The organism is Vibrio cionasavignyae (assembly GCF_050337155.1).
In the GTDB taxonomy this organism is placed as follows: domain Bacteria; phylum Pseudomonadota; class Gammaproteobacteria; order Enterobacterales; family Vibrionaceae; genus Vibrio; species Vibrio nomapromontoriensis.
In genome coordinates this window covers 1-49,507 of the sequence record NZ_JAKJSR010000037.1, presented here as the reverse complement: position 1 = coordinate 49,507, position 49,507 = coordinate 1, and the positions used below count along the sequence as shown (strand labels likewise).

The 49,507-nt window shown below is 44.2% G+C and carries 39 protein-coding genes and 4 pseudogenes; 20 read left to right on the top strand and 23 right to left on the bottom strand.

The features are described from left to right. The 4 genes from L4D74_RS24015 to L4D74_RS24000 form a co-directional block, all read left to right on the top strand. Positions 1-981 (top strand): pesticin C-terminus-like muramidase (locus L4D74_RS24015; protein WP_428754926.1); only part of this gene is annotated, 981 nt, incomplete at its 5' end. Further along, the gene (locus L4D74_RS24010) at positions 978-1,361 is read left to right on the top strand and encodes a lysozyme inhibitor LprI family protein (RefSeq protein WP_428754925.1); all 384 of its coding nucleotides are present in this window, start codon (positions 978-980) and stop codon (positions 1,359-1,361) included. The genes L4D74_RS24015 and L4D74_RS24010, both read left to right, overlap by 4 nt. Positions 1,362-1,998: 637 nt before the next feature. Next, positions 1,999-2,454, top strand: a complete 456-nt coding sequence (locus tag L4D74_RS24005) for a GNAT family N-acetyltransferase (RefSeq protein WP_428754924.1) — start codon at positions 1,999-2,001, stop codon at positions 2,452-2,454. Positions 2,455-2,520: 66 nt separating this feature from the next. Beyond that, positions 2,521-2,967: a GyrI-like domain-containing protein gene (locus L4D74_RS24000; protein WP_428754923.1), complete on the top strand. Its 447-nt coding sequence runs from the start codon at positions 2,521-2,523 to the stop codon at positions 2,965-2,967. A gap of 173 nt (positions 2,968-3,140) precedes the next feature. Here L4D74_RS24000 and L4D74_RS23995 read toward each other — a convergent pair. Further along, a pseudogene (locus tag L4D74_RS23995) lies at positions 3,141-3,533 on the bottom strand (PaaI family thioesterase); the annotation flags it as partial. Between the two features lie 63 nt (positions 3,534-3,596). Here L4D74_RS23995 and L4D74_RS23990 point away from each other — a divergent pair. Then, positions 3,597-3,878: a DUF134 domain-containing protein gene (locus L4D74_RS23990; RefSeq protein WP_265675372.1), complete on the top strand. Its 282-nt coding sequence runs from the start codon at positions 3,597-3,599 to the stop codon at positions 3,876-3,878. On the opposite strand, the gene nqrM is transcribed toward L4D74_RS23990, so the two are convergent. The 5 genes from nqrM to L4D74_RS23965 form a co-directional block, all read right to left on the bottom strand. Next, positions 3,862-4,092 (bottom strand): (Na+)-NQR maturation NqrM, encoded by a 231-nt coding sequence (gene nqrM / locus L4D74_RS23985; RefSeq protein WP_428754922.1) that lies wholly within the window; start codon positions 4,090-4,092, stop codon positions 3,862-3,864. The two genes, L4D74_RS23990 and nqrM, sit on opposite strands and share 17 nt — an antisense overlap. 2 nt (positions 4,093-4,094) lie before the next feature. Then, positions 4,095-4,652: a NifB/NifX family molybdenum-iron cluster-binding protein gene (locus tag L4D74_RS23980; RefSeq protein WP_428754921.1), complete on the bottom strand. Its 558-nt coding sequence runs from the start codon at positions 4,650-4,652 to the stop codon at positions 4,095-4,097. A gap of 239 nt (positions 4,653-4,891) precedes the next feature. Then, a complete protein-coding gene (locus tag L4D74_RS23975) occupies positions 4,892-6,280 on the bottom strand; it encodes a PTS fructose transporter subunit IIBC (protein ID WP_428754920.1) in 1,389 nt (462 codons plus the stop codon). 382 nt (positions 6,281-6,662) lie between these two features. Then, positions 6,663-7,880, bottom strand: coding sequence for a mannose-6-phosphate isomerase, class I (manA, locus tag L4D74_RS23970; protein ID WP_428754919.1), 1,218 nt, complete (start codon positions 7,878-7,880; stop codon positions 6,663-6,665). 75 nt (positions 7,881-7,955) lie between these two features. Next, entirely contained in the window at positions 7,956-9,860 is a 1,905-nt protein-coding gene (locus L4D74_RS23965; protein ID WP_428754918.1) for a PTS fructose transporter subunit IIABC, read from the bottom strand. 379 nt (positions 9,861-10,239) lie between these two features. Between L4D74_RS23965 and L4D74_RS23960 the strand changes: the two genes are divergently transcribed. Beyond that, positions 10,240-11,079 (top strand): helix-turn-helix transcriptional regulator, encoded by an 840-nt coding sequence (locus L4D74_RS23960; protein ID WP_428754917.1) that lies wholly within the window; start codon positions 10,240-10,242, stop codon positions 11,077-11,079. A gap of 4 nt (positions 11,080-11,083) precedes the next feature. Here the strand turns inward: L4D74_RS23960 and L4D74_RS23955 are convergent, their stop codons facing one another. After that, positions 11,084-11,860: a PTS sugar transporter subunit IIA gene (locus tag L4D74_RS23955; RefSeq protein ID WP_428754916.1), complete on the bottom strand. Its 777-nt coding sequence runs from the start codon at positions 11,858-11,860 to the stop codon at positions 11,084-11,086. A gap of 9 nt (positions 11,861-11,869) precedes the next feature. After that, positions 11,870-12,172, bottom strand: a complete 303-nt coding sequence (locus tag L4D74_RS23950; protein ID WP_265675364.1) for a PTS fructose transporter subunit IIB — start codon at positions 12,170-12,172, stop codon at positions 11,870-11,872. 217 nt (positions 12,173-12,389) lie between these two features. Between L4D74_RS23950 and L4D74_RS23945 the strand changes: the two genes are divergently transcribed. Further along, entirely contained in the window at positions 12,390-14,261 is a 1,872-nt protein-coding gene (locus L4D74_RS23945; protein WP_428754915.1) for a fructose-specific PTS transporter subunit EIIC, read from the top strand. Between the two features lie 245 nt (positions 14,262-14,506). Here the strand turns inward: L4D74_RS23945 and L4D74_RS23940 are convergent, their stop codons facing one another. Continuing rightward, entirely contained in the window at positions 14,507-15,796 is a 1,290-nt protein-coding gene (locus L4D74_RS23940) for a serine hydrolase domain-containing protein (RefSeq protein ID WP_428754914.1), read from the bottom strand. Between the two features lie 70 nt (positions 15,797-15,866). Between L4D74_RS23940 and L4D74_RS23935 the strand changes: the two genes are divergently transcribed. Further along, on the top strand, positions 15,867-16,280 hold the full coding sequence (locus tag L4D74_RS23935; RefSeq protein ID WP_265675361.1) for a helix-turn-helix domain-containing protein: 414 nt from the start codon (positions 15,867-15,869) through the stop codon (positions 16,278-16,280). A gap of 250 nt (positions 16,281-16,530) precedes the next feature. Next, positions 16,531-17,205, top strand: coding sequence for a pyrimidine 5'-nucleotidase (yjjG, locus tag L4D74_RS23930; RefSeq protein ID WP_428754913.1), 675 nt, complete (start codon positions 16,531-16,533; stop codon positions 17,203-17,205). Between the two features lie 30 nt (positions 17,206-17,235). On the opposite strand, the gene L4D74_RS23925 is transcribed toward yjjG, so the two are convergent. The 3 genes from L4D74_RS23925 to L4D74_RS23915 all read right to left on the bottom strand — a co-directional run bounded on the left by L4D74_RS23925 (position 17,236) and on the right by L4D74_RS23915 (position 20,892). Next, on the bottom strand, positions 17,236-18,912 hold the full coding sequence (locus tag L4D74_RS23925; RefSeq protein WP_428754912.1) for a glycoside hydrolase family 9 protein: 1,677 nt from the start codon (positions 18,910-18,912) through the stop codon (positions 17,236-17,238). A gap of 217 nt (positions 18,913-19,129) precedes the next feature. Beyond that, a complete protein-coding gene (locus L4D74_RS23920) occupies positions 19,130-19,669 on the bottom strand; it encodes a DUF3124 domain-containing protein (RefSeq protein WP_428754911.1) in 540 nt (179 codons plus the stop codon). Between the two features lie 191 nt (positions 19,670-19,860). Continuing rightward, positions 19,861-20,892: a hypothetical protein gene (locus L4D74_RS23915; protein ID WP_428754910.1), complete on the bottom strand. Its 1,032-nt coding sequence runs from the start codon at positions 20,890-20,892 to the stop codon at positions 19,861-19,863. A gap of 477 nt (positions 20,893-21,369) precedes the next feature. Here L4D74_RS23915 and L4D74_RS23910 point away from each other — a divergent pair, with 477 nt between their 5' ends. Further along, the gene (locus L4D74_RS23910) at positions 21,370-21,801 is read left to right on the top strand and encodes a hypothetical protein (RefSeq protein ID WP_428754909.1); all 432 of its coding nucleotides are present in this window, start codon (positions 21,370-21,372) and stop codon (positions 21,799-21,801) included. A 50-nt stretch (positions 21,802-21,851) separates the two neighbouring features. Here L4D74_RS23910 and L4D74_RS23905 read toward each other — a convergent pair whose 3' ends face one another. Then, positions 21,852-22,811: a LysR family transcriptional regulator gene (locus tag L4D74_RS23905; RefSeq protein ID WP_428754908.1), complete on the bottom strand. Its 960-nt coding sequence runs from the start codon at positions 22,809-22,811 to the stop codon at positions 21,852-21,854. A 489-nt stretch (positions 22,812-23,300) separates the two neighbouring features. On the opposite strand from L4D74_RS23905, the gene L4D74_RS23900 reads away from it, so the two are divergent. Both L4D74_RS23900 and L4D74_RS23895 read left to right on the top strand, forming a co-directional pair. After that, positions 23,301-24,791: a DUF1800 family protein gene (locus L4D74_RS23900; RefSeq protein ID WP_428754907.1), complete on the top strand. Its 1,491-nt coding sequence runs from the start codon at positions 23,301-23,303 to the stop codon at positions 24,789-24,791. 6 nt (positions 24,792-24,797) lie between these two features. After that, entirely contained in the window at positions 24,798-26,564 is a 1,767-nt protein-coding gene (locus tag L4D74_RS23895) for a DUF1501 domain-containing protein (RefSeq protein ID WP_428754906.1), read from the top strand. Positions 26,565-26,712: 148 nt separating this feature from the next. Here the strand turns inward: L4D74_RS23895 and L4D74_RS23890 are convergent, their stop codons facing one another. Beyond that, positions 26,713-27,297 carry a hypothetical protein gene (locus L4D74_RS23890; RefSeq protein WP_428754905.1) on the bottom strand — a complete coding sequence of 195 codons (585 nt, stop codon included), beginning with the start codon at positions 27,295-27,297 and terminating at the stop codon, positions 26,713-26,715. A gap of 164 nt (positions 27,298-27,461) precedes the next feature. Continuing rightward, on the bottom strand, positions 27,462-29,060 hold the full coding sequence (locus L4D74_RS23885) for an isocitrate lyase (RefSeq protein WP_428754904.1): 1,599 nt from the start codon (positions 29,058-29,060) through the stop codon (positions 27,462-27,464). A 128-nt stretch (positions 29,061-29,188) separates the two neighbouring features. Between L4D74_RS23885 and L4D74_RS23880 the strand changes: the two genes are divergently transcribed. The 3 genes from L4D74_RS23880 to L4D74_RS23870 all read left to right on the top strand — a co-directional run bounded on the left by L4D74_RS23880 (position 29,189) and on the right by L4D74_RS23870 (position 33,467). After that, positions 29,189-30,142, top strand: coding sequence for a LysR family transcriptional regulator (locus L4D74_RS23880; RefSeq protein ID WP_428754903.1), 954 nt, complete (start codon positions 29,189-29,191; stop codon positions 30,140-30,142). Between the two features lie 119 nt (positions 30,143-30,261). Continuing rightward, positions 30,262-32,445 (top strand): malate synthase G, encoded by a 2,184-nt coding sequence (locus L4D74_RS23875; RefSeq protein ID WP_428754902.1) that lies wholly within the window; start codon positions 30,262-30,264, stop codon positions 32,443-32,445. Between the two features lie 257 nt (positions 32,446-32,702). Continuing rightward, a complete protein-coding gene (locus L4D74_RS23870) occupies positions 32,703-33,467 on the top strand; it encodes a hydratase (RefSeq protein ID WP_428754901.1) in 765 nt (254 codons plus the stop codon). Positions 33,468-33,596: 129 nt separating this feature from the next. On the opposite strand, the gene L4D74_RS23865 is transcribed toward L4D74_RS23870, so the two are convergent. Continuing rightward, complete coding sequence (locus L4D74_RS23865) at positions 33,597-34,484, bottom strand: PA4780 family RIO1-like protein kinase (RefSeq protein ID WP_428754900.1); 888 nt, start codon at positions 34,482-34,484, stop codon at positions 33,597-33,599. A gap of 511 nt (positions 34,485-34,995) precedes the next feature. Here L4D74_RS23865 and L4D74_RS23860 point away from each other — a divergent pair. Beyond that, a complete protein-coding gene (locus L4D74_RS23860; RefSeq protein ID WP_428754899.1) occupies positions 34,996-37,476 on the top strand; it encodes a putative bifunctional diguanylate cyclase/phosphodiesterase in 2,481 nt (826 codons plus the stop codon). A gap of 163 nt (positions 37,477-37,639) precedes the next feature. Here the strand turns inward: L4D74_RS23860 and L4D74_RS23855 are convergent, their stop codons facing one another. From L4D74_RS23855 to L4D74_RS23840, 4 genes are all read right to left on the bottom strand, one after another. After that, the gene (locus L4D74_RS23855) at positions 37,640-39,124 is read right to left on the bottom strand and encodes a peptide MFS transporter (RefSeq protein WP_428754898.1); all 1,485 of its coding nucleotides are present in this window, start codon (positions 39,122-39,124) and stop codon (positions 37,640-37,642) included. 304 nt (positions 39,125-39,428) lie between these two features. Then, on the bottom strand, positions 39,429-40,190 hold the full coding sequence (locus L4D74_RS23850) for an SDR family NAD(P)-dependent oxidoreductase (protein ID WP_428754897.1): 762 nt from the start codon (positions 40,188-40,190) through the stop codon (positions 39,429-39,431). Positions 40,191-40,737: 547 nt separating this feature from the next. Further along, on the bottom strand, positions 40,738-43,020 hold the full coding sequence (locus L4D74_RS23845; protein WP_428754896.1) for an acyl-CoA dehydrogenase: 2,283 nt from the start codon (positions 43,018-43,020) through the stop codon (positions 40,738-40,740). A gap of 85 nt (positions 43,021-43,105) precedes the next feature. Continuing rightward, positions 43,106-43,771: a TetR/AcrR family transcriptional regulator gene (locus L4D74_RS23840; RefSeq protein WP_428754895.1), complete on the bottom strand. Its 666-nt coding sequence runs from the start codon at positions 43,769-43,771 to the stop codon at positions 43,106-43,108. A gap of 779 nt (positions 43,772-44,550) precedes the next feature. On the opposite strand from L4D74_RS23840, the gene L4D74_RS23835 reads away from it, so the two are divergent. The 3 genes from L4D74_RS23835 (at position 44,551) to L4D74_RS23825 (ending at position 47,174) form a co-directional block, all read left to right on the top strand. Further along, positions 44,551-44,901 carry a phasin family protein gene (locus tag L4D74_RS23835; RefSeq protein WP_265675339.1) on the top strand — a complete coding sequence of 117 codons (351 nt, stop codon included), beginning with the start codon at positions 44,551-44,553 and terminating at the stop codon, positions 44,899-44,901. A 124-nt stretch (positions 44,902-45,025) separates the two neighbouring features. Beyond that, positions 45,026-46,786 (top strand): class I poly(R)-hydroxyalkanoic acid synthase, encoded by a 1,761-nt coding sequence (phaC, locus tag L4D74_RS23830; RefSeq protein ID WP_428754927.1) that lies wholly within the window; start codon positions 45,026-45,028, stop codon positions 46,784-46,786. Continuing rightward, positions 46,776-47,174: a MaoC family dehydratase gene (locus L4D74_RS23825; protein WP_250617939.1), complete on the top strand. Its 399-nt coding sequence runs from the start codon at positions 46,776-46,778 to the stop codon at positions 47,172-47,174. The genes phaC and L4D74_RS23825 overlap by 11 nt, the downstream gene beginning before the upstream one ends. Before the next feature lie 380 nt (positions 47,175-47,554). Here L4D74_RS23825 and L4D74_RS23820 read toward each other — a convergent pair whose 3' ends face one another. After that, on the bottom strand, positions 47,555-47,986 hold the full coding sequence (locus L4D74_RS23820; protein ID WP_428754894.1) for a GNAT family N-acetyltransferase: 432 nt from the start codon (positions 47,984-47,986) through the stop codon (positions 47,555-47,557). Between the two features lie 202 nt (positions 47,987-48,188). On the opposite strand from L4D74_RS23820, the pseudogene L4D74_RS23815 reads away from it, so the two are divergent. Then, positions 48,189-48,296 (top strand): annotated as a pseudogene (locus L4D74_RS23815) (cytosolic protein); the annotation flags it as partial. A 97-nt stretch (positions 48,297-48,393) separates the two neighbouring features. Here the strand turns inward: L4D74_RS23815 and L4D74_RS23810 are convergent. Both L4D74_RS23810 and L4D74_RS23805 read right to left on the bottom strand, forming a co-directional pair. Then, positions 48,394-48,855 (bottom strand): annotated as a pseudogene (locus tag L4D74_RS23810) (DUF3360 family protein); the annotation flags it as partial. 221 nt (positions 48,856-49,076) lie between these two features. Continuing rightward, positions 49,077-49,507 (bottom strand): annotated as a pseudogene (locus L4D74_RS23805) (transposase); the annotation flags it as partial.

The window sequence follows — 49,507 nt, the reverse complement described above, 5'->3', positions numbered from 1 at the left end:
GGTGATGGAGAGGCCCTTAGTAATGGAAGTAAAGGTCTTGAAGTCAAAGTCGTTCAAGAGGCATTGATTGAATTGGGTTTCGATTTAGGTCCTGCGGGGGCTGACGGAGATTTTGGCAAAGCGACAGAAAGCGCTATTAAACAGTTTCAGAAGGGTTATGAACCGACGCATAACACGCATGAAACTTATAAAATTGGTGAAGTCGATGGGATTGTAGATAAGAACACAGCTCTTGCTTTGGATGAGTCCGTCAGTGAAAATTGGCAATATGTTGATGATGAGATGGATGAGAAGTGGCTAACTGTACCTATAGGGCAGCTTACATTTGATAGTGAAGGCAATGATATTTTTGGCAGTATCTATTTTTCTAGGTTACCGCATGTCCCAAATACAAAAGGGGTTGTTATTGGGGAATCTGGAATTACCTTTGGTAGAGGCTTAGACCTAGGGAGTCGCAATCAAGTTGACGTCGAACAAATATTTTCTAATGTAAGAATTAACTGCAAACCACTATCACACTCATTACTCGAATGGCTAAAGGAAGGTGCTGGCCTTAAAGGACAAAATGCATATAACCATTATAAAAATATAGATGATCAGGTTCCTAAAATAGAGCAAGAGTTAACACGTAAGCAGCAACACTTCTTATTTTTGGAAATATACCCTTCTTATGTGAAAGAAACCGAGAGGCTACTGACTAAGGCTGATGTCAGAAGTTTTTTCGATAAGGAATCGGTGATTGTTTGGAGTGAGTTGCCACGCAACATTCGGGAGGTTTTAGTTGACATCACATATCGAGGAGATAATCGTTCTAGTTCAAGAAAAATGAATGTTCCTTCTCTAGTTACTGATATTAATGATAAATTAAGTGGTTCGAAATCTAAGTTTTATCTGTTAATGAAGGATAAAAAGGTTTGGGTTGATAATTTTAAAGTTGATAATAACCGTTATAAAGCTAGATATAAGGCGTTACTAAAATGAATGTGAAGTTGTGTGTTTTTCTTATTTTTTTCTGGTCACTTAACGCATTCTCTGGTGGTGATCTAGTTGACCCTTGTTTAGCCAAGAATGGGGGGGCAACTGCAGGATACCTTTGTGTGGATAAAAAGATAAAGTCAGTCGACGTTGAATTAAATGAAAGCTACAAAAGAGCTATTAATAGGATTTTGGTTGAAGATCCTGATTTAGAGGAGAGCTTCAGAGAAGCTCAGCGAGCGTGGTTGAAGTTTAAAGATTCAGAGTGTAAGTTTATCGGTTCATCTCTAACAAGTTCACCTTGGCGTGGGGTGCAGATAGAAGAGTGCAAACTGCAGATGATGAAAGAAAGAATTGTGTATTTTAATCAGGTGTTTGTTGGGTGATTGAACATAAAGAAATTTAGTGCGTACCTAAACCAATCTTTTAGCTAGTGCGATTTTACTCATCACACTAGCTCTTCATGACAACTTTGCAATACCTACGATTTTTCAGAGTTTTCTAAATTAGCAAAGACACTGGCAAGGTTTTGTCCAAAAGCTTTTTATAAACGGTACTGCTGAATAGATTAAAGGGACACACACTTTAAGAATACACTCCTTAATGTCAGAGCAAGCTTACTCTGACACAGAGCCGCCCATTTCAGCGCTACTGACAGAAAGAACCCAAGACCAAATACAGTCATTCTACTAGCCGTGTGCCTACACGGCAGGATTCTACTCTACAGCGTTTACAGAATAACTGTGTGATCACAAGATCACGGTTTAACTCACTTTCCCCAAAAATCATTCAGAGTAAGTACTTATTCATATCTTGTTAATGTGAATTTTCACTACAGCAAGTTATGTGAATAGCGCTAATTTAGGAATTATGGATCTCTTAGCAAGCTAACTTCCTTGCATTGTTGATAAGGTATCGATATGTAATTGAGTCAGTAAGTGAAAGACGGCATTATGTGAGAGTTAAAGGCGGGTGTTAGTCGTCTAATTAGCGTTAGCAGTCAGAGGTAATAAGGATCTATAAATGGAATTAAAGTATCGTTCAGCTGATTTTGAAGATTTGGAAAGTCTTGTTGCTTTGCTTTCAAATGACCCGCTTGGTAGTAAAAGAGAAGATGCATCTGTTCCGTTGAATAGTGCGTATCTTGAAGCGTTCGAAGCAATTGCGCGAGACCCAAACAACGAATTACTGGTTGTTGAACTGGAAAACTCTCTAGTCGGGATGCTTCAAATTACATTTATTCCTTACCTGACGCATATTGGTAGTTGGCGTTGTCTTATCGAAGGTGTTCGAATCTATAGTGACTATCGTGGACAAGGTTTCGGTGAGCAAATGTTTGAATATGCTATTGAACTGGCAAAAAACAAAGGCTGTACAATCGTTCAGTTAACAAGTGACAAGCAGCGTCCTGATGCAATCCGGTTCTATGAGAAACTTGGATTCAAAGCGACACATGAAGGGTTTAAACTCGCGTTGTAGGTTATCTGCTAACATAGCATTTAACAGTGATTCGCAACGCTTGGCGTTATGTAAATGGAGCAAAAAATGGCAGTCGTTGACGTAAAAGGGTTTGAAATCCGAGGCTTAACCCTAAGAACCCGCAATGAAATTGAAATGAACCCCGAGACGGCGAATATCCCCAGACACGTTGAATACGTCGACTCGAATTTAGTTATTGATTATCAATCGGGAGCGAGGGCATATAGTGTCTACTGCAATTATGAGTCAGATGTTAATGGTTACTTTGACGTTTTAATGGGTTCGAACGAAATATCCTCTTCAAATGTTGAGTTGTCATCAGTATCTGTACTTTCAGGCTCTTACCTTAAGTTTGAATCCGAAGGTGAGTTTCCTGCCGCCGTTATTGCTGCATGGCAGTCCATTTGGTCGTACTTTGCTTCTTCGAATTGCGAGCACGAAAGGGCATATACCACAGATTTTGAGCACTTCGAAAGCGCTAGTAAAGTTAGCGTCTACATTGCACTGAGATAATTTGCATAACGATCATTTAAGGTTTCAAGATACTTTTTCTAATCGTATAGAAGTCATTTCGAGTAACCCTTCTAAGAGGTTTTTGTCTAAAAGCTTCTTATAAACGGTACGGCTGATATGTGATCACCAAGCGATTCTGTCGTATCGTTACCACCCAGCATCCCTTGACGTGACATAAATTTCGCCTCAGCCTTTGAATAGCACTGACCATTTACATAAATGCTGCTTTGTAGAAAATGCACCCCTCGCTTGCTTTTTAGGCAATGAGCCTGAACCTGAATGGCTGTATTGAGCGGGATAGGTTTGATAAAGCGGACATCCAATTGCGCTGTCATTGCGTAAACATGGCGAGAAAACAGGCAGTGGGTCATCGCTGTATCATGCAAGGTGGTAATGACACCGCCTTGCATGACACCTTGGTAGCCTTGTACTTTTTCTGTTGGTACAATTTTGCTCTGGACTCCGCCATCGGGCATTAAGGTAAAGTGAATGACCGTGTTGTGGTTGAAAAAAGGCAGACAACAAACCGTACAATGTTGATGATTTTTGGGAGTGTGGATAGACATAAAATACCGTTGGGTGAGATACCTGCACTGAACCTAGACAAAAATAGACAAGGTAGAAACCAAGTGGCGAGACCAAAAATAGAGCGAAATATCTGCGGTAATGCGCCATACGATTGTTTTAAACCCAATGGAGTGCCACTTTCCAAGCTCAATAAAATTGAGCTACTAGCGGAAGAGCTCGAAGCGCTACGCTTGGCTGACTTAGAGTCGCTAAGCCAATTAGAAGCGGCGACTCGTATGGGAGTATCTAGGCAAACATTTGGCAATATTGTTAAACGTGCACGAGCTAAAGTTGCGCAAAGTTTGGTTCATGGTCATGCGTTGATGTTCAATCGCGATCAATAATACTGGTCGCGGAGCTGGATGCGTGCGGTTCCTGAATGTGATAGAGCACGCGTCGGTGCTCGTCGCAGGTTTCAACGCAGTGGCATTCTCTTTCTATTTCAAGGTTAGCGAGCCCGCCGCAACTTCCTTGTATTGCTTGGCGTTTCAACATGACGCCTACCGCCATTAAGGCTGTGATGATCAAAAACACCACAAAACTGATCAAATACGTCATAGCTATTGTTCTGTTTGTGCGGTTATTTTAAAAACCTTAGTCAGGTGACTCATCGTCCTTGATGAAAGCCTGTTAACGGATGCTCGCTTGCCTGACGTTATACGGTTAGTAGACGAACAGTTAGTGGATGAACACGTGGTACTTTGCCCTGAGCAATGCGCTTTATTTTTCTTAGCCGAAGGACGAGCAAACTCAATTTGAGTAACTGGCGTCAATTGGTTTACGTCAAACCTATCTATATCGAACTTGTCCGTATCGAATCCTCGTGGTGCACTCAATACTCGCATATTGAGCTTAAACAGTGCACTAAGCATATTTGTGCCAATTAAACGAACGACGACAGCATCCACCTTATGCTCCTGCAGAACTTTGCTCCAATACTTCTTATGGCTACAGTACTTTTTATGACCATAAGACTTTTTAGGATCGCAATTCGTCGAAGCCTCAGGTAGGGCGAGGATTCGTTTGGTATTGGTTTGGCTGTCCCAAAGCATGATCTCAGGTGCTTTGGAAAAATGATTAGAAAGGGACGACTTTCGGCAGGGAATAGCAAGTAACATAGTGAACTCCATTATCTGGCTGGTAGGGACACTATAGAGGTAGTTATTGGCATATGCCAACAACTACTTGTGGGAAATTAGGATCCATATTGCGAAGGTGATAGGTATTTCTATATTCGTGTGACGACTCAAAGCCCTAACGTTTCATTAGGGCTTTGTTGAGTGGCGAGTAGTTAAATCGCTAATTGCTAATTGCTAATTGCTAATTGCTAATTGCTCATCGCTAATTGTAAATATCACTACCCTTGTATGAGCTCAGTCGCTTTTTTCATCGCCTCTTTAGTCGAGCATTCAATCACGTTTGCATTGGCAAAGCGGTGAGCGTCTTTTACTTGAATATCATGGGCTAAGATAACCAATTTCGCATTGCGTACGTCTAAGTCAGTAATTCGGTTTTTCACTCCGTTTTGGCCTTGAGTTTCCACTTTGATTTTTATGCCAGCCATTGCCCCTGCCTTTTCTAGCGCTTTTGCTGCCATGAATGTGTGCGCAACCCCTGATGGACAACAGGTCACGGCAACCACATCGTACTCGCCTTCCCCTGCCTCTGGAGCGGTGACTTGAACCGGGGCTGTTTGTTCTTCTTCAGACTCTTCCGCAACAGGCTTCCAGAATCCAACGATAAGAGCCGTGGTTAAAGAACCAAGAGCGATACCCACCACATACATTGGGATGTTGCTAGAAACGGGAGCGGTGATAAGGCCACCCCAAGGGGCGTGAAGCAGTACGTCAGTCAAGAAACCAAATACACAACCAACGATACCACCCGCAACTATGGAAGGAAGCACACGCATAGGGTCGTTTGCCGCAAATGGGATTGCACCTTCAGAGATGCCAATTGAGCCCATGATCGCCGCTGCTTTACCTGCTTCTTGTTCTTGTTTTGAAAATTTCTTCTTAAATAGGAACGTTGCCAGTGCCATGCCAAGAGGAGGCGTACAAATTGCGATACCAACACCGCCCATTAGCCACGGTTGCGTATCCACTTGTGTTTGTGCAAACAAAGTCGCCACTTTGTTGATTGGACCGCCCATATCAAACGCCGTCATACCACCAAGGATGGTACCGAGCACGACTTTAGACGCGCCAGCCATTGAAGCGAGGAATTCATTCATAGATGCCATGAAGAACTTAATAGGTTCGCCAATCCCCCAAAGAACAATGCCTGCTGAAATGAGCGTGCCGATCAGAGGGTAGATGAAGTAAGCACCTAAAGCGGTCATGTTGGCTGAAAGCGGGATTTTCTTAAGCTGGAATACGACGCCCCCAGCAATAAAGCCAGCCACAATACAACCAAGGAAACCGCCACCCATATCGGCCATGATGCCAGATGCGATCATAGCAGGAGCAAGAGCGGGTTTATCGGCGATAGAGTAGCCGATAAACCCGCCAAGGATGATTGGGAAGAGAACCAAACCTTTAATACCAATATTGGAAATATCAGCAAGAATCCCGGTTGCCGGAACCGCGCCTTTACCAGAAGCCATGACGGCCAAAGCAAGCAATACCCCACCTGCAACGATGAATGGGAGCATGTGGGAAGTGCCAAATAAAAGGTGTCCTTTCATGGTACTGAGGAGTTTTTTAATATCACTATTATTGTTAGTTTGAGCAGTTAGGGTACTCATAGTTATACGCCTTATGAATTTATTAATATATTAATAATCGGGTGTGGTCTTTTTTATGGTTCTTTTTTGATCGTTATTGCTATGAATTACTCAAACCGCAATGGTTATTAGTGGTAGCGAATGTGGCAGCGAATAATTCAATAACCTTTGAGGTCATACAGTTAAATTAGTGGATTGTTTGAATACTCGAAATAGTAAAAAAAAGCCTTTCACTATACATTTGTACCCAGCAAAACTAAGTGTGATACGTATCCGTTCTGGTATGTGATAGTGGTCATGATTGTCAATGGATTCATGGTGTTGGGTGGAAGTTGCAAAAAGTAAAAGACCCTGCAAAAGCAGGGTCTTAGTTGATTTGAAAACTATGTGAAATAGTTTTTAGTTAACTGTAAGCGCGGGCAACCCGACCGGAACAATTAATGGTGTAATTATCGGCATAGGCAGGGATAAATACCGAATGCCCTTTGTTTATTACACAGGTTTCACCGCTTTGATGGCTTAATGTCATGGCTTCATCGAGTGGCAGAAGAATTTCGGGCCCTTTCGTTTTGATTTGACGTTGCTGAGAGTGTTGCATAATGGAGAAGTTGAAATCATCCACGGGAATAGGGTACTCCAGTACGCCGTTTATCGCTGTTGGAGCCAGTAACAAGTGGTCAGCGGGCTTTTCATCAAAACGGGTGCAGGAGACGAGTTCATTCACATCCATGAACTTTGGCGTTAAGCCAGCGCGCAGTACATTATCGGAATTTGCCATAATTTCTAGCCCCGTCCCCTTGATGTATGCGTGTGGGGTTTCGGCATCTAGATACATCGCTTGCCCTGGCTGTAAGGTAACGACATTGAGTAATAGTGGTGTGAATAGCCCAACATCACCGGGGTATTGCTGTTCTAGTTCGGCGATTAAAGCGAAAACGGGACCATTTTCCCGCTGAGTTTTCATTAACAGCTTCATCAGCGCAGCTTCTTTCTGTTCGCCTTGCAGCGAAAGAAGGCCAGAGAAAAAGGCAGACAGTCCGTTTGGTGTTGGATCACCTGATAAATCGTTAACCAATGAATTGAGCTCAGCAATGTCGAGGAACATGAAATGTTCAAGAATGTCGGAGATGGGTCTAAATCCATTCATTGCGGTGTAGTCAGTAAGCGCATAAACCAGTTCTGGTTTGTGATTGGCGTCTTTGTAGTTTCTGTTCCCTGCGGTTAGCGGCACCCCTCGTTGCTCTTCAAGTGCGTAACCTTGCTCAGCCTGCTGCTTATTAGGGTGAACCTGAACGGATAGTGCTTTTTCCGCGGCGAGTACTTTGAATAGATAAGGCAGTTCACCGAAACGGTTAGCAATGCTTTCGCTCAAAAATAGGCTTGAATCCCGGGAAATGAGACTCGATAGTTTCGTCTCTTGATTGTTAGACATAACCGTCGAGCAGCCATTTGGATGTGCACCCATCCATATTTCGGCTTGTGGTTCACCGGATGGATTCGGCGTGCCAAATAGGAGCCCGAATGACGATGGGCTACCCCATGCATAGTTTTGAATGACGTTGGTCATTGGATAGAAAATACGTTGTATTACGACATGATCAGCGATAGAAAAATCAGACATCAAAATCACCATGAATTGAAACATGGCATGAACGAATAATCCGCTCATGCCATAGTATTGGTAGGAAGGGGAGGCTTACGCGGTCGCTGCCGTTAGTTTTGCTTTGCGTAGGTTTTTAAGTGCGATACACGTTACTGCTGTCACACCTGCACCTGTTGCCATGCATAGCAACGCAAGCAATGGGAAGTTCATTGCCCCGAGTAAAGCCACAACTGGGCCGCCATGCGCCACGCTGTTGGTGATGCCAAAAGAGAAGGCCATGACAGCCGCAACCATGGAACCAAGCACATTGGCTGGAATCACGGACATTGGATCTTGAGCGGCAAACGGAATTGCGCCTTCAGAGATACCAACCAGTCCCATTGCACCTGCCGCTTTACCTGCTTCAATTTCAGAGGATTCAAACAGGTCAAATTTACGTCCAAGCGTGGTAGCAATGGCCATACCGAGCGGGGCGACAGGAATGGCACACGCCATTGCACCCATGAACTGGGTTTGACCGCTTGCAATCATGCCAACAGAGAATAGGAACGCCACTTTGTTGAATGGGCCACCCATATCAAAGCCCGCCATTCCACCAAGAACGATACCGAGCAGAACCACGTTACCTGTGCTCATGCTGGTTAATAGCGCAGTCAATCCATCCATTAACCCTGCAATAGGCGCGCCGATCACGAAGATAAAAAGACCTGCGATGAAAAGCGAACCCGTGATAGGAGCAATCATGATAGGGACAAGTGGTTGAACAAATTTGTGGTAGTTAAACGAAACGATCCACTTGACGAAGTAGCCCACTAATAGGCCTGCAATGATGGCACCGATGAATCCTGTGCCAGCGTCAGCGCCGTAGAAAGAACCATTGTTCGCAATCCAACCGCCAATTAAGCCAGGGGTGAGCGCAGGGCGGTCAGCAATGGCATAAGCGATATAGCCGGCAAGAATTGGGATCATTAAGGTGAAGGCAACCACGCCGACTTCAAGAATTTGGTTCCACATGCTGCCTGCAGGGATAGCCATACCCGCTTCCGTTGGCTCTCCGCCAATAGCAAGTGCAAGCGCAATTAACAACCCACCCGTGACTACAAATGGGATCATATGAGAGACGCCATTCATCAAGTATCGGTAAAGATCCGACCGCGCCTGAGAAGCTTTGCCGGCAACAGATTGATGGGATGTGGACTGCTGTGTTTGATAAATAGAGGCGTTCAAGGCTTTCTCTATCAAACCTTGTGCGTCGCGAATCGGGGCTTTTACGTTAGTTTCGATGACGCGTTTACCGGCAAATCGTACCATGTCCACTTGCTTATCACACGCGACAACAATAGCATCTGCGCGTTCAATCTCAGCTTGGCTTGGGCTGTTCTTCACGCCAATGGAGCCGTTGGTCTCGACTTTGATGTCGTAACCCAATGCTAGCGCGCCTTTTTCAAGGGCTTCTGCTGCGAGGTAGGTATGGGCCACGCCTGCAGGGCAGCCAGTCACGCCAATGATGAAGCCTTGCTTCTCGGTGCTGGTTTCTGGGATGGACGATTGAGGCTTTTCTAGTAATAAATTCAGTGCAGATTGCGGTGAATCGGCATTGAGGAAGTTTTCAATAAACCCCTCTTCAATCAATTTGGAAGAGAGCTCGGCGAGCACTTCAATATGGTGGTTATCACCACCATCAGGGGAGGCGATCATGAAGAATAGCTTTGATGGTTGACCGTCGTCGGCACCGTATTCAATTCCCGTCTTATGAACGCCAATGACAACCGCAGGCTCGATAACTGCGGCGCTTTTTGCGTGTGGCAGCGCGATCCCGTCTTCAAAGCCGGTGTTGCCTAGTGCTTCTCGCGCTTTAATGTCGGCAAGAAATTGTACTTTGTCTGAGATACGCCCTTGTGCATGAAGTACCTCTATCAACTCTTTAAACACGGCTTCTTTTGAATCAGCTTCAAGCGACAGCTTAATCAAATCTTGATTGATCAGTTTCGTGATCATAATGAACCCCTAATCTATTTATTGTTTTGTTAGGGGTATTTTGAAACGTGTAGGTCGTTTTCTGTAGTGAAGAAAAAATGCATTCACTGGAAGATTGTTGCGTTGTGGTTGGAGTGTGATTTTGATCGGCTGTGGTATTTGGAAAACCACTGATGTGACAAGGAGAAGTGGAGAAATGAATATAATTATTAAGTGTTTATATTAGTTTTGAGAATATTTTTTGGTTCGGTATATACTGATAGGTGACTGTAAATTTATCGCTTTAACTGGATTATTGTAACCTAGTTTGATAATTGTGATTTTGCTCAATAGCACAATATTTCACTTAAGGGTATATCTATGCTTATAGCACTAATGCTACGTGCAAAGAGTTCGAACAATGATATTTCATGATTTAATCTCATCGGTATTAAGTGAGAGAGAACCGTTTCATCACATCTGGTTTGCAGGCGACTTTCATACGCCACCAGCGTTTAGCTATCAGGTGAACTTCCCTCGTTTAGAGTTGGTGTTAGACGGTGAATATATCAACGAAATGGAAAGCCACGAACGCAAGGTGACGAATATCGTTGCTAAAGCAGGGGATGCGATTTTTATTCCGCCAAACTGCTGGAATAAGCCGGATTGGGATACGAATTGCTCGGTATTGAGTATGCTATTTGGCCGCAGACAGCTGGGACTCAGTTTGGTCAGTAAGCGTAAAGGTGAGGCAAATTTTTATGATATTCAAAAACACAGCCTACAAACCCGCTCTGGATTCGCGATCGATAACATATTAGAGGCGCTGAGTTCTTTAGCGCGTGAAAGCCACAAACAGCCAATGGATGAGTTATTGCTGCAAGCGTTACTTCAGTACAGTAAGAGCATGTTGGATGCGCCAGAGGAAAAATCACATAGCCGTGTTCAAGATTTGTATCAGGGCATTTGTATCTATATTCAAGAGAACTTCCACAGACAAATCACCCGTGATAGCATCGCCGCCCGTTTTAGTCTCTCTGCTAATCATTTATCGCGTATGTTTCGTCAGCAAGGGCATATGACGTTGGCAGACTACATCACTTGGGTCCGTATTGACCGAGCCAAGTTCATGCTCAAGAAGTACAATTTCAAGCTCAATGAAGTGTCGGTACGTTGTGGCTTTAAAGATGTGAATTACTTTTGCCGTGTTTTTAAAAACAGAACGGGCAAAACGCCAACGGAATATCGAGGTTCAATTTAGGATCTTAAGGTAGTAGCCGAGACATGAAGTACATTAATAGCGCTTGTAAATCGACACGACTTCGAGTTGTTAAAAGGCGCTCTGAAATTTGATCGCACAATAAGTTTCGTGTCAGGTTTGTGGCGGCGATGATCTGTTCTCGGTTAGGCGTTTTTGGCATCACCAGTGCTATTGCTAGGTTCACATGTCCCATCTTTGATGCCCAATCAATAGGAGTATCACTGGCAATGACAGCGATGGCGATGTGATCAATATCCTCAAACATCACATGGGGCAGGGCGATACCTGGTGTGACACAGGTGGATGAACGCTCTTCACGTTTGATAAAGGCAAGAATGAGCTCATCGGGATCATCTGGGTAGATCAGGTGTGCCAGCCCTTTTAGGCATTCGAACTTAGTGAGCACCGTATGCGCTTTGGCATAATGCCATTGAGTTTCGCTCGGTGGACAAAGTTGTGGCAGGCGCTCTGCGAGTTGGCTAGAGAACTCATAATTGATGCAAGAGCCAATGAGAGTGTAATGTTCGGCGATGATGTCTTTGAGCACAAAGCAGGTGAGCTCAGCATCAATACCAATCGCGGTAATCTGACATAAGTCGCCTTGATTTAAGCCAGCTTGAAGCATGGCGAGAGAGCGAGTCAGATCCGCTGAGCGGTTTTGAGTAATATTAATGATGTGAATAGTCGATTTGAATTTTCTGGCCAGAGTACGTAAAGGCTGGGCTGCGAGCACATTGGCTTCTGTACTGTCGACAAGAAAAGTGATCTGATATTCGTTCATCTTAATGGTTTACCGGCGGCAGTGAACAAGAAAGACTTTGTCGACATTAAGTAACACGTCTTCAATGGAAATTCGAACCGTGTTTGCCGCTTCAAAACGAGACTGTTGGTCGACATCAATGTCAGAGACGATGAGGACTTTATCGGCCTGTGCGATATCGTGAGCGGAGAGCAAGTTTTCGATCCCCATTGCGCCTTGCGTTTCGACTTTGATCTGCACGTTATGCTTAGGCGCCGCTTTGACCAATGCATCAGCGGCCATATAAGTGTGTGCAATGCCTGTCGGGCAGGCGGTGACAGCGACAATTTTCACGGTTTATCTCCGCGGGTGATTTTTGCGGATATTAGCACAGTGTGACGGGGATTAATTAATTTAGCAGCCACAATTGAAAGACAAGCGTCACAGTTTGGTTGGACTGTTACAATAATCCAGTTAATGACTTTTCCGTCCTATATCTAAGGGTATGGAGGCTGATTAATCTATGTTCAAGCGTGATCATTTCAGGGTAGGAATAGGCAAGGAAGAAACAATGGATATTACTCATCTTATTGGGCTAGACACGATCTGCTTAGATCTTCAGGCAAAAACCAAAGAAGACGCGCTTAAAGAACTAGTGGAGTTACTCTCCGCTGCGGGAAAATTGGAAGACAAAGATCAGTTTCTTACGGATTTGTGGAAGCGTGAAGCGATAGGCAATACTGGCTTTGAAGATGGTGTCGCCATCCCTCATGCAAAAAGTGATGCGGTTGCTCAGCCTGCGGTTGCGGTGGGTATTAGCCGCACCGGGATTGACTATGGTGCTGAAGATGGTGAACTTTCCGATGTTTTCTTTATGCTGGCCTCGCCTGATGGCGGTGATCACCATCATATTGAAGTTTTAGCGCAGCTTTCTAGTAAACTCATCGAAGAGGGGTTTGTTGATAAGCTTAAAGCCGCAGAAAATACCGAGCAAGCCAGAAAGTTACTGACCGACATCCAACAACCGCCTGTATACGCCTATCAAAATGATTTATCTGAATCCAATCATACCCCGTTAAGTCCGTGGAAACTTCGCGTTGCCCACATTAAAGAACACTTGCTGTTTGGTACGTCACATATGATCCCTTTTATTGTTGCGGGAGGGGTATTGTTGTCGTTGTCTGTGATGATGTCCGGTCATGGCGGTGTACCTGAAAGTGGGGTATTGGCAGACATCGCACAGATGGGGATTGCAGGGCTGACCTTATTTACCGCGATACTGGGCGGTTACATTGCTTACTCCATTGCCGATAAACCAGGCCTTGCTCCCGGCATGATTGGTTCATGGGTGGCGGTCAACCAATACAGTACGGGTTTTCTCGGCGCGATTGTGGTGGGGTTCTTTGCTGGCTTTGTCGTGCAATTACTCAAAAAAATAAAGCTACCGGATAGCATGAGTTCACTCAATTCAATCTTTATTTATCCACTCGTTGGCACCTTTGCCACTTGTGGGATGGTTATGTGGGTGATTGGCTCACCTATTGCCACTGCCATGTTCGTGATGAATGATTGGCTAACCAGTATGGCAGGATCGGGGAAGATTGCGCTAGGCGCCATCTTAGGCGCCATGACGTCGTTTGATATGGGAGGCCCGATAAATAAAGTGGCAACCTTGTTTGCTCAAACCCAAGTCAACACTCAACCTTGGTTGATGGGTGGTGTCGGCATCGCCATTTGTACACCCCCGCTTGGCTTAGCTCTCGCAACGTTTTTATCGCCCAATAAATTTAAGCGAGATGAGCGTGAAGCGGGAAAAGCAGCAGGTATTATGGGAATGATAGGGATTAGTGAAGGCGCGATACCTTTTGCCGCGTCTGATCCCGCTCGCGTGTTACCAGCCATTGTTGCTGGTGGCATTGTGGGCAACGTGACGGGCTTTATGTTTCACGTTGTTAATCATGCGCCTTGGGGAGGGTGGATTGTTTTACCTGTTGTGGATGGAAAGCTTGGCTACATCATAGGAACATTGTTAGGCGCGCTCACTACCGCCTGTATCGTTATTGCATTAAAGAAAACCATCTCTGAACAAGATGATAATGAAAGTGAATTGGTTCGTTCTTATCGCTCTGTGAAAGGGGAAGGAGAGGCGGAAGTGTTGGCTGTGACGGCGTGTCCGTCGGGTGTCGCTCATACCTTTTTGGCCGCTAAGTCATTAGAAAAAGCGGCTTACTCAATGGGCGTCAAAATTAAAGTCGAGACGCAAGGTGCAGATGGGGTGAATAATTGGCTAACAGCGAAAGATGTAGAGCACGCAAGAATGGTGATATTGGCGCATGATGTCGCCATTCAAGAGCCTGAGCGATTTAAGAACATCAAGGTTGTGGATGTGTGCACGAAAGACGCCATTCTTAATGCCGTTGGGCTACTTCACACCAGACGGTAAGTGACGTATTTCTTGCTCGGCGGTCGTCTATCTATGTTGCTCTAAGTTGTGAGGCTTCCTTTGGCGCTTTTATATTGAGTCGTTCTTTTACTAGGCGATAAATCATGTCGTTTTATCGCAAGTAGGGCGAGGGCGCGTGAACAGTCATACTATAACGGTGATAGGATGTCGGTTTACTTCAAGATATCGACACGAGGTCCTCTCCTTGGACCTAGAGAACGGTGACTAGTGGCGAACGGAGTCCTCTATTTTTGTCCGTGTTCCTGATCTGCACGTAATTGCTTTACAACATCGATAACGGCGTTGTTTAACTTATAGTGGTGAGACGATGGATTAGGCAGTTTGGCATTCATCTGGCTATATATTGCAACTACCGTGTCAGATTGCGGGTCAGCCCAGATTAGCTGGCCAGCCCATCCACCGTGGCCGATACCGTAATCATTAAAGATGGCTGATTTGTAGTAATGGCTATCAACGTAATGCCATTCAGCCGGAACAAATTCGCCGTTCTGCTTGGCTGCTTCAAGATCGTTTTCGTACTGTTTTTTATCTTCAATGAGCAAGCGGCCATAGCGTGCAAAATCCACCGTTGACGCCAACATTGATGCGCTCACTGAAGGGTAACCAGCATAATCGGTACCCATATGTACAGTATGCTGGCCACCGATACGATGCATCAGATTACGCACCTGAGTTTGCAATGGAACGCCAGTGGCCTTCTCAACAATTAAACCAAGCGTTGCGGTATTGATGGACGCGTAGTTCGCGTGGCCTTTAGTCCACTCATTAGAAGTTGAACCTGGCGCAATATCAATCTCTTTTACAAATTGCGCTGTGGTTTCGCGATCATCATTTCGACGTAAGCCAATCACTTGTTCATCGCGGTCAAACATCTCTTCGGCTTGCTTGTCACCTAAGTAGGCCGCTAGCTCTGCAACATTATGATTTACCGCCATTGCAGCTAGGTTACCAATGGTGCGGCCTCGAAAACCCGGCCCTACATCGGGCAGGTAACGTTCCACTTTGTCATCCATTGACAAAGCCCCCTTTTTTAGTGCCTTGTTAAGTAACATATACGTGATGGTTTTGGTTGAAGACTGTGCCGAAAATACGGAGGCTCGGTCATAACCATTCTTGTAGTGCTCCAGTATCACTTCGTTTCCTTTAGTGACCACGATAGAAGCAACCGCCGGATGGTCTATCAGACGTTTCACACTCGGAACTTCATATAAATCATAGTGAGTGGCCTGATATTCAAGCGGGTAAACATCTTGGGCATTGACCGACATAACATTGGGCATAATTTTCTCTAGCTTGTCTAAGCCAGCGGCGCGTTGTTGCTGCCAGTTGTCGATATTAATGATGGATTGATTGGAAAGTGGTGCAGTGTTTTCAATACTTATTGAAGCAGCCTGCAGAGAGCCTGTGACCAATGCTGTACCAAGTACTAATGCTAGTTTGCGTTTAATTAATGTCATGATGACCTCTCTCGATTTATTTGAAAGTGATTTGCTAACGGGAGAAAGTATATTCATCTCGATTTCCTAAATGCGGTAAGCTAACCTATATATTGTTCGTATTTGGGAAATAGTATTGGTGTAAATCATGAATGAATTTGATACTCGAGGTTTTGAGTTTTTTGGTGACAGTGAAAAGTGGTTTAGGAAACAGCTTATTGAACGGCTTGAGGTTTTACTTGCTCACCAGAGTTTGTCTAAAAACCAACTGGCGAAACTCGCTGGTCTACCAAAAACAAGCCTATATCAGAAGATGGATAAGAACGAACAAAGCTATTTCACCATCATTGAATTGTTTCGTATCGCTAAGTCATTTGATATCAGTATTGTACAATTGCTCCCTATCGATGATGTGGATCGAAAACACCCTAATTTAGTGCCATTACCTGCTAGCTCTTTAAAGTTCTTAGATGAGATGCTTGCTGCTGAACCCTCTGACATTGAGCTTCTCAATAAGTTGTACAAAACGATTAAGCAGCACCGTTTAGAAGCAGAGACGTAAGCATTAATTCTACAGAGGTGTATTTGGTAAGTGCCAAGATTAGAAAAAGTAGGTCAGTCTCGTTAGAAAACTAAGGTGGTGTAGCGTGTGATTCGTCAATAATCGAACTCTGTCATACAACGCTCCAGAACGTTAATGTGTGGCGACAGTGAGAGGAGGAATATTTGTAATAGCCGATTGACAAATATTCCTGTTGTAGCAAAATCCAGTGCACTTATCGCCCCCGCTTATGACCCAAGGAACACGATTGATGAAATACGATTGGATTTTGTTTGACGCTGATGAAACCATTTTTAACTTCGATGCATTTGCTGGCATGAGGTTGATGTTTGAAAGGCTCGGTGTGGATTTCACTCGTGATGATTACGCAGAGTATCAGTTAGTTAATAAGCCGCTTTGGGTTGACTATCAAGATGGAAAAATCACCGCTGCGCAACTAAAACAGATTCGCTTTGAAGGGTGGGCAGAGAAGCTTGATACCACGCCACTTGTTTTGAATAGCGCCTTTTTAGATGCGATGGCGGACATTTGTACCTTGCTGCCGGGTGCTCGGGAACTGATGGATGCGTTATCGGGTAAGGCGAAGCTGGGTATCATTACTAATGGCTTTACTGAACTTCAAGCGATTCGATTAGCGCGCACCGACATGACGCATTACTTCGATCATGTGGTGATCTCTGAAGAAGTGGGCATCGCCAAGCCAGATGAAGGCATTTTCTCTCACGCCATGACCCTGATGGGGAATCCATGCAAAACACGCGTACTAATGGTGGGGGATAACCCGCATTCAGACGTGCTAGGCGGGCTCAATTTTGGTATTGAAACGTGCTGGCTAAATACGCAAGGACAAGAAAAGCCACAAGGTATTGAGCCACATTATGAAGTGAACTCGTTGCAGCAGCTGCAACAAATTCTGGTTGCTTAAGCGCGGTAATTGCCACTCTACCATTGGTGACTAGTCACTAATGGTAGAGTAAGTCGACTGAATTGCCAGTAAGCCAATCAACGCAGCGTTGTAATCAATGGCAAACTCGTTGACGGCGTAGGATTTTTCACTATCAACATAACTGAGCATGCCCATATCTTTTGGCGCAATATTGGCTTGTGCTTTGATATTGGGTCCTCCAACAAGAAAGCCGGGTAAACTCACCCCTGTGCCGATTCTGTAAAGGTGGTGTAGGTTACGAACACTGTGTGTTCCGAAGTGCGTGACAAAGCTCATATTGAAGGCGTTGGCGCCAAGCAGATAATCAATTTGTGATTGGACTAGCTTACGGTGTTTGTCTGTGTTGGAAACCATGTCGCTCCACGCTAGAACAATACCAATTTCCGCGACCATCTTGTTGGAACCCCATATAAACTTCTGATTAGCGACATAGAATGGTGATTGAGTCGCTAGTGTGGCGTAGCGCTGCGCAAGGGCGTTTAAATCATCTTTCATTTGTTGTGAGAGGGGCGTGTCTAACGCTTGCATCATATGCCAGATCCCCATGATTGCGGGATTTTTCCATTCAAAAAAATCAAACAGTGATGCGTTTTGTCTAATGGTATCTTCGTAGTGTTGTTCAAAATACGCTCGGAACGACTCATCGTTGGTGGTTAAATAAAGCTCCGCTGCTGCCCATAATCTATCATCGACGTCAGTCTGAAGAGACGCTTCCTGATCATGTTCGTTATAGATGTAGGGGCCAGAGCCGCTATCATCTGCTTTTTGCCAATCGATATATTGGCTTGGTTGAGTAGCAAGGTAGTTCCAAGCGGATTGCGCTGATTTTAGCCAGCGAGCGGCGAGTTTTTTATCGTAGGGTTGGTATATTCTTGCTGCGAACGCCATCGTGGCGGCGTACTTTGCGGTATCAGGGGTACTGACGCCAAAAATATAACGCTGTTGGGTATCAAGCCATGGTGGGATTTTTGCAGGCCAAGATGCCCCTGATAATTTACGATATACCGCACCATCACTGCGTTGCATCTTTTCCATCCATTGTAGGCCATATTGAGCTTCAGCAAGAATGGTAGGCAGGGCTTGTGGGTGGTCTGCTTTGAAGTAATCAGGAGCTTGGCGGTAGGCTTCCAATAATCGCGCGATGGTAATGGTTGCAGTGGATATATATTTGCCAAAGTCGCCCGCATCGTACCACCCTCCAACCGCGTTGATATAGGTACCGGTTGGGTTGATGGCATCACCTCGAAAAATGACAGCATCTCGATTGTGGCTAGGTGGCCGAGCCATTCCTGTTACGGGGGAATGCACGGGAGAACCAGAGCGTTGTAGGTATAAGGCATGGATAAGGCTATCGCTTAAACTTCGGTAAACATTACTGCGAATTTCAAAAGGGACGGACCGTTGTTCGCCTGTGCGGAAGTAGTACCAACCAGCCTCTGATACGGCAGAGAAATCTGCGACATGTACCGTTTTTCCGTCGGTCAATTTACTATTGTATTGCAGTTTAAATGTCGCGACTTCAAAGTCTTCTGGCATGGATAATAAGGTAATGCTATCTACATTTGAACCAAGTAAGTAGACGTGTTTATTCGCTTCTGGTTCATAGCCTAGTTGGTTTAACACGACAGTATTGCCATAGAGAGCGGCACTGAACCAAAAAAACAACAAAATAAGATATTTAGTCATGGTTAACCTTTTGAATTTGCTTATCAGTTTTCGTTCATTACGAGTGGTATCGCAACCTTGTATGCATACTAGGATTGCGTAAGCTTGTTTTCCAAAAGATTTATTAAGGTAGTGATGGAGGCAGTACGCACTTTGGTACTGCCTGTCTAATAAAGGGAATCGAGGACTACAAGTGATTGGTTAGTTCAGTTTTAGATCACAGGGGAATACGAGTTGATCACAGAGGAGCACGACTGGTGAATGAAACATTGTTGCCTTCACCTGCGCCAATCATGACCGCTTCGAAAATAGGAGCTGTGGCACTATTTGGGTTTGACCATTGAATGTAGAAGTTAGCACCCGCACCACCGCTGACTTCGCGTTTTTCAACTAAGTATTCTGCGCTAGACATGGCGTTGAGTTCGTAGCCTTCTGCGATAAACTGCCTTAGGTGTTCACCGTTTGTATTGTAGTAATCGATACTATGGATGTTAATCGCGTTGGTTGGGTCGGTATTACGAATAACCAGGGTAGATTCAAGTAGAACGGGTTTACCACCGTCGGTGTAAATGTGTGAATAAACGGGCACATAGGCGCCTTTTGCACCGTGGCTAGTGGGGACAATCGCGGCTCTTTCAATCTGTTGTGCCTGATGGCTGAGTTTCTCTTCTATGGTATCAACCGATTTAACGAGATTGCCGAGGTAAATGGCTAAACCAAGTACTAAGATGACAGAAATAATGGAAACAAATTGGCTGGCATTATGTTTTGATCTCATAGACTCTCCTAAGGGGCTTTAGGGTTGAAGACTATTATAGCGGTATCAAGGTGATAATGGGTTATTTTCCATCAAAACACACTTCACGATAGCCATTGATTTTGTTAGAAAGTGTGTTGGAAGAGAGTGTATTCGTTTGATGAGAAAGAGGGAGCCTCTGGGAACATCCCAGTATCCAGAGGGCCTTATGTTTATTGCGTGATCAATGCCGAGATGATGGGATCATGCTTGGCTTTCATCACCGTCGGGTTGACGCCATAGTGGCGTGAGGTAAAGGTAAAGTCTTGTCCTTTTGTATCGATGTTGTTTTTCGCAGTGTCGCCGCAGTTAAAAGATACGGTAACGGTGCCATCTTTATTTTCCTGCCACGAATTCGAGCTAATATGACGGACGCCTTCTATGAGATATTTATCTGAGTCATAAGCTGTGATAGATGTGAAAAATCGGTTTTCCGGGTTGTTGAATGTTGTTGTGTAACAAGTGGCGGCCTTCATTTTAGGGCTGTTTGAATATTTATTACCGATAAACGCTTCAGGGCTTGCGCCACCCCAGCCAGCGGCATTTTCTAAGTTCCATTGATGAAGGTCGGTGACTTTGTCACTGGTTCTTGGGAAAGTGTAAGTAAAGTTTGTCATATCATTCACTTCCCGAGTGTATTTTTGGACCCAAGCTTCGACATCATCATAGTTGTAGGGTTGTACTTGATAGTCTGTTGCAAAATTAAAATCGGAAGTATCGATTTTATCGAGTTCTGCTTTTGCTTCAGCAATGCCGTTTTCTGTTCCTGAGCGGTACAATACGAATGCATATTCAGATTCCACACTCACACTGTAGTGTCCATCTTCCACGACATAATGTTGCCCATGTCCTCGTTCTGTGACTACCTGAACCGCCATATAATTATTCGTTTTAGGTATAGAGAACGTTACAAAACCATCAACAGCTTTGACAATGGCAACGCCGTATAACGTGTCGTCGTTCATCTGCACGGTAGGCGCCGCTTTGCCACGGGGAGGCAGCCCCTGCATTTTGACAAATTGGTGAGTCGCCCCTTTCTTCGCCCAATTACGGTAGTTACGCGCTGTTTCCGCGTGGGTAAAGTTTTGTTCGGTGATCTTGATGGTTTGAGCGCTGGTTACGGGCGTAGCGTTTTCGGCAAAAGCAGAGGTGGTGATAAAGGCACTCGCAATTAGGCTTAGTGTGGTGATGCTTGCTGTGTTCATATATGGTCTCTCCGTTAGTCTCTTTACGATAAGTAAAAGGGGGCTCGATTTAATTGATGGAGTAGATGAAATCAGCAAGTCCGTTGACGCGATAATTAGCGTTATGATTCCTAGTCACTTACTCCTGTTGCTAAGTGCTCTGCTCATCATCTGTTATTCACTATAATCGTGAGTTGGTATAATTTGAAATGATATCAGTGGATATTAGATATGTGTTTTGCACATATCTATTAGTAAGTATGCATAACGTAAGTTGACTGGTAGACAGCATTGGCCTGTGATGGAGTGACGAGTTAGTTGTTATGAAGTGGAGTGTATCGCTATGCTCTAGATGTATAGTTATACGCTAGATGTATAACTAATATGCATTATTATGATTAGCAGTAATTATTCTATTCACGTAAGTTTTCCTCATCGGCAGGGTTTGACTCAATACAGATATGAGTGCCCAGAATGTATCAAATGAGGATATGAAATTTGCGATATAAATTCCTTTTAGTGACCACTGTGATGGTTTGGTCTACCGCATCCTACTCAAACGGAGGGGCTTTAGTTGATCCTCACAGTAATTTGGCGTTCGATTATGACAATGTGAGTCATGAAGTGGCCCAAGCCGAGTTAAATGAATGTGTGTCGATTGCGACCCAAGCGAGTTCGCAACCAGAAACACAAACACGGGGCTCTGGTGCTCGTGGTGCTGCGAAAGGTGCCGCCGCTGGTGCGATAGTGGGTTCAGTCAGTGGTAACAGTGGCTCTGACGCGGCGAAAACTGGCGCGGCAATTGGCGTTGTTGGCGGTCGATTGTCGGCTCGCCAAGAGAGTAAGGCTAATCAAGAGGAAGCGGAGGCTTCGTACAAAACGGTTTTGCGTAATTGTATGATTGAGAAACATTATGTTGCGTTAAATTGATCTCAGGTAGCGGTGTGTTTGCCACCTGAGATAGTCTTTGAAGTTAGTGGTTAGTGACTCAAATGAGGAAGCCAAGCCTCTTGGATTGTAGAAATAATCAATTGTTTCAGCCATTGATGAGCCGCACTTGTTGCGGTTCTTTTGTGTTCGATAAGGTAAAGATCAACGGCAAGATCGGGCTCGTTATTCAGTGAGAGTACCGGAACCAGTTGATCGCCAATGTGGCTCAAATCAGTGAGCCTGTGGGAAGCGACCATAACAGTGTTGGTGTGCTGCATGAGTTCGACAAGGGTAAACAATTGTGCACTTTTAAAGACAATATCTCGCTCAATACCTTGTTTCGCAAGGTGAACATCGACGGGGTTGCTAATGCCAATTGCCGAACGAATGTCTAAGCTCATGTCGACAAACCGATAGCGTAAACAATCTTCCAGTGTGACCGAATCTGCACGAGTAAGTGGATGGTTCTTGGCAACATAAAAAACAGGGTAAGTGGTCCCTATTTTTTGATAGGGAAACTCAATGCTATCGGCCGGTGCATTAATATGTATTGAAAAGTCGACATCGCGTGATGCCAGTTGCTGAACCGGATTGGTCGTTATAGGGAATTCAACCAGGCTTGCGTGCGGCGCTTGCTTGATAAGCGCGGTAGCAAGGGGAGCGGAAAGAAAACTACTCATCAGTGGCGGGATAGAAATAACAAAAGTTTGCTCACATTTTTCCGGAGCGAAGGCCGATTTGGCGACTAGGGATTGAGTCGCGCGCAACAGTTCTGCGAGTGGCATTTCTAAGTCTAACGCTTTCTGTGTTGGTACTAAGCCATTAGACTCTCGATAAAAAAGCGGATCGTCAAACAAGTCTCGTAGGCGACTTAGCGTGCGGCTCATAGCTGGCTGGGAAAGGTATAACGTTTGGGCTGCGCGAGTAACGTTCTTTTCTTTAAGTAAGACACTCAGTGACACCAAAAGGTTGAGATCTAACCGAGACAGTTGTTGCTCTAATGTGACCATTGAAATGCACCAAAGTAATATTTCTTAGTAAATTTGTACATCGGAATGGATAGCAATTCAAGTGTAGAGTGTCACTTAACGCCGTGAGAGCGGTTAGTTTGATGCATTGATCTTATAGCGATAATTTATGAACGAATAGGCACTGCTATTAAATGATGTTTTTATGTTGTTTATTATTTAACTTGGACTTATGACATAATAATGGCGTTGTTTCGTCAATAAAATGACCATTAATATATCCTTTGTATTTTAAGTGGATATATTGAATGTAATATTAATAAAGTCATTGTTCTATTTTTATATTGAATTTATTTTATGTTTTTAATTTGATATTTTAATTCTGTAATGCATTGTTTTTATTGGTGTTGGTTGTTTTGTGTATTATTCCGATTCGCAGGTATTATTGGCTTGGTTATTGTTGTTGTTCTAATGAAGTACTACGGTAGTAAATGGATGTTCGGCAGTAATAAATTAGTAGGGGAATAAACTATGGATGGTTTGTCATATAAGCAAGCATTTCGATTTTTAGATTGTTCAACAATGGGAGTAAAGAAAGAAGAGGTAAGTGAGTTTTTATTAACTGACGATCGAAGTGATTGGATAGAAAAGCAAATATCGGAATCTTACACCTCTCATGTATCAAGAACTCAGGCTCAACAACAAGATCGTGGTTCTAGTACGGTCAGCGCGGAAATGAGAGTGTGCGGGTGGTTTGATATGGCACTTTGGGACCAAGCGCAATTAAGGCAACGGATGTCGTTTGCTTTGAGTCAAATTCTGGTGGTAGGGGATCGCGATGCCCAATTGGCGGCTTACCCATTGGAGCTTGCAAATTACTATGATCTACTTACGACTCATGCGTTTAGTGACTACAAAACACTACTCTATCATGTAACTCGTTCTCCGGTGATGGGGACATATCTGACGATGGTTGGTAATTTGCCAAAGAGTGAGACGGGCGTTAATCCAGACCAGAACTATGCTCGTGAAGTGATGCAACTTTTTACCATTGGTTTGAATCGGCTTAATGATGATGGTTCCTTGTATCTCAACGAGTTCGGTGAACCAGAAGCTAACTATGACGATGCCGACGTAGAGAGTATGGCGCGTATTTTTACTGGCTGGTTCATGTCCGATAGCAGTATGTCTGAGCCGATGATAGCGAATGATACCTACCACGATAGGGAAGAAAAGCAGGTATTAGGCGTCACGTTTCCACCGGGCGTCGGTGCTGAAGAAGAGTTGCAGCATATCCTACAGCTATTAGTCGATCACCCCAGTACCGCACCTCATATTGCCACTCTTTTGATTAAGCGTTTTGTCACCTCCAACCCAGGACCTGCTTATGTGCAGCGAGTCGCCACGGTATTTCGTCAGACTCAGGGGAATTTATCTGAAGTCATTAAAGCGATACTGCTTGATGACACTGTACTAAACGGAGAAACAGCAAAGGTTCGAGAGCCCATCTTGGCTATGAGCTTTCTTTATCGCGCTCTCAACAGTCAACCCGGCGGTGGAGGCACAACGGTGCGAAATGCCATGTTATACCAAGAAACATTTGGCCAGTACCCACTCGGTTCGCCGTCGGTATTTAATTTCTATTCTCCCGACTATATGCCTGCAGGAGAGCTAGAGGGGCTGGGTTTAACTGCACCAGAGCTGGCCATTATGGACTGGAATCAAACGATTAAAATGAGCAACATTGCATGGAAGCTGGTGGCGGATAACGGTTACAAAACGAATTCAAACAGTACTAACGAGATATATCCTGATGTGTCTGATTTTGTTGCTGCCGCGGGGGATTTTGAGGCACTGAGTCGTTTGTTTGCTGATCGTTTTTATGGTGGAGAAATACCGCTAGATATTGCTCCAAGACTAGAAGCGTTATGGAACGCCAAAAGTAGTAACAATAAGCCATACGCGATATCCGCCATGCTCTATTTTGCCTTTATTTCACCTAACTTTATGATTCAGGAGTAAGCGGCTATGAAATTATCAAGACGTAATTTTTTGAAAAGTACCGTGTATGGCTCTGCTGCAACATCAATTCCGTTGACGTTGTCACTTCCTTCAAGTGCTTTGGCTAACACGGAGGGAGATTATAAAGCGCTGGTCTGCTTGTTCCTGTTTGGAGGCAATGACTCTTTTAATATGTTGATTCCGGATTCTGGCGAGAATTTGGATAATTATCGTAATGCTCGACCTGCAATACAGCTGTGGGATCATGAAAAGGCTACGCTGGGTAAGCTATTAGATGATCAGCAAAATAATTTAGTACTCAATGGTGCGATGCCTAAAATCGCCTCTTTATTTGAAGAGAAGGTGGCGACCAGCGTTGTCAATGTGGGAACGTTATTAGAACCGACCACCAAAGCCAATTATGGCAATGTCGCACGTTCGCCCAACCTGGGGGCACATAATAAACAACAATTGGCGTGGCAAAGAGGGTGGGGCACACGACAATATCATCCTTATGGTTGGGCTGGCATGATGATGGACATTCTGGCATCCGGTGCTGAGACCATTTCACCCAATATGTCTTTTTCAGGCAATGAACTGATGAATGGGCAGGGCGTGCAAGACTTGCGTGTTAGCGCTTCTGGCATTCGTGCCATGTCGTCCTTGGCGGTTAATTCAGTGAATAATAATATTGGCAAATTGCTAGCAGATAACAATGCCTCAGTGTTTGGTCGCGCGTATTTACAGCGTTTTCAAGACATTTTAGATTTTCAAACCACACTTGGCGATATGCTAGATCAGCACCCAGAAGATCCTACCATTCCAGCTGGCTACTTAGGAGGCCAGTTTAAGATGGTGAAGAGGCTGATTCAGGCGAGCCAAGGATTGAATCAATCTAGGCAAGTGTACTTTATCTCGTTGGGCGGTTTTGATAATCATAGTAATCAACGCGGTAAGCATGATGATCTACTTGCAACGATTGATGATGCACTCTCCGCTTTTTATGTCTCATTGAAAGCCGATGGCTTGGAGGACAGCGTGACAACATTTACGATGTCCGATTTTGGTAGAACCATAGAGAACAACAGTAATCAAGGCACCGATCATGGCTGGGGAAGTAACCAACTTGTCATTGGCGGAAGTGTTAAAGGCGGCAAAGCGTACGGTCGATATCCGACGTTTGTTAAAGATGGTCCTGATGCGGTAGGCAATAAATTCATTCCAACCACGGCATCGGAACAGTATGCGGCGACGCTGTGTCGTTGGTTTGGGTTATCCGATGCAGGAATTGATTATATTTTCCCGACGCTGTCGCCGGATAATGACAATCCATTTCCCAGTCGCTACTTGAGCTTTTTGGGCAGTGACTTAGCACAAAGCCAACGCTTAGATATTGCTCAAGTGAGCGCTTCAGAGACGCGAGTGGATCATACCCCCCAAATGGCGATCGATGGCGATCCTACGACTAAATGGACGGCGAAAGGGTTAGGGATACAGTTCGATATTACTTTAAAGAACTTAGCGATGGTCAATGTTCTTAGAGTATCGCAGGCTAAAGGGGATGTAAGGCAGTATCTGATGGATATATCGGTGAGTGGCGATGGTGTTACATTTACGCCTCTGCTGAGCTATCTCTCTCCTGGCAATAGTACTGGATTCGTTGATATTGATTTGGGCACTCAGGAAGCGAAAATTATTCGACTGACATGTAATGGCAATAATGATTCTGTTAATGCTGGTTTGGTTCGTTGGAATAATTTCCAAGAAATTGAAGTGTGGGGGATAACTCAATAGCGCGCATTCAAAGTCTGCGGATGAGATACAGGCGCATGCAGTAAGACAGAACCCACGTCCATAGAGTCGGTGTCGAGATGACTCTGTGAGCGTGGGTTGTTATTTGTACGTAGGATAGAGGTCTATACAGCGAGATAAGGTAAAGGTGTTACTTTACGGCTGCAGCGCTTGGGTCTGACAGTGCTGTCACACACGCTAAGCTAATATCTTGGTTGATGTAGGCCATGCCAAGTTGTTTAAGAAAAGCCATACGATCGGCATTTCGTAAATCGATATTTGGGACAGCCAGTCCGTTCTTCTCATAGAGACTCGCTAAGTGCGCCATAAATTGCTCGCCACTGTCCATGAGTAAGAGGCTCATGGCACCCACATCCGGTTTGACGTTGGCATTTTGTTTCTCTGACAAGGTGACCGCAAGTACAATAGGCTGCTCAGAACCTTCAAATCGTGCACTTCGCTCTCGTACGGTTTGCGTAGCCCAGTAATAAGCCAGTTCTTTACTCTGCGTTAAAAACACCGGTTCGACGGATTCCGTATAGTTATTGCCGATCGTGGCCATGGTATTTCTAGCGGCTTCATTTAGTGCTTTGTCACCAGAGCGTTTCAGCCCTTGACCTTGGATGGAAGCGAGCAGTGCTGATGACGTGCCGTGATACCAAATGTCACTGGTGGCAAAACCATCGTCAGACAGTAATTGTTTTGTATCTTGAAGATATAAAGGCGTATCAGTCATAGGCGTTCTCAACAAACAATGAATTTTAAGTGTAGTCGCTGTATTCACTACTTTAACAAAGTCTTAGAGATAAAAAAGCGACCCGAAAGCCGCTTTTCTCTCATTACTTCAACCAGTTTTACTAAATGACTCACGAGTTAATTATTGACTCGTGAGCGCGTTGATTAGTTAAATTGGTTAGAAGTGTTCAATGCACCACCAGCTTTTAGCGCATTTTCGCCAGCAAAGTATTCTTTGTGGTCGTCACCAATGTCAGAACCAGACATGTTTTGGTGTTTCACACAAGCGATGCCTTGGCGGATTTCTTTACGTTGTACGTTTGCTACGTAACCTAGCATGCCCTGGTCGCCAAAGTACTCTTTAGCCAGATTATCCGTAGACAGTGCTGCAGTGTGGTACGTTGGTAGCGTGATTAGGTGATGGAAAATACCCGCTTCACGTGAAGAGTCTGCTTGGAATGTACGGATGCGCTCATCAGCACGAGTAGACAGTTCTGTTTCATCGTAGTCCGCGCTCATTAGGTTTGAACGGTCGTAGGCCGACACATCTTCACCCGCTTCAACCATTGCGTCGTACGCTTGTTGGCGGAAGTTAAGCGTCCAGTTGAACGATGGAGAGTTGTTATAAACCAGTTTCGCATTAGGGTGAACAGCACGAACACCGTCCATCATTTCTTTAATTTGACCAATGTGCGGCTTTTCAGTTTCAATCCACAGTAGATCGGCACCTGCGTTAATTGCTTCGATACAGTCAAATACACAACGGTCTTCACCAGTACCTTGACGGAATTGGTACAAACCAGATGGTAAACGCTTAGGACGAACCAGCTTGCCGTCGCGGTTAAAGCATACGTCGCCTTCTGCCATGTCCGCTACATCGATTTCTTCTACATCTAAGTAAGAGTTGTATACGTCACCTTGGTCACCTGGCTCTTTAACTACCGCGATTTCTTTAGTAAGGCCAGCACCTTGTGAATCGGTACGCGCAACAATGATGCCGTTGTCGATACCAAGTTCAAGGAAGGCATAACGCAGAGCTCGTAGCTTAGCGTGGAAGTCGGCATGAGGCACCGTTACTTTACCGTCTTGGTGACCACATTGCTTTTCATCAGCTACTTGGTTTTCAATTTGTAGACAGCACGCGCCCGCTTCAATCATTTGTTTTGCCATTAGGTAAGTCGCTTCTGCGTTACCAAAACCAGCATCGATATCAGCGATGATTGGCACAACGTGTGTGACGTGGTTGTCAATTTGGTCTTGAATCGCATCTTGTGCACTCACATCGCCTGCTTCACGTGCATCGTCTAGTGCACGGAATAGACCACCTAGCTCACGGGCATCCGCTTGGCGCAAGAAGGTATAGAGCTCTTCAACAAGACCAGCAACCGAGGTTTTTTCATGCATAGATTGGTCTGGTAGTGGGCCGAAGTCAGAGCGAAGTGCCGCAACCATCCAACCAGAAAGGTAAAGGTAACGTCGGTCTGTTTTGCCACCAAAATGCTTCTTAATAGAAATCATTTTTTGTTGACCAATGAAACCATGCCAGCAACCTAGTGATTGTGTGTACTGAGAGCTATCTGCGTCATAAGCCGCCATATCAGCACGCATAATATCTGCCGTATATTGCGCGACATCTAGACCTGTCTTGAATTTATTTTGAGCACGCATACGAGCCGCAGATTCTGGATTAATAGCATCCCACGGAGCACCAGCAGTGCGTTTAGCAACTTCGATCATTTCGATATCTTGTGTGATTTGCGACATAACTCTTCCTTAGTTTCAGTTGGATATGTGGCCAAACCGGCCTGGGCTAAATCTTAACCATGGACAAAGCGTAAGCGACTGTGTGATAATTTTGTTAATTTATAGTTATTATATTCGGTATTTATTTTATGAATATTGCTCGTATAGACCTTAATTTACTTGTGTATTTAGACACTTTGCTTAGAGAGCGAAACGTAACCCGAGCAGCGAATCAGTTGGGGATCACTCAACCGGCTATGAGTAATGGACTACGTCGATTAAGGGATTTATTTGAAGACCCTTTATTGGTGAGAACGAGCGAGGGCATGATTCCAACCGAGCGGGCGCAAAAGCTACAGCCTGTGATTAGAAATGTACTCGCCAACGTTGAGAAAGCACTGCAACCCACCACTGAATTTAATGCAGAAGACAGTGAGCGAGTTTTTAGGATCATGGCTAGTGATTACGCGGAGTCGACACTTATTCAGCCTTTATTGGAACGGCTAAGTGAAATCGCACCTAAAATACGCCTTGATATCATGACGCCCAGTGATGTGAGCTACCAAGATGTTGAGCAGGGCACCGTCGATATAATTATTAACCGCTTTGATGATATCCCCCAGTCCTTCCATCAAATGAGTCTTTGGCATGACGGCTTCTCTTGCTTATTTAGTCGAGATAATCCGATTGCAGAAAACTTCGATATTTTCTCTTATCTAAAAGCCCAGCATATTTGGGTGAGTAAAACCGGAATGGGTACAGGCGTGGGTATAAACCCGAGTGAAGCGCAGAAACTGGGTTGGATTGATGAAGCATTAATGCGTATCGGTAAGACACGTAATATCACGGTATTTACTCGCCACTACCTGTCGGCAGTGCTGTTTGCACAACAGAAAAATCTTATTCTTACTATTCCGAGTAAAGCAGCGCAATCACAGCGCAATAACCCCAAACTGATGATTAAACCTGCCCCTTTTGCCATTGAACCATTTGAAGTAAAGATGGCATGGAGCCCTTTGTTACAGAGTAATCCTGATCACCAATGGATGCGTCGATTGATTAAAAGCGTCGCGAATGAAATAGAGAGTGGTGTGACGGAATAGTCCCCTTAATTGGGTATTTATTATGTGAATGTTCACTATAAGTGGCATAAATTAGCTAAATTATCATCCATTACGTAGAGTTTTCTTTATACGTAATCGGTAAATTCGAGAGAGATCCTATGAGCAATCGTATTCAACAGGGAAGCTTGAGCATTGATAGCTCCCTCTACGCGTTAGTAAATGAACAAGCTATCCCAGGAACAGGGATTAATGCTGATGAATTTTGGCAGTCGTTTGAAACGATTCTTAGTGATTTCGCCCCAAAGAATAGGGCGTTACTCATTAAGCGTGATGATCTTCAGCATCAGATAGATGTGTGGCATCAAGAACGTGCAGGGCATGCCCTTGATGCGGCAGAATATAAAGCGTTTTTGCAACAGATTGGTTATTTGGTTGCGGAAGGCGAAGACTTCCAAGTCGAAACCGCGAATGTGGAGCCTGAAATTGCCACTCAAGCGGGGCCGCAGCTGGTGGTACCGATAATGAATGCTCGATTCGCTCTGAATGCTGCCAATGCTCGTTGGGGGAGTTTGTATGATGCTCTGTATGGCACGGATGTTATCAGCGAAGATAATGGCGCAGAGAAAGGCGGCAGTTTTAACCCAGTTCGTGGAGCGAAGGTTGTGGCCTATGCTCGAGAGTTTCTTGATGAAGCCGCACCACTAAACGGCGTTTCACATAAAGATGTCACGCAATACAGTATTTCAGACGTGAGCATTGGTAATACTTTAACGGCGACGCTGGGGAACGGTGAGGAAGTGACGTTAATGGACGGCACCCAATTTATCGGATACCAAGGTGAGGCAACCGCACCATCCTGCATTCTTCTTAAGCACAATAACCTGCATATTGAAATTCAGATTGATCCAAGTGCTCCTATCGGCAGTGTGGACGCAGCCGGTATCAAGGACGTTGTCGTTGAAGCGGCGTTAACCACGATTATGGACTGTGAAGATTCTGTTGCTGCTGTTGATGGTGAAGATAAAGCTCTGGCGTATCAAAACTGGCTCGGTTTAATGAAGGGTGATTTACAAGAGTCGCTGGAGAAAAATGGTAAAACTATAGTGCGACGACTTAATGCGGACCGACATTATACCAGTGTGACGGGCGGAGAAATTTCGCTAAAAGGTCGCAGCATGCTGTTTATCCGTAATGTGGGCCATCTAATGACTAACCCTGCGATCATTGATGCCGATGGGAATGAAGTGCCTGAGGGTATTATGGATGGCATGATTACATCACTCATCGCTATGCACGATCTTAAAGGAAATAGCGCGTATCAGAACTCGACGGCGAACAGTATTAATATTGTAAAACCTAAGATGCATGGCCCTGAAGAAGTGGCATTTACCAATGAATTATTTGGTCGCATTGAAGAGGCGCTAGGCCTTGAACGTAATACCATTAAAGTGGGTATTATGGATGAAGAGCGTCGTACTTCGGTCAACCTTAAAGAGTGTATTCGAGCAGCAAAAGAGCGTGTGGTTTTTATCAATACTGGCTTTTTAGATCGTACAGGTGATGAAATCCATACCAGCATGGAGGCGGGACCGTTTGCACCTAAGGTTCAACTAAAATCAATGACCTGGATCGGTGCCTATGAAGATCAAAATGTGGATTTAGGCTTAGCGTGTGGGTTGCAAGGCAAAGCTCAGATTGGTAAAGGCATGTGGCCTGAGCCAGACAATATGGCAAAGATGATGGATGCGAAAATAGGCCACCCTCAGGCAGGGGCAAATACCGCATGGGTGCCATCGCCAACAGCCGCGACGTTACACGCCCTCCATTATCATAAAGTAAGTGTACCGAGTCGTCAGAAAGAGCTCCGTGAACGTGTTCGAGCAAACGTCGATGATATTTTGACAGTTCCTTTGTTAGGCAAGCAAAAGCTAACGGCGAAAGATATCCAGAATGAACTGGATAACAACACGCAGGGCATTCTTGGCTATGTGGTGCGTTGGATTGACCAAGGAGTGGGCTGTTCAAAAGTGCCGGATATTAACAATGTTGGCTTGATGGAAGATCGCGCGACATTGCGTATTTCTAGTCAGCACATTGCTAACTGGTTACGACATGGTATTTGTGGAAAAGCCCAAGTAATGGAAACCATGCAGCGCATGGCCGCAGTGGTCGATGAACAGAATGCAGGTGATCCTAGTTATCAAAATATGGCACCAAACTTTAAAGAGAGCATTGCGTTTTCCGCAGCGTGTCAGTTGGTGTTTGAAGGTTGTGCTCAGCCAAGTGGCTATACCGAACCCGTACTGCATGCAATGCGTTTAAAGCTAAAAGCTAATACATAAAACCGTTCCCCCGTAAACTGCCCAAGTTCCCGCGCTTTCGAGCGCGGTTTTTTTTGCTTTATTTCTCGTCATTAAACGTGCCGATTTTGCTGTTCACCATAGTTATTTGCTGTTCACAATAGTTATTTTCTGTCCAAAATAGTTATCTCGTCCAATGATAATTACCTATCAACACAATGATATATCTATGATTTACCTTATATTCATTGTGGTGGGATTTGGATACAATCAGAAAAATTGATCTTAGGTAGTACACGATGAACAGTAATAATAACCAAGCCGCTCGTGAGTTGTTAAGTCACCGAGTTGCTGGCATGAAAGCACCACGAATGAGTGAATTGTTGCGTCCACGCACGCTTGAAGAGGCACTGCAGATCCAATCAGCAATGATTGCGCTGCATAGCGATAAAGTGGGCGGGTGGAAGTGTTTACTTCCGTTGTCTGAAGACAAGTTTATAGTAGCGCCAATTTTTGCTAATAGTATACAGCGAGGCGAACGTTGCGAGCTTTTTGCTGATAACAGTCAGGCACGGGTTGAACCTGAAATTGCCTTTGTTTTAGCTAAGTCATTACCTGCCAACCCTGCAGGCTACTCTGAAGCAGAAATTAATGATGCGATTGGTTCTTGCCACATGGCTTTGGAGCTGATTCAAGCACGCTTTGCAGAGGACAGTGGCGCGGAGTTTTATGAAGTATTGGCGGATTGTCTCGTGAATCAAGGTTTGTTTATCGGCCCGGAAATTGAACGCGATAAAGCATTTCTGGCGGCGAAGGTAGACATCTCTATAACTCAAGAAGAGCAGGTTCAAGCCTTTTCAGGCAAGCACCCTAACTCGTTACCGCAAAACCCTATCTACTGGCTGATCAATACCATGTCGCGTCGAGGGACGGCCTTTGCAGCAGGTGAGGCGATTATTACTGGATCGTATTGCGGGGTTGTTGAAGTGGATTTCGACAAGCCAACGTTGATTCAATATGAAGGTCTAGGGGAATACGCTATTACGTTTGATGAGAAAAAATAGTGAGGATGGTGTAATGAGATGGTGTAGTGAGTTAGTGTAGCGGTATTTCAGTAATGGTAGGCGTGTCAGCGCCTACCATTATTTATATGAGTTCAGACTAGATCGGATAACATCGCTATACTGCGGATGTTAATTCTCACTCCAGTTGAATTTACTTTCATCAACGCCGTCTTTTGCTTCTTTCAATCGTTCTTGACGGAAGCGTTCTTCGTTACGTGCGGCGTCGATTTCTTGCATGATAGCGGCTAAATCAGCTTCGACGGTATTTTCTTGTACCTTACCCGTGAGTTCGACTTCCGGCGTAAGTTCGCCTTTTTCGTACAGCGCCCACATTTCTTTGGCATACTCTGTCTTGGACAATTCTGGTGCGAATTGGCTGTAATAATCACGGATATTGTTGACATCACGCGTTAACATCCATTCAGCATTGTTGTTAGCAGAGGCGTCTACTGCTTGTGGTAAGTCGATAATAACCGGACCATATTCATCCACTAACACATTAAATTCTGACAAATCGCCATGAATAAGCCCAACACAAAGCATTTTGACGATATAACCCATCATTACATCATGGTCTTCAATGGCTTGCTCTGCTGACATGGTCACGTCGTTGAGCCGTGGTGCGACGTAGCCTTCATCATCGGTGATCAGCTCCATCAGTAGCACCCCATCAAAGCAACCGTATGGTGAAGGGACTCGTACTCCTGCTTCCGCAAGCTTATATAAGGCGTCGACTTCGGCGTTTTGCCAGACTTTTTCTTGCTGCTCACGGCCAAAGCCAGAACCTTTCTCCATGGCTCGAGCTCGGCGGCTATTACGGACTTTACGTCCTTCGCGATAGGCTGAGGCTTTTTTAAAGCTACGTTGACTCGCTTCCTTGTACACTTTTGCACAACGGATAGTTTCGCCACAGCGTACAATGTACACGGACGCTTCTTTGCCACTCATGAGTTGGCTTGTTACCTCGTCGACGAGACCGTCGTCGACCAAGGGCTGTATTCGTTTAGGTATTTTCATCGCATCGTTATACCTTAGTTGGCGACAAAATGGCATGTTAAGTTGAAAAATAAGAGGGATTTTTTAACTTAAGAGTGCCGTATCATCAAATAATGTGAGTACACAATGAATGTAATGCGTTTACAAAGCTAAAATGGCAAACCTATGATGTCCTTTATCGTTGCAGCGAGTGGTGCTTGCAAAGTAGTGCGAAGTGGCTTGTACAGCGGTGACTCATGCAAGAAATGGCTGATGGAGAGCTCGCAATTGAATCAGGCTAATCATTTATCATTAAATTGTTATCAAATAATAATGGTGAGCGATGGAGGTGTCGAATGGGGGATTTCATGTGTAAGTCTTTCTTTTATTAGGACTCCAACAAATAGTAGTGCTTATACTACCAAATAGTCTTGTTGTCATTCTCACTAATTGGACACTGATATTTTGGATTATTGTTTCCTATTCGGTAGGATAGCCCGATCTCAAATGAATAAAGGGTAAATATATAGCCCTGCTCTTGGTTTATTAACTCATGTACTGTGCAACCTTATCACCAGAACTTAAAATAAGTTGGCAATCTTCCCTAGAACAATTATGTCTTGCGACACATTCAAATGGTCGATTATTGATTCTAGATAGATCGATGCACTGGTCCTGTTATTGTGAGTATAAAGTATCTGCATTAGAGGCGTGCTTTGACGACGTTCTGTCACAAACGCTGAGAGAGTTTACGTTTCCTCATCTTGAGATCTTGGCCAAGAATAAGGGAAGTACGACCCTGTATTTTGCACCTATTTGGGGGCCGAACGAGCAGTTGTTCGCTGTTCTGGTGCTGTTTTCACATTCTTCTGAGCATATAAATCCTCAGAATCTGATGGAATCCGTTGCAGGCCGAGTTAGCTTTGATATCTATGCTCATGCGAGGAAAGAGCAACAAAGCGAAGCGGGAGTCGGTCATCACGATTTCCACAATGAAACTGTCAATGACGCAAGCCGAGTACCAACCTTGCAGGAATTCATTGATGCGCTTGAAGATCATACTTGGGTAAAAAGTGCCGATGGTCGCTATGTCATGATTAACCATAGCGTAGAAAAGGCATGGAATTACAGTAGTGCTCAAGTCCATGGAAAAACCGACATCGAGTTATTTGACGCCGATCGTGCAAAACTCTTTGCTGCCGCGGATCAAACCGTGATAGACGCTAACCATCAAGTCACTATTGAAGAATGTTTGGTGATGGATGACGAAGAAAATAAACTCTGGTTAGAAACGATTAAGTCACCTATTCGAGATAACGGCGGAGCATTGGTCGGGGTGTTAGGCATGACTCGCAATGTCACTCGTCGTAAGGTCGTTGAAACTTGGCTCTCGGTGACGTCAGAAATCTTTAATAACTTTCAAGAAGGCATGTTCATTACCGATGCACGCGGTAACATTTTGGATGTAAACAGTGCCTTTGTACGTATCACGGGCTATGAGCTGTCTGATGTTATTGGAACTAACCCCCGCTTCCTCCAATCAGGACATCACGACATCGCGTTCTATCAAGATATGTGGGCAAAACTGGCCATTGATGGGCAGTGGAAAGGGGAGTTTATAAACCGTAAAAAAAATGGTTCCATTTACCCTCAAATGACCACAATCAGTGTATTAAAGGATGAAGACAATACCTTGATGCATCATATTTGTGTGTTCGAAGACATCTCAGCTCAAAAGGCAGATGAAGAGAACTTACGAAGAATGGCGTTTTACGACCCGCTGACTAACTTACCCAATCGGGTCCATTTAAGCAGCCTATTGGAGCAGCACATCGAAGCCGGGCGTAAGCATCACAAGTCATTTGCCACCTTGTTTCTAGATCTTGATCACTTTAAGCATATCAATGATAGCCGAGGGCACCTGTATGGTGACCAGTTGTTGGAGCAAGTGGCGCAGAGGTTAAATACCGTGCTAGAACATCGAGCAAACATTGCTCGTATCGGTGGTGATGAGTTTGTCATTGTATTATCTGACTTCGACTCTGAAGGCGAACTCCTTGATACCATCGATGGTATTATGGGGGTCTTTAATTCATCATTTATACTCGATCAGCATGAGTCGCTTAGAGTCTCTGCCAGCATCGGTGTCGCCTTATATCCTAAAGATGGCCACGATAGCGAAACCTTGTTAAAAAATGCCGACACGGCGATGTACCTTGCGAAAAAGAATGGACGCAATGGGTATGCATTCTACTCCCCGGATCTGACTAAAAGTTCGGTACTACACGTTCGGATCCAATCAGCACTCCATGAGGCGTTGGAAAAGAATCAGTTCTACTTGGTTTATCAGCCTCAATACTCGCTTGCGGATAATCGCTTAATTGGCGTGGAAGCTCTGCTCCGGTGGCAACATCCTGATTTAGGTCTTATCCCGCCGAGTAGCTTTATACCGATTGCCGAGAAAACAGGTTTAATTCAAAAAATTGGTGCTTGGGTGCTAAGAGAGTCTTGCCTTCAGGGCAATCGCTGGTTAGCTGAAGGTCGGGATTTTGGCCGTATCGCTGTCAATGTGTCTGCATTACAACTACAAAACTCAGATTTTTTTCCTGTGCTTGAAGCGGTATTAGAGGAAACCCGTTTTCCAGCAAAGCGACTCGATATTGAAATTACCGAGACATTTTTACTGTTTAACCCAGAGAAAGCGATTGCAACATTGGAGCAGTTGAGTTCATTGGGGATAGAGATATCACTTGATGATTTTGGCACGGGCTATTCGTCATTGTCTTATTTAAAAGGTTTACCAATTAACAAACTTAAAATAGATCAATCATTTGTAAAAGACGTGCCGGACAATAACGACAGCAATGCCATTGTAAATGCTATTGTAGCAATGGGGCAGGCGCTATGCCTTAAAGTTGTTGCTGAAGGGGTAGAGAGCTTACAGCAATCTGAATATTTAAAACAAAAAGGCTGCGAATATGGTCAGGGCTATTTATTTAGTAAGCCACAAAGGCCAGAACGTTTGTTTATTTAGAGTGTAGAACCTAGAACCTGGAGCGTCTGCGCTAAGCGATTCAATCTCCTAATAGCTTGCTTATTTGACCTCATTTAGGTGAGGCGTAACTGAGATGATAAAGTCCCCACGTGATTCACGCGGGGGCTTTTGAGCAGTCTATGATGTTGAAGTGCTGTATTAGTTAGCTTTCAGCGTCATTAAGCTCCATGTTTTGTTGAGGTTTTGATTGTTCGGCGGCCGCCAACATTTTGCGAATAGCAATTGAGGCAAGAAATGCCACCAAGACCATGACAACCGCTAACACAGTCAGTAATGAAAAGTAACCGCCATACACTTGCTGTACAAACTCTTGAGTAATTTCTTGCCCTTTCTCCGCTGCAATTGACGTGGAGAATACCGCTCCAACAATGCCAGATAGTGCAATCGCAACAGAAAACAAACTGACTGAAAAGTTTTCAATGTGCTTAGGTGCAACAGACAAGATAAACGCCACAACAAGCGAGCCCACAATGACTTCAGCAAACGCTTGGAAGAAGTGAATTACTAAGAATACTTCTGGTCGAATGACGACGCTCTCGCCAATGTTTTTCACCGCAAATGCAAGAATACCAAAGGCGATAGCGGTCAAGATAAAGGAAAACCCTATCTTTGTAGCAGTGGTAAAGTGAATATTGCGCTTTTCTAAACTAGAAAACGTACCTGCAATCACTGGGCCTGCGACGATGCACCATAGCGGGTTCATTGACATTGAGGCTTCTGGAGCAATCGGGATCAGTCCGAATAAATCGCCACGCATGGTGTTGATCGTTACCATGGTCATAGATGTCATCATTTGACCATAATAGACAAAAAATGCAGTAGTCAGCGCCGTGACGATAAGAATGGTACCCATACGTAAACTGTCGGCTTTTTCCGCTTTTAGCATCAACGAGATGAAGTAGCCAATGGCCGCGAGCCCAATGGCATAAACGATATTTTTGCCAATATCCATGTTAGAAAACATGAAAAACACCATACCGATCATGGCAAGTGAGGTGATGGCAAAAAGTATCCAGTTTTTAGTTGAAACCGCAGCTTGATCGATGTCTGCACCAACGCCTTGAAGCTGTTTTCGGAAGAGAATAAGCATGCAAAAAGCGGCAAAGGCAAGCAATCCTGACAATAGGAAGCTACCGTAAAACCCAATAACAAGGACAAACATAGGGAATAAGTACTGGCCGAGAAGCGCACCAACATTGTTCACGGAATAGTTTACAGGGTAGCCGTTCTCAAAATCTTCTTGGCTTTTGAACGTGCGCTTATAAAGGCTTGGATAAGAAGGGGACATTAAGCCACGTGCATAACTGGCGAGAGCAATACCAGCCAAACTCATTGGAACGTTGATGGTAGACGCGCCAAGTACTAATAGAACGTAACCAGCACTAAACCCGAAATAGGCGATGCTAAGCGAGCGATATGCCCCTAAGAACTTATCGGCAATAAATCCACCGGCAATAGCAAAGAGAGGGCCAATTGATGAAAATGCCCCAACTACCATCATGGTGTCAGCTTCACTGTAACCTAAGTTTTCTAAGAAAAATCGCGTGAGGATAACCATGACACCATAGAACGACAGACCAAACATCATCTGGCAGAACATCATGGACTTATTTAGTTTATTCCACATAATAAAACCCTTAACTGTTAATTAAAACTAGTTTATAAGACTGACTTTAGAGTAACAGACACGATATGTTACATATTGAGATGTGACAGTATTGTGTGGGGTGTGAGCACGACAATTTCTAATCCAAAGCGTTAGTTTTATTTGTGCTTGATGGAATAGCGAGCAGGTTGCTCGAGTATTGAGCGAGTATTAAACCAGTGATGCGGTGTCGGGTCGTGGTTCTGATTAGTCTAAGGCAAGGTGATCAAACGCGATCACCTTGCCTTGTGCATTTAGATGAGATTCTGCTTCTTTGTCAGCAGTATTACAGTACAAGCCCCCCATCGACAGCCAAAACCTTACCGTTATAGAAATCATTCTCGATGATGAATTGTGCGGATTTCGCTATTTCGACATCTTGTCCAAGGCGTTTAACGGGGGCCATTTGTTCAAGTCTGCTGAGCGCTTCTGGCTTCATAGACGCAGTCATAGCGCTGTAACAAGCGCCAGGCGCGATAGCCGCGGCGCGAATGTTGTAACGGGACAGCTCTTTAGCCCAAACCATCGCTAAAGATGCCACCCCCGCTTTTGCTGCGCTATAGTTGCTTTGTCCCATATTGCCGTCACGGGCAACAGACGAAATATTGATGATGACACCTTGTTGCTTAGAGCGAATCATGGCTTTTGCAGCTTCACGACCACATAAGAATGTCCCACTAAGGTTGACGCTAATGACCGCATTAAATTGGTCTAGGGACATTTCATCCAGTATCTCGCCATCTTTCGCTTTTACCATTAAGCCATCTCTTAATATGCCAGCATTGTTGATTAAGACATTCACTTTACTAAAGTCTTTTAATATTTGCTCAAACACATTAATTGTTGCTTGTTCGTCGGTAATATTAGCGCAGTAAGTGCCTATTTGTGTCCCATTAGCTTGAAGATCTGCCGCAGCAGAAACCAATTGTTCTTCATTACTATCAATGATGGCAATGTGAGCACCTGCTTTGGAGAGCATGTTAGCAGTTGCAAAACCGAGGCCTTGGGCGCCACCTGTGATGACGACAACGGAATCTTTAATATTCATGGAGCTTCCTTTTGTTATTGAGCGGCTGAGTCTCTATGTATGAAATAGAGAGCTATTTATTAAAGTGATAATTTTTGTTTGAATTTACTCACTTGGTGTCACTTTTTATTTTTATCGCAGATGATGATTATTGAAATAATCACCCCCGTGTATTTATAAGCGACGTATTAAGTGTAAGCACAAAATGAAGAGTGAAAAGTAAAAAATACGCCACAAGCGTGAGCTGACGGTGGTCAAGGAAAGATCAAGTATTGGCGCGACTCAGAATTTTAAAGTGGTCTTACCTCTTTGTTTTTTGTTTTTTGATTAATGCAATGGAAGAAAAATCGGCCTCAATAGTGATATTTTTCTATTAAGCGATTTATTTTTGTCCAGAATGATGGCGGTGGATTTTTCTCTCTTTAGTGCAAGAATGGCAATAAGCAACAACGAATGTTAGCAACGGCTTTGTTTGAACGAGTCATAAAAAATCCCCAGAGAGACGATAAGTCTGCTCTGGGGATAGGGGAGGTAAATATTCAAACTAGCCTGAACTAGAACACACTATTTACGCGACATGAGTAAGGTTTGGTGTGTCAGGTTGGTTGGTTAACGTTTCTTTCATATCGTGGCTAAAATGATCCACTTGAATTGCACGGTAACGAAGCGCATCAGCTGCAACAATTTTATCCACCTCTGCTTGCGTTAATATGTCCGCTTTTAGGGCTTGTTGTAGGCGGTCTGCAAGAATACCTTTCTTCGCCACTTTGCCTGCCTTAACCCCTTTAAAGAGTTTCTTCTCTAGGTCGCGAATGTCGTACATGGCAATGAATGCACGCTCCATGATGCCGACATTGTCGTCTTTATGTTCGCCAATATAGCAAAGGTGCGTTAGGCGGTCGCGATCTTCACCGGGTACCATTAGCTTTTCGGCAATCTGAAGGCTTAGGCTATCTGTAGGTTGCTTGAAGTGATTACCAAGCGGGAACAACAGTGCTTTGAGCGTAGTGCCGGCCAAGCCACTTGGGAAGTTTCGGTAAGCCTCGTTAAGCGATTTTGCCGCGTGGTAGAAACAATGCTCAGCAGCGTAGTGAACGTAATCAAGATCGGCAGCGGGTTCACCTTCATCTTGATACTTTTTCAATACCGCGGAGGCCATGTATAAATAGGCTAAACCGTCACCGAGGCGAGCCGAAATTAGTTCTTTACGCTTAAGTTGGCCACCAAGTGTGAGCATGGCAAAGTCGGCGCTCACTGCGAGCGCTTTACTTAAACGCTTCAAGCTCTTGTAATGACGAGCGGTTTCTCCTGAAATCGGCGATGAGGTAAAAGCAGATCCGGTTAGCGCCGCAAACAAACCACCGATGGAGTTCTTCGTAGCATGGCCAATATGCTTGAACAATAAGCTATCGAAGGCTTTTGCGCCTTCTTCATGGTTCGGATTGGCAGCGGCCTCCATCTCTTGTAAGACATAAGGGTGACAGCGGGTTGCGCCTTGTCCAAAGATCATAAGGTTCCGAGTTAGAATATTCGCCCCCTCAACGGTTATAGAGACTGGCATGAACAAGTAAGCGGAAGCAAGGTAGTTCATTGGACCACATTGAATTGCGCGACCCGCGTGAATATCCATTGAATCGTTAAGAATAGTACGAGAGATCTCCGTCATATGATACTTGGCGATAGCCGTGACAATTCCCGGAGTTTCTCCCATATCGAGTGAAGTAGTCGTTAGCGTGCGGTTGGCTTCTAGCAAGTATGTCATGCCGCCGATGCGTCCCATCGCCTCAGCGACACCTTCAAATTTACCAATAGACATGCCGAACTGTTTACGTACGTAGGCATAAGCTCCGGTTGTTCTTGCCGTCAAATGGCCGACTGCGGTACCAAGAGCAGGTAATGAAATGCCGCGCCCTGCGGACAGACATTCAACCAGCATGCGCCAACCTCGTCCCGCGTATTCAGCACCACCGATGAGCCAATCCATAGGAATAAATACGTCGTTCCCACGAATCGTACCGTTCATGAATGCCAGTAGCATAGGATCGTGACGTTCACCAATAATCACGCCTTCGTGATTACTTGGAATCAAGGCGCACGTGATGCCTATGTTCTTTTTGTCGCCAAGTAGCTTATCAGGGTCTTCAAGCTTAAAGGCCAGTCCCATCACGGTCGCGATAGGCGCCAAAGTGATGTAGCGTTTGTTCCAGCTAAGGCGAATACCGAGTACTTCTTTCCCTTCGTGCATGCCATAGCAAACTTTACCGGTGTCAGGTATTCCGCCAGCATCCGAGCCTGCCTCTGGGCCGGTTAGCGCGAAACAAGGCGTGTCGGTGCCGTCGGCTAAACGCGGCAGCCAATAATCTTTTTGTTCCTGTGTACCATAATGAGAAAGCAGTTCACCCGGCCCCAACGAATTAGGCACCATAACGGTAATGGCGGCATTCATACTACGAGACGCAATTTTGGCAACAATCGTTGAGTTAGCGAGTGCGGAGAAGTGACGCCCACCGTATTCTTTGGAAATAATCAAAGAAAAGAAGCGTTCTTTACGCAGATATGCCCAAACCTCTGCGGGAAGATCGCGATCTTCTTTGACCATTTTATGATCGTCAAGCATAGACAGGAGCGTTTCTAGCTCATTGTCGATGAAAGATTGCTCTTCTTGTGTCAACGTTGGCGTTGGGTATTGATGAAGGGTCGTGAAGTTAGGGTTACCGGAAAAGAGTTCACCGTCCCACCATACACTACCGGCTTCCATTGCTTCCCTTTCTGTCGCAGACAGGGGAGGAAGTACTTTTTTAAACAAGCTAAATGCAGGTTCACTGATTAATTTTTGGCTGATAAAACTCATAAGTACTGTTCCTTTTGTTCAACTGAGTCATTGTTTAATGATTAGAGCGGTAGTTCTCACTCGTGATCGGTGTAAAAATTGGTATTCATATTGATGGTGCTGGGGTAGAGACTGTTGCGTTCGGCTCGGCGATAATACCTGCGGCTAAATAGGGGATGAGCCTATCGATAATCGCTTCTGCGTCAGCGTTATGTTGATCAAACGTACTGGATGCAATTTCCGCGAGTGCTTTGCTAGAGCCGATAGCAAAAATAAAGGTGCCGAGTGAAAAATGAAGCCGCCAGAAAAGCTCAGCATCGTCAATGTCTCCACAGCTTGAACGAACGGATTCAACAAAAAGGTTTAACGTATTTTTGTACCTTGTCAGAATGAACCAGCGCAAATGCCCTTGAATATCGGAATACCCTTTACTTAGTAGTAGTAGGAAACGGTGCATACCATTGGGTTTGATGTCGTTTAATGAACATAACGGCGCTTTGATCGCATTGAACTCCTCTTCCAATGTGTAACTTTCTTGTTGATTTAAACGCTCAAGGGATTCGTGAATGGCTGGCATTAGTTCACTTAAATAGCGATTCAATAACTGACGAATTAGAGTTTTCTTATCACCGAAATGATAATTAACAGAAGCAACATTAACCTTAGCTTTGCTGGTAAGGGTTCGTAGTGACGTCCCTTTATAACCATGTTCAGTAAATAAGGTCTCGGCAACATCTAATATTTTATCTCTAGTTTCTGTTTTATATTCCATGTGATTAAAACACTCGTATTAAACATTTGTTTTAATACTACGGGTTAAAAATTAACTCAACAAGTGATTAACATCAAATTTTTAAATTTAACAACGTTTGCTGAGTTTTGTTAACGATTAACTATATGAAACATAAGTATATTTTTAGTTAAAATTATTTTTCATTCTTTGCTGATTTTGATTTTCTACTGGGTAAGTCTATTAAAATCAGTGTGTTAGGGTGTTTTTTTTGAGTGGCATTACTTTGCTTTATTAGTGGTGCCTACTCAATAACTATAGCCCATGACTTATATTTAACGGCAGATGAGTATATGTATTTTATTTATGTCTTGCGCTATTGTATTGATGTATTGAATAAGTTGTCGGACTTACTATATGGTTTAATAATGGTTGTGATTGTAGTTCTTTGTCTTGTGTATGAAACGAAGTGATAACTAAGTTTTAAATTGTGACGTGGGCTTTGTTTTTCGAATGTTTATATTGGTTGCATATGTCGTGATTCAAACGGAAAAACAGTATGTGAGCCGTTCTAAACCCTTTGTTCACTATGACTTTCATTTATTTCCAATATTTTTATTCAAACAAGAAATAATCAATAAGTGCTTTTTCTGATGATTTTTTGGTAATTATTTGGGGGTGACAAAGCGTGATGGTTTGTACAGAATGAACATATTCAAACACGTGTTTGAATATTTATTGATGAAGATCAATGAACATAAGTAAAGTCAATCAGAGCTTAGCGCGGTACGCCGCTGGCCACATTTAAAAGGGAACATATTATGTCTAACCAAGCCGCATTCGAAGCAGTAAACGCACAGCTACAAACTGTTATCAACCCATTTGCTAACTTTGGTTCGCTCGTTGCAAAAAACATGGAAACATTGTCAAAAATGCAACTAGAAACGCTAACAGCGTACAGTGAGTTGTCGAATGAAAACCTACAAAGCCTAGTGGCAATTAAGCAGCCACAAGATCTTGCTAATCACGGTAGCAAGCAACTAGAAATTATTAGCAAAGTTAGCCAGCGTCTACTTGAAGATGGTCAAAAACTTAGCGAAATCGGCAATGAGTTTAAAGCTGCAGTCGATGAGATTTCAGCAACGTCTATTAACGCTGCAAAAAGCAAGTAATGCTTAGGCGGTCTATGCTTCGAGCTATTTAGGTTGAGCGATTGTGCAGTAGAGCTCAGCTATTTTATAACTCTTTTATCGTAGAGCAGGGCCGCCACTTCATTCACAGTACAGGGATGAGATGATGAATAACAAAGCACCCTTTCAAGACATTATTAACAGTTACTTTAAAGCAAGTGAAAGCTGGCTCGGCAACTTCCAACAACCGACTCAATCGACGATTTTTAAGTCACAGGTTGAAGATTGGAGTGCATTAGCGCAATCCGTCACTAAAAATCCAACAACGGTGCTAGAGCAGCAGATGAATTGGTGGAATCAACAAATCAATCTCTTCAATGACTGTATTTTAGGTGCTGGCGATCCCAACGCACCTGAAAAAGATCCCCGTTTTAAAGATGAAAGTTGGGCATCTAATCCGCTTTATCATTATATCAAAGAAAGCTACAAACTCGTTTGCCAGTCTGTGCAACAAACGATTGATGAAGCGCAAGATCTCGACCCTGATGCAAAGGAACGCTTGGAATTTTTCTCTCGTCAATTTCTCAATGCGATGTCACCAAGCAACTTTGTAACTACTAACCCAGAAATTATGAAGCTCACGTTGGAGTCCAACGGGTCTAATTTGATTAAGGGGTTAGAACAGCTTCAAGAAGATATGACCCGCAGTGTTGATATGCTCAATATCCGCATGACTGATGCCGAAGCTTTTACACTTGGTGAAAACATTGCTGCGACACCGGGTAAGGTCGTCTTTAAGAATCATATGTTTGAGTTGATTCAATATCAGCCGACGACAGAAAATGTATACAAGCGCCCAATGATGATTGTGCCGCCGTTTGTAAACAAGTACTACATTATGGATCTGAGTCAAAAGCGTTCATTTGTGAAGTGGTTAGTCGATCAAGGACACACAGTCTTTATGGTGTCGTGGATTAACCCAGATGCAACATACAGCGAAACTGATTTCGGTACTTACGTCACTGACGGCCTAATCCCAGCACTGGATGCAATCGAGGCCGTAACCGGAGAGCGTGAAGTTAATGGTTTGGGTTATTGTATCGGTGGCACCTTATTGACCGCTACGATGGCCTACATGGCAGGGAAAAAGCGCAAACAACGGATAAAGTCAGCAACGCTACTCACCACTATCTTGGACTTCAAGCAGCCTGGAGAGCTAGGTATCTTCATTAACGATGCGATGATCTCGGCAATTGAAGCGCAAAATTCCGTGAAAGGGTATATGGACGGTCGCCAGATGGCGGTGTCATTTAGTTTGTTACGAGAAAACAGCTTGTACTGGAATTATTACGTGACGAATTATCTAAAAGGTGAGAAGCCGGTTGCTTTTGACTTACTGCATTGGAACTGTGATAACACTAACGTTCCTGCTGCTTGTCACAACCAAATGCTTCGTCAGTTCTATTTGGAGAATAAACTGAGCCAACCAAATGCCATTGAGATTGATGGTGTGGGTATTGATTTGTCTAAAGTGAAATCCCCAATCTACTTCTTATCTGCCATTGAGGATCACATTGCCCTTTGGAAAGGGACGTACAAAGGAACTGAGCTGTTGGGCGGACAGAGCACATTTGTGTTGGCAGAAAGTGGCCATATCGCAGGTCCTATGAATCATGCTAACTCAACTAAATACGGCTATTGGACCAACCCGAATGTGAAAACCGACGCCGATACTTGGTTAGAAGGCGCAGATAAGCAAACGGGTTCATGGTGGCCACATTGGCAAGAGTGGTTGGATGCGCGTAATTTCTCGGAAAAACTCGATCCAAGAACGCTGAGTGGTGAACTTGATGCCCCTGGTACGTATGTGAAACAACGTATTGAAGAAGTCCTAGCAAACGATGAGGAAAAGAAAGATGTCGCTTGAGGTTGGTCAACATACAAGTCTTACTAAGACACTAGATAAAGCGGCAGTTGAAGCGTTTGCTTCTTTAGCTGAGGATTACAACCCCGTTCACTTAGATGAAGCATTTGCCGCCATGACGCCGTTTGAGGTGCCGATTGTACACGGTATGCTAGCATCTAGCTTAGTCTCGGGATTGTTAGCATCAAAACTACCGGGTCCCGGCGCTATTTATCTGGGACAAACATTGAAGTTTACATGCCCAATTCGTGTTGGAGAAACGGTGACTGCACGCGTGGAAGTAAAGCACATCCGTGAAGATAAACCGATTGTTACATTGCTCACTGAAGTGTTGACCGAAGAGGGGCAGGTAGCAATACAGGGTGAAGCTACGGTTATGCTTCCTAATTAGTTGGTGTTCGCTAACTTAGCAATGCTCGCCAATTAAAGTTATTGCTAAATTTCATCGCTTTATAAAAAGCTTAGTCTGTAAAGGCTAAGCTTTTTTTGATGCTAACAGCAACTGTCGGAAGACTAAAGATTGATTAATTTAAAAAATGTTTTTGGACAAAGACTTGTTATCTAATCGCTCGCACATTTTATCCGTGACTCTATATAGGTTGTCTTAATTAACCTATTTAAAGCGATAGGTTCAAAATACACAAAAAACTAGCTAGCTCATTTCGGGGCAAAAGTTAGTCAAGTCATAGCAACGCTCGAGTATGCGGAAACGCCCAAAGTTATTAGCTTTGGGCGTTTCTTCTAACAAATTTGGTTACGACAAACCGAGCTTTAAAGTGTCATATGCAGAATTGGAAAAGGTTTTCCCATATCATCGAGTGGCGAGCGCGAAACGACTCTGAAGCCCATATGATCGTAGAAACCTACGGCCTGTGGGTTTTGTTCGTTTACTTCGACTTTGGTTGCACCTAACTGCTCTATTGCGTGTTGCAGTAGCGCCTTACCAACTCCTTGCCCTCTGGCCTTGTTTAAGATGAAAAGCATTTCAATCTTTGAGCCGTGGACACCCACGAAACCTTGAATTGAGCCACTTTCATCTTTCACACATCTTAACGTGACAGCAGGAAAAGCCTGCTCAATGATAATTGGTTTAAAAAACTCAATATCTTCTTCTGTTATGAAGTTATGAGTCGCTCGGACAGAATTCTCCCAAACATTAAGCATTTCTGCGTAATTTTCAGGAAGCACATTTTCTACAATCATTGGGTTATCTCTAAAGTTGACTGAAATTCATGTGCAGCCGCGAGAGCGCATTTTACCAACAAAGTATATGTCCGTCCATTTAGCATCGACGTTACTTTAGTTTGGGAATAGATCACAATCAGTGCTAGGTGAATGGAATCTTATTAAGGACACACACTTAAAAAGAAATCCATACTTTTGGTGTGTGTCCTTTTAATCGTACCCACAGCTTGCGTGTATCGTTGAAGGGCATGGGCGCGTTTTCATCTATCACGGCGACTACGTGGCTTTTGTCGATGACGAGCAAACCTTCATTACCCGAATGGATTAACGCCAGTGAAGTAGGGCTATTAACCCTTGATAGAAAAACTAAGGCCTCGCATGTACGAGGCCTTTGTATTTCTATCGAAGTTAACTATTAATCTAGCTTAACGAAAGCTTGGGATAATCGCTGGAATCCCTGGTAGAAGGCCAACCAACGCCATTACGCTCGTTAGCACAATAAACATAATGCCAGGCAATACCCAACGGCTCATTTTACTCAGTTCACTACTACGTTCTTTACAACCAACTAAGCCTAAGTTGTCCAACAGCATGGTGAGAGCCCAACCAAATGCAGGGTTAACGAGTGCTGAAGAAAATACAACAATCGCTGCCGACTGTGTGGTTTTCCCTTCACGCGTCATTTCCATTCCAGCTTCTAGCAATGGCACAAATACCCCGACAATCAGGGCTACACACAGTACTGGCTGCCAGATAGCTAAATCCATCGGATAACCCCAAACTGCTGCGATAATACAGAACAGAGCCGTTAGCAAAGCGCCCGCGGGAATAGGGCGTTTAGCAATCGCCGCTGGTACGATGTAAGTACCCCATGAAGACGTAAAGTTAGCATCCTTTTGGTGTGTGTCCTTTTAATCGCTTAAAAAGAAATCAAAAGCAATCCCGTATTCAAAGTAGCAATCAACTGCATACTTTTGCTTTCTTCAATCTAATTTGGTGAAACTGTCTAGTTTCTTAAGAGACGTTACTGACGTTTAGGGACTGGGCAAACGACAGTATCCAGAATTTTTACAGGTCTATGGGGTAGGAGTGGCGGTGAAAGTGGGGCTTATTCTAGTTGATAGGTTTGCATCTTGCTCTTTTTTAAGGCGGCCTTAGCTTGAACTGTATTAATGTGACACCCAACCGCAGTCGAACGTGTTTTCTCTAATTCAGTACATACCGTTAACCAACTCTTCTGATTGAAATTCAAACGCGTCAAAATAGCGGGTTGATTATCAACCATACTGGCTTTGTCTTCGCGAAATCGACGTGCAGTCCAGTCGACTAACTCAATGTAGTCGATGAGCCGAAACGGAATACCATCTAGCATTTTATTCGTCGGATTGCCGATAAAAGGGTGCAAACATGGGGCTGTCGTTAAGTTTTTATCCAGCGCATCGATTCTGGCTTTTATCGAGGTAAACTCCGACGTTTCAGGGGTTTTAGCAATGCCTGCTCGAATAGGGTTCAAGTCGACATACGCCATTGCGCCATTGC

Bases quoted from the DNA above. Each gene is read 5' to 3' on its own strand.
- L4D74_RS24010 (WP_428754925.1), top strand. From the start codon at position 978: ATGAATGTGAAGTTGTGTGTTTTTCTTATTTTTTTCTGGTCACTTAAC.
- L4D74_RS24005 (WP_428754924.1), top strand. From the start codon at position 1,999: ATGGAATTAAAGTATCGTTCAGCTGATTTTGAAGATTTGGAAAGTCTT.
- L4D74_RS24000 (WP_428754923.1), top strand. From the start codon at position 2,521: ATGGCAGTCGTTGACGTAAAAGGGTTTGAAATCCGAGGCTTAACCCTA.
- nqrM (WP_428754922.1), bottom strand. From the start codon at position 4,092: ATGACGTATTTGATCAGTTTTGTGGTGTTTTTGATCATCACAGCCTTA.
- L4D74_RS23980 (WP_428754921.1), bottom strand. From the start codon at position 4,652: ATGTTACTTGCTATTCCCTGCCGAAAGTCGTCCCTTTCTAATCATTTT.
- L4D74_RS23975 (WP_428754920.1), bottom strand. From the start codon at position 6,280: ATGAGTACCCTAACTGCTCAAACTAACAATAATAGTGATATTAAAAAA.
- manA (WP_428754919.1), bottom strand. From the start codon at position 7,880: ATGTCTGATTTTTCTATCGCTGATCATGTCGTAATACAACGTATTTTC.
- L4D74_RS23965 (WP_428754918.1), bottom strand. From the start codon at position 9,860: ATGATCACGAAACTGATCAATCAAGATTTGATTAAGCTGTCGCTTGAA.
- L4D74_RS23960 (WP_428754917.1), top strand. From the start codon at position 10,240: ATGATATTTCATGATTTAATCTCATCGGTATTAAGTGAGAGAGAACCG.
- L4D74_RS23955 (WP_428754916.1), bottom strand. From the start codon at position 11,860: ATGAACGAATATCAGATCACTTTTCTTGTCGACAGTACAGAAGCCAAT.
- L4D74_RS23945 (WP_428754915.1), top strand. From the start codon at position 12,390: ATGGATATTACTCATCTTATTGGGCTAGACACGATCTGCTTAGATCTT.
- L4D74_RS23940 (WP_428754914.1), bottom strand. From the start codon at position 15,796: ATGAATATACTTTCTCCCGTTAGCAAATCACTTTCAAATAAATCGAGA.
- L4D74_RS23935 (WP_265675361.1), top strand. From the start codon at position 15,867: ATGAATGAATTTGATACTCGAGGTTTTGAGTTTTTTGGTGACAGTGAA.
- yjjG (WP_428754913.1), top strand. From the start codon at position 16,531: ATGAAATACGATTGGATTTTGTTTGACGCTGATGAAACCATTTTTAAC.
- L4D74_RS23925 (WP_428754912.1), bottom strand. From the start codon at position 18,912: ATGACTAAATATCTTATTTTGTTGTTTTTTTGGTTCAGTGCCGCTCTC.
- L4D74_RS23920 (WP_428754911.1), bottom strand. From the start codon at position 19,669: ATGAGATCAAAACATAATGCCAGCCAATTTGTTTCCATTATTTCTGTC.
- L4D74_RS23915 (WP_428754910.1), bottom strand. From the start codon at position 20,892: ATGAACACAGCAAGCATCACCACACTAAGCCTAATTGCGAGTGCCTTT.
- L4D74_RS23905 (WP_428754908.1), bottom strand. From the start codon at position 22,811: ATGGTCACATTAGAGCAACAACTGTCTCGGTTAGATCTCAACCTTTTG.
- L4D74_RS23900 (WP_428754907.1), top strand. From the start codon at position 23,301: ATGGATGGTTTGTCATATAAGCAAGCATTTCGATTTTTAGATTGTTCA.
- L4D74_RS23895 (WP_428754906.1), top strand. From the start codon at position 24,798: ATGAAATTATCAAGACGTAATTTTTTGAAAAGTACCGTGTATGGCTCT.
- L4D74_RS23890 (WP_428754905.1), bottom strand. From the start codon at position 27,297: ATGACTGATACGCCTTTATATCTTCAAGATACAAAACAATTACTGTCT.
- L4D74_RS23885 (WP_428754904.1), bottom strand. From the start codon at position 29,060: ATGTCGCAAATCACACAAGATATCGAAATGATCGAAGTTGCTAAACGC.
- L4D74_RS23880 (WP_428754903.1), top strand. From the start codon at position 29,189: ATGAATATTGCTCGTATAGACCTTAATTTACTTGTGTATTTAGACACT.
- L4D74_RS23875 (WP_428754902.1), top strand. From the start codon at position 30,262: ATGAGCAATCGTATTCAACAGGGAAGCTTGAGCATTGATAGCTCCCTC.
- L4D74_RS23870 (WP_428754901.1), top strand. From the start codon at position 32,703: ATGAACAGTAATAATAACCAAGCCGCTCGTGAGTTGTTAAGTCACCGA.
- L4D74_RS23865 (WP_428754900.1), bottom strand. From the start codon at position 34,484: ATGAAAATACCTAAACGAATACAGCCCTTGGTCGACGACGGTCTCGTC.
- L4D74_RS23860 (WP_428754899.1), top strand. From the start codon at position 34,996: ATGTACTGTGCAACCTTATCACCAGAACTTAAAATAAGTTGGCAATCT.
- L4D74_RS23855 (WP_428754898.1), bottom strand. From the start codon at position 39,124: ATGTGGAATAAACTAAATAAGTCCATGATGTTCTGCCAGATGATGTTT.
- L4D74_RS23850 (WP_428754897.1), bottom strand. From the start codon at position 40,190: ATGAATATTAAAGATTCCGTTGTCGTCATCACAGGTGGCGCCCAAGGC.
- L4D74_RS23845 (WP_428754896.1), bottom strand. From the start codon at position 43,020: ATGAGTTTTATCAGCCAAAAATTAATCAGTGAACCTGCATTTAGCTTG.
- L4D74_RS23840 (WP_428754895.1), bottom strand. From the start codon at position 43,771: ATGGAATATAAAACAGAAACTAGAGATAAAATATTAGATGTTGCCGAG.
- L4D74_RS23835 (WP_265675339.1), top strand. From the start codon at position 44,551: ATGTCTAACCAAGCCGCATTCGAAGCAGTAAACGCACAGCTACAAACT.
- phaC (WP_428754927.1), top strand. From the start codon at position 45,026: ATGAATAACAAAGCACCCTTTCAAGACATTATTAACAGTTACTTTAAA.
- L4D74_RS23825 (WP_250617939.1), top strand. From the start codon at position 46,776: ATGTCGCTTGAGGTTGGTCAACATACAAGTCTTACTAAGACACTAGAT.
- L4D74_RS23820 (WP_428754894.1), bottom strand. From the start codon at position 47,986: ATGATTGTAGAAAATGTGCTTCCTGAAAATTACGCAGAAATGCTTAAT.